At 49.9% G+C, this 57,671-nt stretch carries 54 protein-coding genes, 2 tRNA genes, 1 pseudogene and 1 other annotated feature; of the genes and pseudogenes, 42 read left to right on the top strand and 15 right to left on the bottom strand.

Annotated elements, in window-relative coordinates; genetic code table 11:
• The first annotated feature begins 147 nt into the window (after positions 1-147).
• Positions 148-1,176, top strand: coding sequence for a hypothetical protein (locus tag JMI88_RS28275; protein ID WP_201365302.1), 1,029 nt, complete (start codon positions 148-150; stop codon positions 1,174-1,176).
• A 6-nt stretch (positions 1,177-1,182) separates the two neighbouring features.
• Here the strand turns inward: JMI88_RS28275 and JMI88_RS28270 are convergent, their stop codons facing one another.
• On the bottom strand, positions 1,183-2,487 hold the full coding sequence (locus tag JMI88_RS28270; RefSeq protein ID WP_201365301.1) for an ArnT family glycosyltransferase: 1,305 nt from the start codon (positions 2,485-2,487) through the stop codon (positions 1,183-1,185).
• A gap of 345 nt (positions 2,488-2,832) precedes the next feature.
• Positions 2,833-3,066 (top strand) — a binding site (T-box leader).
• Between the two features lie 89 nt (positions 3,067-3,155).
• Here JMI88_RS28270 and serS point away from each other — a divergent pair.
• A complete protein-coding gene (gene serS, locus JMI88_RS28265) occupies positions 3,156-4,436 on the top strand; it encodes a serine--tRNA ligase (RefSeq protein WP_201365300.1) in 1,281 nt (426 codons plus the stop codon).
• Between the two features lie 10 nt (positions 4,437-4,446).
• Positions 4,447-5,592, top strand: a complete 1,146-nt coding sequence (locus tag JMI88_RS28260; protein WP_236023104.1) for an alpha-hydroxy acid oxidase — start codon at positions 4,447-4,449, stop codon at positions 5,590-5,592.
• Positions 5,593-5,663: 71 nt separating this feature from the next.
• Here JMI88_RS28260 and JMI88_RS28255 read toward each other — a convergent pair whose 3' ends face one another.
• Entirely contained in the window at positions 5,664-6,158 is a 495-nt protein-coding gene (locus JMI88_RS28255; protein WP_201365299.1) for a metallophosphoesterase family protein, read from the bottom strand.
• A 138-nt stretch (positions 6,159-6,296) separates the two neighbouring features.
• On the opposite strand from JMI88_RS28255, the gene JMI88_RS28250 reads away from it, so the two are divergent.
• Positions 6,297-7,007 carry a metallophosphoesterase family protein gene (locus JMI88_RS28250; protein ID WP_201365298.1) on the top strand — a complete coding sequence of 237 codons (711 nt, stop codon included), beginning with the start codon at positions 6,297-6,299 and terminating at the stop codon, positions 7,005-7,007.
• A 389-nt stretch (positions 7,008-7,396) separates the two neighbouring features.
• Positions 7,397-8,146, top strand: coding sequence for a PrsW family intramembrane metalloprotease (locus JMI88_RS28245; RefSeq protein ID WP_201365297.1), 750 nt, complete (start codon positions 7,397-7,399; stop codon positions 8,144-8,146).
• Positions 8,147-8,255: 109 nt separating this feature from the next.
• Here JMI88_RS28245 and JMI88_RS28240 read toward each other — a convergent pair whose 3' ends face one another.
• Positions 8,256-8,444, bottom strand: coding sequence for a hypothetical protein (locus JMI88_RS28240; RefSeq protein ID WP_201365296.1), 189 nt, complete (start codon positions 8,442-8,444; stop codon positions 8,256-8,258).
• Between the two features lie 745 nt (positions 8,445-9,189).
• Here JMI88_RS28240 and lpdA point away from each other — a divergent pair.
• Entirely contained in the window at positions 9,190-10,611 is a 1,422-nt protein-coding gene (gene lpdA / locus JMI88_RS28235) for a dihydrolipoyl dehydrogenase (RefSeq protein WP_201365295.1), read from the top strand.
• A gap of 182 nt (positions 10,612-10,793) precedes the next feature.
• Positions 10,794-12,212: a polysaccharide deacetylase family protein gene (locus JMI88_RS28230; RefSeq protein ID WP_201365294.1), complete on the top strand. Its 1,419-nt coding sequence runs from the start codon at positions 10,794-10,796 to the stop codon at positions 12,210-12,212.
• 82 nt (positions 12,213-12,294) lie between these two features.
• Here JMI88_RS28230 and JMI88_RS28225 read toward each other — a convergent pair whose 3' ends face one another.
• On the bottom strand, positions 12,295-12,747 hold the full coding sequence (locus tag JMI88_RS28225) for a hypothetical protein (protein WP_201365293.1): 453 nt from the start codon (positions 12,745-12,747) through the stop codon (positions 12,295-12,297).
• 412 nt (positions 12,748-13,159) lie between these two features.
• Between JMI88_RS28225 and JMI88_RS28220 the strand changes: the two genes are divergently transcribed.
• The 4 genes from JMI88_RS28220 to JMI88_RS28205 all read left to right on the top strand — a co-directional run bounded on the left by JMI88_RS28220 (position 13,160) and on the right by JMI88_RS28205 (position 17,137).
• Positions 13,160-13,232 (top strand) — tRNA-Ala (locus JMI88_RS28220).
• 255 nt (positions 13,233-13,487) lie between these two features.
• Positions 13,488-13,563, top strand: a tRNA-Ala gene (locus JMI88_RS28215).
• Between the two features lie 172 nt (positions 13,564-13,735).
• Complete coding sequence (gene leuS / locus JMI88_RS28210) at positions 13,736-16,213, top strand: leucine--tRNA ligase (RefSeq protein ID WP_201365292.1); 2,478 nt, start codon at positions 13,736-13,738, stop codon at positions 16,211-16,213.
• A 711-nt stretch (positions 16,214-16,924) separates the two neighbouring features.
• On the top strand, positions 16,925-17,137 hold the full coding sequence (locus tag JMI88_RS28205) for a hypothetical protein (RefSeq protein WP_201365291.1): 213 nt from the start codon (positions 16,925-16,927) through the stop codon (positions 17,135-17,137).
• 136 nt (positions 17,138-17,273) lie between these two features.
• Here the strand turns inward: JMI88_RS28205 and JMI88_RS28200 are convergent, their stop codons facing one another.
• Positions 17,274-18,188: a phytoene/squalene synthase family protein gene (locus JMI88_RS28200; protein WP_268906029.1), complete on the bottom strand. Its 915-nt coding sequence runs from the start codon at positions 18,186-18,188 to the stop codon at positions 17,274-17,276.
• Positions 18,189-18,307: 119 nt separating this feature from the next.
• On the opposite strand from JMI88_RS28200, the gene JMI88_RS28195 reads away from it, so the two are divergent.
• From JMI88_RS28195 to JMI88_RS28175, 5 genes are all read left to right on the top strand, one after another.
• Positions 18,308-19,492 (top strand): ArsA family ATPase, encoded by a 1,185-nt coding sequence (locus JMI88_RS28195; protein ID WP_201365289.1) that lies wholly within the window; start codon positions 18,308-18,310, stop codon positions 19,490-19,492.
• Positions 19,493-19,528: 36 nt separating this feature from the next.
• Entirely contained in the window at positions 19,529-19,909 is a 381-nt protein-coding gene (locus tag JMI88_RS28190; RefSeq protein ID WP_201365288.1) for a hypothetical protein, read from the top strand.
• 168 nt (positions 19,910-20,077) lie between these two features.
• On the top strand, positions 20,078-22,807 hold the full coding sequence (recG, locus tag JMI88_RS28185) for an ATP-dependent DNA helicase RecG (RefSeq protein WP_201365287.1): 2,730 nt from the start codon (positions 20,078-20,080) through the stop codon (positions 22,805-22,807).
• A gap of 583 nt (positions 22,808-23,390) precedes the next feature.
• On the top strand, positions 23,391-23,780 hold the full coding sequence (locus tag JMI88_RS28180) for a hypothetical protein (RefSeq protein ID WP_201365286.1): 390 nt from the start codon (positions 23,391-23,393) through the stop codon (positions 23,778-23,780).
• Positions 23,781-23,975: 195 nt separating this feature from the next.
• Complete coding sequence (locus JMI88_RS28175; protein WP_201365285.1) at positions 23,976-24,722, top strand: hypothetical protein; 747 nt, start codon at positions 23,976-23,978, stop codon at positions 24,720-24,722.
• 181 nt (positions 24,723-24,903) lie between these two features.
• Here the strand turns inward: JMI88_RS28175 and JMI88_RS28170 are convergent, their stop codons facing one another.
• Entirely contained in the window at positions 24,904-25,413 is a 510-nt protein-coding gene (locus tag JMI88_RS28170; protein WP_201365284.1) for an Lrp/AsnC family transcriptional regulator, read from the bottom strand.
• Positions 25,414-25,501: 88 nt separating this feature from the next.
• Here JMI88_RS28170 and JMI88_RS28165 point away from each other — a divergent pair, with 88 nt between their 5' ends.
• The 4 genes and pseudogenes from JMI88_RS28165 (at position 25,502) to JMI88_RS28150 (ending at position 29,946) form a co-directional block, all read left to right on the top strand.
• Positions 25,502-26,413: an EamA family transporter gene (locus JMI88_RS28165; RefSeq protein ID WP_201365283.1), complete on the top strand. Its 912-nt coding sequence runs from the start codon at positions 25,502-25,504 to the stop codon at positions 26,411-26,413.
• Positions 26,414-26,441: 28 nt separating this feature from the next.
• Positions 26,442-27,389 (top strand): annotated as a pseudogene (locus JMI88_RS40920) (LLM class F420-dependent oxidoreductase).
• A gap of 256 nt (positions 27,390-27,645) precedes the next feature.
• On the top strand, positions 27,646-28,860 hold the full coding sequence (locus JMI88_RS28155; RefSeq protein ID WP_201365282.1) for an acetate/propionate family kinase: 1,215 nt from the start codon (positions 27,646-27,648) through the stop codon (positions 28,858-28,860).
• Between the two features lie 177 nt (positions 28,861-29,037).
• On the top strand, positions 29,038-29,946 hold the full coding sequence (locus JMI88_RS28150; RefSeq protein WP_201365281.1) for a hypothetical protein: 909 nt from the start codon (positions 29,038-29,040) through the stop codon (positions 29,944-29,946).
• Positions 29,947-30,238: 292 nt separating this feature from the next.
• Here the strand turns inward: JMI88_RS28150 and JMI88_RS28145 are convergent, their stop codons facing one another.
• The 3 genes from JMI88_RS28145 to JMI88_RS28135 form a co-directional block, all read right to left on the bottom strand.
• Entirely contained in the window at positions 30,239-30,862 is a 624-nt protein-coding gene (locus tag JMI88_RS28145; protein ID WP_236023103.1) for an RNA polymerase sigma factor, read from the bottom strand.
• A 283-nt stretch (positions 30,863-31,145) separates the two neighbouring features.
• The gene (locus JMI88_RS28140; RefSeq protein ID WP_201365280.1) at positions 31,146-32,099 is read right to left on the bottom strand and encodes a Rieske (2Fe-2S) protein; all 954 of its coding nucleotides are present in this window, start codon (positions 32,097-32,099) and stop codon (positions 31,146-31,148) included.
• A gap of 17 nt (positions 32,100-32,116) precedes the next feature.
• Positions 32,117-33,076 carry a class I SAM-dependent methyltransferase gene (locus JMI88_RS28135; protein WP_201365279.1) on the bottom strand — a complete coding sequence of 320 codons (960 nt, stop codon included), beginning with the start codon at positions 33,074-33,076 and terminating at the stop codon, positions 32,117-32,119.
• A gap of 330 nt (positions 33,077-33,406) precedes the next feature.
• On the opposite strand from JMI88_RS28135, the gene JMI88_RS28130 reads away from it, so the two are divergent.
• The 3 genes from JMI88_RS28130 (at position 33,407) to JMI88_RS28120 (ending at position 36,911) form a co-directional block, all read left to right on the top strand.
• Entirely contained in the window at positions 33,407-34,780 is a 1,374-nt protein-coding gene (locus JMI88_RS28130; protein WP_201365278.1) for a dihydrolipoyl dehydrogenase family protein, read from the top strand.
• A gap of 222 nt (positions 34,781-35,002) precedes the next feature.
• Positions 35,003-36,013: a diacylglycerol/lipid kinase family protein gene (locus tag JMI88_RS28125; RefSeq protein ID WP_201365277.1), complete on the top strand. Its 1,011-nt coding sequence runs from the start codon at positions 35,003-35,005 to the stop codon at positions 36,011-36,013.
• The gene (locus JMI88_RS28120; protein WP_201365276.1) at positions 36,006-36,911 is read left to right on the top strand and encodes a phosphatase PAP2 family protein; all 906 of its coding nucleotides are present in this window, start codon (positions 36,006-36,008) and stop codon (positions 36,909-36,911) included. The genes JMI88_RS28125 and JMI88_RS28120 overlap by 8 nt, the downstream gene beginning before the upstream one ends.
• Before the next feature lie 67 nt (positions 36,912-36,978).
• Here the strand turns inward: JMI88_RS28120 and JMI88_RS28115 are convergent, their stop codons facing one another.
• The 3 genes from JMI88_RS28115 to JMI88_RS28105 all read right to left on the bottom strand — a co-directional run bounded on the left by JMI88_RS28115 (position 36,979) and on the right by JMI88_RS28105 (position 40,446).
• Complete coding sequence (locus JMI88_RS28115) at positions 36,979-38,553, bottom strand: MDR family MFS transporter (protein WP_201365275.1); 1,575 nt, start codon at positions 38,551-38,553, stop codon at positions 36,979-36,981.
• Between the two features lie 138 nt (positions 38,554-38,691).
• Positions 38,692-38,976, bottom strand: a complete 285-nt coding sequence (locus JMI88_RS28110; RefSeq protein ID WP_201365274.1) for a DUF427 domain-containing protein — start codon at positions 38,974-38,976, stop codon at positions 38,692-38,694.
• A gap of 207 nt (positions 38,977-39,183) precedes the next feature.
• Positions 39,184-40,446: a serine/threonine protein kinase gene (locus JMI88_RS28105; RefSeq protein WP_201365273.1), complete on the bottom strand. Its 1,263-nt coding sequence runs from the start codon at positions 40,444-40,446 to the stop codon at positions 39,184-39,186.
• Between the two features lie 523 nt (positions 40,447-40,969).
• On the opposite strand from JMI88_RS28105, the gene JMI88_RS28100 reads away from it, so the two are divergent.
• The 16 genes from JMI88_RS28100 (at position 40,970) to tatC (ending at position 52,109) form a co-directional block, all read left to right on the top strand.
• Positions 40,970-41,566, top strand: a complete 597-nt coding sequence (locus JMI88_RS28100; RefSeq protein ID WP_201365272.1) for a PadR family transcriptional regulator — start codon at positions 40,970-40,972, stop codon at positions 41,564-41,566.
• Positions 41,567-41,606: 40 nt separating this feature from the next.
• Positions 41,607-42,857, top strand: a complete 1,251-nt coding sequence (locus JMI88_RS28095; protein WP_201365271.1) for an MFS transporter — start codon at positions 41,607-41,609, stop codon at positions 42,855-42,857.
• A gap of 140 nt (positions 42,858-42,997) precedes the next feature.
• Positions 42,998-43,378 carry a hypothetical protein gene (locus JMI88_RS28090; RefSeq protein ID WP_201365270.1) on the top strand — a complete coding sequence of 127 codons (381 nt, stop codon included), beginning with the start codon at positions 42,998-43,000 and terminating at the stop codon, positions 43,376-43,378.
• 246 nt (positions 43,379-43,624) lie between these two features.
• Positions 43,625-44,143, top strand: coding sequence for a pantetheine-phosphate adenylyltransferase (gene coaD, locus JMI88_RS28085; protein ID WP_201365269.1), 519 nt, complete (start codon positions 43,625-43,627; stop codon positions 44,141-44,143).
• Between the two features lie 206 nt (positions 44,144-44,349).
• Positions 44,350-44,985 carry a hypothetical protein gene (locus tag JMI88_RS28080; protein WP_201365268.1) on the top strand — a complete coding sequence of 212 codons (636 nt, stop codon included), beginning with the start codon at positions 44,350-44,352 and terminating at the stop codon, positions 44,983-44,985.
• A 262-nt stretch (positions 44,986-45,247) separates the two neighbouring features.
• Positions 45,248-45,781, top strand: a complete 534-nt coding sequence (locus JMI88_RS28075) for a YceD family protein (protein WP_201365267.1) — start codon at positions 45,248-45,250, stop codon at positions 45,779-45,781.
• 88 nt (positions 45,782-45,869) lie between these two features.
• Positions 45,870-46,058 (top strand): 50S ribosomal protein L32, encoded by a 189-nt coding sequence (gene rpmF, locus JMI88_RS28070; protein WP_201365266.1) that lies wholly within the window; start codon positions 45,870-45,872, stop codon positions 46,056-46,058.
• Positions 46,059-46,338: 280 nt separating this feature from the next.
• The gene (fabD, locus tag JMI88_RS28065; protein WP_201365265.1) at positions 46,339-47,355 is read left to right on the top strand and encodes an ACP S-malonyltransferase; all 1,017 of its coding nucleotides are present in this window, start codon (positions 46,339-46,341) and stop codon (positions 47,353-47,355) included.
• 86 nt (positions 47,356-47,441) lie between these two features.
• Entirely contained in the window at positions 47,442-48,212 is a 771-nt protein-coding gene (gene fabG / locus JMI88_RS28060; protein WP_201365264.1) for a 3-oxoacyl-[acyl-carrier-protein] reductase, read from the top strand.
• Between the two features lie 18 nt (positions 48,213-48,230).
• On the top strand, positions 48,231-48,569 hold the full coding sequence (locus JMI88_RS28055) for an Asp23/Gls24 family envelope stress response protein (protein ID WP_201365263.1): 339 nt from the start codon (positions 48,231-48,233) through the stop codon (positions 48,567-48,569).
• A 103-nt stretch (positions 48,570-48,672) separates the two neighbouring features.
• A complete protein-coding gene (gene nusB, locus JMI88_RS28050) occupies positions 48,673-49,116 on the top strand; it encodes a transcription antitermination factor NusB (RefSeq protein ID WP_201365262.1) in 444 nt (147 codons plus the stop codon).
• Positions 49,116-49,352 (top strand): acyl carrier protein, encoded by a 237-nt coding sequence (acpP, locus tag JMI88_RS28045; protein WP_126596574.1) that lies wholly within the window; start codon positions 49,116-49,118, stop codon positions 49,350-49,352. The genes nusB and acpP overlap by 1 nt, the downstream gene beginning before the upstream one ends.
• A 391-nt stretch (positions 49,353-49,743) precedes the next feature.
• Positions 49,744-50,505: an RNA polymerase sigma factor gene (locus JMI88_RS28040; protein WP_201365261.1), complete on the top strand. Its 762-nt coding sequence runs from the start codon at positions 49,744-49,746 to the stop codon at positions 50,503-50,505.
• Entirely contained in the window at positions 50,498-50,785 is a 288-nt protein-coding gene (locus JMI88_RS28035) for a hypothetical protein (RefSeq protein WP_201365260.1), read from the top strand. The genes JMI88_RS28040 and JMI88_RS28035 overlap by 8 nt, the downstream gene beginning before the upstream one ends.
• Before the next feature lie 157 nt (positions 50,786-50,942).
• Positions 50,943-51,251, top strand: a complete 309-nt coding sequence (locus JMI88_RS40255; RefSeq protein WP_201365259.1) for a Sec-independent protein translocase subunit TatA/TatB — start codon at positions 50,943-50,945, stop codon at positions 51,249-51,251.
• Between the two features lie 33 nt (positions 51,252-51,284).
• Entirely contained in the window at positions 51,285-52,109 is an 825-nt protein-coding gene (tatC, locus tag JMI88_RS28025; RefSeq protein ID WP_201365258.1) for a twin-arginine translocase subunit TatC, read from the top strand.
• A gap of 222 nt (positions 52,110-52,331) precedes the next feature.
• Here tatC and JMI88_RS28020 read toward each other — a convergent pair whose 3' ends face one another.
• Genes JMI88_RS28020 through JMI88_RS28010 form a run of 3 tightly spaced genes read right to left on the bottom strand, consistent with a single transcriptional unit; the run spans position 52,332 to position 54,776 of the window.
• Positions 52,332-53,705, bottom strand: a complete 1,374-nt coding sequence (locus JMI88_RS28020; protein WP_201365257.1) for an MFS transporter — start codon at positions 53,703-53,705, stop codon at positions 52,332-52,334.
• Position 53,706: 1 nt separating this feature from the next.
• A complete protein-coding gene (locus tag JMI88_RS28015; RefSeq protein WP_201365256.1) occupies positions 53,707-54,279 on the bottom strand; it encodes a hypothetical protein in 573 nt (190 codons plus the stop codon).
• Positions 54,279-54,776 carry a hypothetical protein gene (locus tag JMI88_RS28010; RefSeq protein WP_201365255.1) on the bottom strand — a complete coding sequence of 166 codons (498 nt, stop codon included), beginning with the start codon at positions 54,774-54,776 and terminating at the stop codon, positions 54,279-54,281. Before JMI88_RS28010 ends, JMI88_RS28015 begins: the two co-directional genes overlap by 1 nt.
• Positions 54,777-55,287: 511 nt before the next feature.
• Between JMI88_RS28010 and JMI88_RS28005 the strand changes: the two genes are divergently transcribed.
• The 3 genes from JMI88_RS28005 to JMI88_RS27995 all read left to right on the top strand — a co-directional run.
• Positions 55,288-55,665: a hypothetical protein gene (locus JMI88_RS28005; protein WP_201365254.1), complete on the top strand. Its 378-nt coding sequence runs from the start codon at positions 55,288-55,290 to the stop codon at positions 55,663-55,665.
• A gap of 196 nt (positions 55,666-55,861) precedes the next feature.
• Entirely contained in the window at positions 55,862-56,509 is a 648-nt protein-coding gene (locus JMI88_RS28000) for a MarC family protein (protein WP_201365253.1), read from the top strand.
• 336 nt (positions 56,510-56,845) lie between these two features.
• Positions 56,846-57,671: rhomboid family intramembrane serine protease (locus tag JMI88_RS27995; RefSeq protein ID WP_201365252.1), on the top strand; the 826-nt coding region annotated here is incomplete at its 3' end.

The raw sequence follows: 57,671 nt of genomic DNA, 5'->3' as shown, positions 1-57,671 counted from the left end.
TCCGGCTTATACCCGCGACAAGTTGCATTATTGCACTGGTCGTTAATTCATAAGCTAATAGTTTTTTTCGTATTTCGTATCAGAAAAATGATTTATTCATAGTTATTATATGTGTAACACAAATATTCTCAGAGAGAGTCAGGCAGCATGTTAAATACAGAGTCGCAACAAACACTGCTCCAGGTGGATACAGCCACTGACAAACAAGATCAGATCAAGTCACCCAGGCCTACCTGGCCACCTCCCGCTCGCCCAAGGAAGCGACGCTCCATGCCAAAATTGATCAGCTCGTTGGTAGCCATTATCCTCTGCGTATTCCTGGTGCTCAGCGCGCTGGTGCTGTTACTCTTCGATACTACTACCCACTATAGAGCCTCTTTAAAACATCTGGCCACAGTAGAGGTACAACAGACCAGAAGTGTACAGACAACAGCGCAGGCCAAAGTGCGGGGAACTGCTCAGTATTTTCAAAACGCCCAGGCGCAAATTGAAGCTACAGCCACCGCCCAGGGTAATCAGGCAGCGGTCGCCACACAAATAGCTACGGATGCAACGGCTACCGCCACCGCGAGCGAGAACCTCTATCAAACCTGGACAACCAGTAAGGCAGCTATTGATGACACGATGGCAGATAACAGTGGAACCAGCAAGTGGGACAGCGGCAGCCGGGATGCGAATACAGGGTGTGCATTTACTGGCAACGCCTACCATGCCAGCGAGGCTCAGATAGCGTATTTGCAACCTTGTATTGGCCAGGCAACAAATGTATCGGAGCTCGCCTATCAGGCCGATGTGACCATTTTGAAGGGCAACCAGGGGCAGGCAGGCTTGCTCTTTCGTGTAGATAGCACCAACAGCGCCTACTATTTTTTTCACGTTGGCAGCGACGGCACGTATGCTCTTGACCTCTATAATCTCTATAATGGGGCCACCACTGGCAGCACTCTTCTACGAGGTAGCAGTCCCACCATCAATAGTGGTTTTAACCAGATGAACCAGTTGATGGTCCTGGCAGACCAGGATCACTTAACCATCCTGGCCAATGACCACTACCTGGGCACGGTTGTCGATAATAGCCTGCACAGTGGAAAAATTGGTGTCGCCGTCATCGACAATGGCACACCTGTAGATGCGGCCTTTACCAATGTGAAGGTATGGAAATATGAGCAGAAATAGGCCTGATTAGCCTGAGGTCGCCGCTTCTGCCGGGCGGCGACGTGCCAGGTACTTGCTACCTGAGCTGATAGCGCACATGGCCAGTAATAACAACAAAGGTTCGATCGGCGCTCGAAAGCGTGGGATACCATATAGGGCCACGTCTTGCCCGATCGTCACCAGCACAATCAGATACACCAGCAGCAAATCACGCCAGCGACGCCAGCTTACGACTAATCCCCAGGCTGCCAGGAGAAAGATAGGAAGTGGAAATGCGTTCATCAATACCAGAACTATACGACTGGACAACTGGTCCGGGAAGCGATCCGTGGGTAGATCGGCTTCATGCGCGGCCGGTATCCACATATTGATGGCATGGGCAGCTAGCAACGCAGGCATTTCATCCATATGAGCCTGCATCCATTGCAGTGATTTCTCTTTATAGAGATCCTCTCTCCTCATCTCACAACGAGCATCGCAGGTATAGAGAGGAAAGGCGCTCGATACTTCAGGCACCGACCGCAACGGATTTGACCAGGTCATCTGATCCCATGGCTTGCGGGCGACCTGGTCATTATAAGAGCCAAGCAGCACAGTTCCATCGCCAGTAGCGACCGGCAGAAACCGTTGCGACACCAGGTAGTTGCGCAGAGTCCATGGCGCGATTAACAGCAGCGCAATCGATGGGACCACGATAGCCAGACGCCAGGCAGAGCGCCAGTTAAGCACTTGCTGCCTGCCAAGAATCAATATCCAGACCACAAATAAGCCTGCCATCAGCAACCCGTTCGGTCGGGTCAGGGCCAGCAGGCCCAGTAAAGCACCACTTAGTAATATCAGTCCTACGCTGCGATTACGCTGCAAACGATAGAGCACATAGCACAGAGCAGTCAACAGAAATGTATAAAGGGTCTCTGAGTAAAGCCAGCCAGTATAGATGTAGAGCCCTGGATAGAGTGCGGCGATGATGCCAGCCAGCAGCGCCAGACGCGCACTCAAGAAATCGCGTACCCATAGATAGATTAAAAGGCAGGTAGCGGCATCCAACACACACAGGAAGAGTCGCACGAAAAGATCATTAGGACCAAACAGGAACGAGAGCAGACCAATCAACAGCGGCCAGAAAGGTGCTCGATATACTGTAGGGATATTCCCATGCAGGCAAAAACACTGCGCCTGCACCAGGTGTAAACCAATGTCGCGATACTGCTGAGAATCGTGCAGCGGATAGTAGTGCAGAGCAACCGTGAGATTATAAACGACACGTACCAACAAGGCCAGCACAAACACACCGATAGCAAAGTGATCCAGTCGCCAACGCATTATTTTCATAAAATACCTACATATCACATAATTCACACCCACCATAAGAGTGTGTCTGAAAGCCATACGTTTCGCGCCTGCGGCCCCTGACACTACGCGCTTACAGCGCTCAAAAGATCTTTTATATGTTGGTGCAGCTATTCGCGCAAAGCGCGAATAGCTGCACCAACATATAAATAAAAATAGCTCGGGAGCACATGCGCCCGCCCGCACGGGGCGCTTGACTTCCCATCGTCATGGACTTCAGACACTTTCATAAACATTGTAACATTTTTCACAGCCATAGAAAAAATTGTCGAGGGGTTGACAAATACCAGGGCCACTGCTATGCTAAAACATACATCATATATCATAAAGTGGGCAATGAATGGGACAAGTAGCTCTTAGCATAAAAGGGCAGAGAACTGCGGGTTGGTGCGACGCAGTCTATGCGAGAGGGAAATCCACCCTGGAGCCTACGCGCTAAGCGTCAACGGAAGCCTCCGTTATCGGGCCGTAATGAGTTCCAATGCTTCTCAGTTATCCTTACGCATTGGAAGAAGTAAGGTGGTACCACGATTTTGCGCATTCAGCGTCGTCGTCCTTGAGTCAGGACGCGGCGTTTTTTTATTGCCTATCGATTGCGTGGTCCACAGACACAGTGGAGGCACGCGGGGTGAAAGAGGAGAGAACATAGCATGCTTGATCTTGCATTTATTCGTAGCAATCCCGATGTAGTAAAAGAAGCGGCACGGCTGAAAAACAATTCGATCGATGTTGATGCCCTGCTGGCATTAGATCAACAGGTTGTCGCCCTCCAACATGAAGTGGAAGAGGCGCGTGCCAAACAGAATCAGCTATCAAAGGGTATTCAGCAGGCCGCCAAAGAGAAAAATACCGAACTGCGCAATAATTTAATTGCGGAAGGCAAGAAACTGGCTGAATTCATTAAAGCCAAAGAGCCCGAGCTGCATCAGTTGATTGAAGAGCGCTATAATCTGCTGTTGCTGGTACCTAACATTCCAGATCCCAGCGCTCCAGTTGGAAAAGATGATAGCGAGAACGTTCCATTTAAATACTGGGGAGAAGCTCCCAAATTCGATTTCCAGGCGCTGGATCACTACGATCTGATGCTCAAACATAATCTGGTCGACATTGAACGGGCCGTCAAAGTGGCGGGCTCGCGCAGCTATGTGCTCCGTGGAGACGCAGCCAGGCTAGAGTTAGCCCTGATTAATTTCGCGATGGACAAAATGTCGCGCAAGGGCTTCACACCACTCATCGTACCTTCGATGGCCCGCGACTTCGCCTTTGTCGGCAATGGTCAGTTCCCCAAGGGTCGTGACCAGGTGTATGAACTTAAAGATCAGGACCTCTTCCTGGTTGGGACCGCTGAAGTTTCAATCACAGGTATGTATAAAGACGAGATTCTGAAGGGCGAAGAGTTGCCACTGAAGTTTGTTGGCTATAGCCCCTGCTTCCGACAGGAGGCGGGCACTTATGGCAAAGATACCCGTGGCGTCTTCCGCATTCACCAGTTCAACAAGGTAGAGCAATATATCATCTGTAAAGCGGACCATGAGGAGTCGGTCTTCTGGTTCGAGCAGCTCCTACAGAATGCCGAGGAATTAATCCAGGAACTTGAACTCCCTTACCGCGTGGTCAATGTCTGCACCGGCGATATGGGCGATGGCAAAGTTGGAATGTATGATATAGAATGCTGGGTACCAAGCGAAAAACGTTATCGCGAAACTCATTCGTGCTCGTACCTGCACGATTGGCAGGCACGCCGCGTGAACCTGCGCTATCGCGATGAAGAGGGTAAGGTGAAATTCGTTCACACGTTGAACAATACAGCCATTGCCTCGCCACGCATCCTGATTCCGCTGCTGGAGACGCACCAGCAAGCCGATGGCAGCATTCTCATTCCTGAGGCGCTGCGCCCATTTATGGGAGGACAGAAATTCATTGGCCGCTAGGTAAGCGCATTTGCCAGTAAACACCATGGGCGACTTTCCTGGTGAAGGTCGCCCACAGGGCAGCCAGTCTACTGTATTCATGAGAGAGAAAGAGGCGCAAGAACAGGCAATGGAACCAATCAACGTTTTTGATTATGAGCAACTGGCACAAAAGCGTTTGCCAGCAATGATCTGGGACCACATTCAGGGCGGCAGTGACGATAGTGTGACATTGCATGCCAACCGCCAGGCCTTTGAACGACTGCGCCTGCGTCCACGCGTCCTGGTTGATGTCAGTGTGATCGAAACCCATACCACTGTGCTGGGCACGCCCATTCAGATGCCGATTCTTGTCGGTCCAACCGCCGGGCATATGCTGGCCCATCCAGAAGGGGAATGCGCCACCGCCCAGGCAACTGAGCAGGCTGGAACCATCATGATCGTCAGTGGCTTCTCCTCACGTACCATTGAGGAGATCAGGGCCAGCACGCAAGCTCCCCTCTGGCTACAGCTCTATAGTTACCACAGTCTGGAAGTAACCGGACAATTTGTGCAGCGAGCCACAGCCGCTGGCTATCAAGCAATCGTGCTTACAGTTGATACTGCCCATTTAGGCCACCGTGAGCAAGATATACGCAACAACTTTCAGCGTTCCCGCTTTGTGCCGCTGGCTAATTTTATAGATAATGACGTTAGCGAGACCCCCCTGCGCCACCTGGTTGATACATGGGAAACAGTGGACTGGCTCCGCACAGTCACGCACCTCCCCATTATCCTCAAAGGCATCTTAACACCCGAGGACGCCCTGCTGGCACTCCAACATGGGGTAGCGGGCATCGTAGTCTCGAATCATGGCGGACGACAGCTGGATGGAGCTATCTCCAGCATTGAGGCCCTGCCGGACATTATACAGGCGGTGAATGGTGGCTGTGAAATATATCTGGATAGCGGGATTCGGCGCGGCTCCGATGTGCTAAAAGCTCTAGCGCTGGGCGCGCGGGCCGTTTTGATCGGCCGCCCGATTTTCTGGGGCCTGGCCGTCAACGGTGCGTCAGGAGTCTACCACATCCTGGACCTGCTTCATGCCGAGTTGACTATGAGCATGGCGCTGTCTGGACGACCAACGCTGTCCTCGCTCGATCCATCCCTGATCAAAATGCCTGAACAGCGTATCTAAAACATCCAGGCTACAGCATAACTGATCAGCTTTTCAGGCGGCTATGCTCATTTAATTGAGTACCGCCTGCTTCATGGTAACAAGATGATCTCGCCCTTCACCGTCTGGGCCTCGTCATCTATCAGCAGTTGACCAATGCTGCAGGCAGGTTGACGGCGGCGATCGTTGGCACTGCCAGGATTAAAAAGCAGCTGGCCCGCATGTTCTTGATTATAAGGATTGTGGCTATGGCCAAACACCACCACTCGCGCCTCGGGAAATTCCTGACGCGCCGTACGCTCATAGTGATGAGAATCACCCAAAATATGGACAATGCCGATGCGGCAGCCACCCACTCTGATCTCTTTCTTAATTGGTAGTTTCATCACCACTTCTTCATGCTCAACATTTCCCTGCACAGCCACCACAGGAGCAATCGTCTCCAGTTCTGAAATCACAGATAAGATCGAGAGATCACCAGCATGAATAATCAATTCGACACCAGCAAAATACTCCCACACAGCCTCAGGCAGACGCGAAAAACGCGGGCAATGCGTATCAGAAATAATACCTATACGATGTTGCATCTTTGTATCCTCTCCTATTTTGAGATATATTACCTATGGTTTATCCAAGCAGCCGTATATATAAGTGCAGCGAAATGTGTACAACACAAATCTAGAGAGAAGGGGCACCGCTGAGCGTGCCTTAAATCAGGATATCATATGCGTATTGCGATTATATCTGATATACATGGGAACAAGATAGCGCTGGATGCCGTACTGGAGGATCTGGCCCGGCAACCTGCCATCGACCAGCTCGTAATTGGGGGAGACCTGTGCTTAAACGGACCCTGTCCTAAAGAGGCACTGGAAACCGTCCAGCAGTTACACTGTCCGGTTATTCAGGGCAATGTTGATACCGATGTCGTCAACCAAAACTCAAAAAAGGGTCCCAAGAAACAAAGCGTGATCGAATGGACCCGTAACCAGATCGGAGATGCAGGTATCGCTTACCTGGCATCATTGCCCTTTAGTCATCTTGTTTCCAATCCTAATGGTACTGACCTGTTAGTGGTGCATGCCAATCCACTCAATCAGGAAGAGGCCATCTTTCCAACCTCACCCGATAGCAAAATTGAGCATCTCTGTGGCGATTTGCGCCCCACAGTAGGGGTACTGGTCTTTGGACATTATCATGTCGCTTACATGCGTCGCTGGCGCCATCTACTCCTGGTCGATACAGGCAGCTGTGGCCTGCCTCGGGATGGTGATCTACGTGCAGCGTACGCGATTCTGACCTGGCAGGATAATATCTGGCAAGCAGAACATCGGCGCGTCAAGTATGATGTGAAAGCGGTTGTCAAACAGCTTAAAAATAGCGGTATTCCCACCGCTGATAAGCGTATCAAGGTGTTAACCGAAGCAGAATATTGATTTACGTAAATGCATCACACTTGTCAGACACAGTCTGGCAAGTTGTTTTTGTCTTCTTTAACTATCTCTCAGGATAAGTCATTCAGCTGTCAGCCAGATTGTCGCATTGGTTGGCCGGACAACGTGTTAATGACAACAAATATTTAAGAAGAACATATCAGAGAAATGCCAGATAGAGAATGGTTTTGCGCCTACAGAACAGGAGCCTGAAAGAATGTTCTGGTGGTGGCAGATCCTGGCAGTTATGTTCACAGTGAAGGAAAGGTTGTCATGGCACAGCAAGACTGGATTCCACCGGTACCCCCCTGCAGGTAGCGGCCCATCGCAAGCGTAGCTGGTTATCAGCTCTGTTCATCGGCCTGTTACTATTTGGGGCCTCAACAATCATATTGTTTATTACGGGCAACGTAAATCTCTATCCGACCGTCATTTTAATCGGCAATTTTTTGGTCCCGATTGTTTTTGTAGCCTTTCTTTATGATCATCAACATATCAGCCAGTTGACCCCCGAAGTGGTGGCCAAAAGTTTCTGCCTCGGTGGTATCCTCGGCGTCCTGGGGGCTGCAATTTTTGAATCGTTCCTGGTTCGACCTCCCAGTCCAGACCCGGGGCTGACGCTAAGTAGCGGCATGACAATTGGATTAATTGAGGAGGGCTGTAAGATCCTGGCAGTCATGTTTATGGCCCGTCATATACGTCATACCTCCGCGCTGGATGGATTATTGCTGGGGGGGGCCGTTGGTATGGGTTTTGCCGCGTTTGAAAGTACCGGCTACGCCTTTACCGCCTTTTTGCTCAGCAATGGTCATATCAGCGCTTCGGTATTAGAAACCATCATCAGAGGCATACTGGCGCCATTTGGTCATGGCGTCTGGACGGCTATTCTCGGCTCGGTTTTGTTTCATGAGAGCCTGCCCCATCGTTTTCGTCTAACCTGGAAAGTAGTGCTGGCATATCTATTTGTCTCGCTCTTACATGGATCCTGGGACGGGTTGCCAGCTACGATCTATATGATCATTCCTCCAGGCGTTCCAATCTCTACAACCATGGCTACCATCAGCGTCATTGGAATAACAGTCCTGACCGTCTTCTACCGCAAAAGTATACGTCAGTCCACCTTAGATGCTAGCCATGCATAGCAACATATGATAGAAAAAGCGCCAACCTTTGTGTAAAGAAAGATTGGCGCTTGCGGATTGCGGATTTTGGGTTTTCGATTTCTATAATCAACATTCTATAGAATACGCATTAGCATAATTGATAATTACGCTCATCGGCGGACGCGATATAACGTAAACAACGAGCTAAATTAGATGCAGCCATATCGGGCAACTCTTCTGCACCAGCAGCGTCATCGCCCAGATAATTGGCAGCATCACCAGCATCTACTAACTCAAGTTCCTCAATAATGGAGCGCAGTTCTCCAGTTGTTGTCATTGGATATCCCCCAGTCATAAGCATTTAGATCAAATGTATTCACTTCCACCTATACGCAGGCATACCATCCACCTGATCAACCAACATATTGGCATGCCCGGTTATCTTTAAAGATAGTTTGCGTATGCAGAGTAAGCATAAAAATTAGAATATTTGTCTCTGCATTTATTGATACGTTTTATTTTCCAACTCGTCATGGTAGTAGGCCAAAAAGGTGATCCATTGCTCGAGCAAACGCGCAACGGATGATGATGCTCATAGGTTCGGAGCTGGCCTCCGATTTGCAACCATGGCGAGCGATACCAGAGCGGAAACATGACATGATATTTTGAACGTTAACATGTAGCAAGCGAGAAATCGGAGGCCAGCTCCGAACCTATGATGAACTTGTACGTATCGAGATGGAAAGAAACGTGGTATACTGACGGGGAGTAAAACAACGTATCAAAGGGGTAACTGGATAGGCCGTGCAAGCAATTATTTGCGATTGCCAGCATGATATTTTGTGATTGGATCGGCAGGCCCCGGATATAAAAAGACTGTTTTATCTTGACAAACAGCAAACCATATTGTACTCATTCATTTGGAGAGACAATGACGTGTACTCCACGCGCAATATGCTTCATGGTACACAATGTGAAACGGGTTCAGAGACACCATTAATTTAAGTGGTACGTACAAACGTTCACATCCATCCAACCTTCAGGCAAGATGAATGAGTCCATGCAAATTGCAGGAGAAATTCATGACGAGTACTCATTATGATGTTGCAGTCATCGGGGCTGGCCCCGGTGGCTATGTAGCTGCCATTCGGGCTGCGCAGCGGGGCGCTAAAGTCGCTATTGTTGAAAAACAATATATGGGCGGTACCTGCCTCAATGTTGGCTGCATTCCTTCAAAGGCAATGCTTCACATTGCTGAAACGTTGCATAGTCTGAGTTCCATTAGCGAACTTGGGATCACGCTACCTCAGGCGCCGGTCTTTGATATGAGTAAAGCGGTCGCCTTTAAAGATAAAGTCGTCAAGCGTATGACGGGCGGCGTCAGTACCCTGATGAAAGGCAACAATATTGATGTTTTTGATGGACAGGGTAGTGTTGACGCCTCAAAAAACGTTACGGTGACGAAAAATGGCAATACCCAACGGTTTAGCGCGGATAATATCATCCTGGCAACTGGTTCGGTTCCGTTTGTGCCACAAATGCCGGGTATCGACGGCGATAAAGTGATGAATAGCGATACTTGCTGGAACCTGCCCAAAACGCCGGACAGCCTGATTTGTGTTGGCGGTGGCGTCATTGGCATTGAGCTGGCCTGTATGTTTAATGCACTGGGCACTAAAGTTACTATCCTCGAAATGTTGCCCAATGTACTGGCGCCAGTGGATGAAGAGGTACGGAAGCTACTGGTACGTATCATGGGTAAACGTGGCATCGAGATTGTAACCAACGCAAAAGTCGAGGGTATCGAAGAGGTCAATGGCCAGAAAAAAGTCAACACTTCTACCGACAAAGGTCCACAAAGTTTCGAGGCTGAATATGTTTTGATGGCCGTCAGCCGTCGAGTCAATACCAGCGGCCTGGAGCAGTTGATGGAGCAGGGACTCGACACAGATCGAGGGCGAGTACGTGTTGATGAGCATATGCAGACTAATCTGCCCGGCATCTACGCTATTGGTGACCTGGTCCATGGCGCAGGCCTGGCCCACGTAGCTTCCACAGAGGGTGAGATCGCAGCGGACAATATCACTGGCCATCCGGCAACCATGAACTACGATGTCATCCCCAATCCAATCTATACCTTCCCGGAAATCGCCTTTGTTGGTCTGACAGAAGCCGCGGCACGTGAGAAGTATAATGAAGTACGTGTCGAGCGCTTCCCCTGGGCAGCTATCGGCAAAGCAGTAGCGATCGGCGAGACCGAAGGCTTTACCAAAGTCATCATCGGCAAATATGGTGAATTCCTGGGCGCCCATATCATCGGTCCAGATGCCACTAACCTGATTACCGAATACTCGCTGGCCATGCGCGGTGAGCTCACGGTTGATGAGGTGGAAGAAACCATCCATCCACATCCAACCCTCAGTGAGGGATTGCGCGAAGCCGTCCTGGCCGCGGAAGGACATCCTATTCATATTCCACCCAAACAGGCTGTGCGCGCACGCTAATACAGCTAGCTACAATATACTTCTATACACCAGCGTGGTATCTTAAAAGTAAGGTACCACGCTGGTGTTTATTAGGAATTTTGGATGAGTTTAATCGATAGATTGGAGTTAATCTATGAACTGCAGTATGATGGTTGTGTAAGATCTAAAGAAAATGACTGAGCAAATATGGGGTACAATTAATGAAGAGCATTGGTGAAAAAGATGTACGGCAAAATCATCTTCTTTTCGCTAAATTCTTGATGATCAGTTCCATCATTTTAGTACTTGTCGCTGGCGCATTAGGAGCATACCTTATCTTCTCGCCCGTACACACAACATTTGTAGGCGCCAAAACTACCGTCACCAGATATGTTCGACAGACAACACCCGGTCAGTATCAAGCTGAAGTAACTCAGGTTGGACAACGCTATATGCAAGCTTTATTGCAACAGCGGTACGCTCTTATGTGGTCGATGCTTCATCCTGATGTACAACAAATGTGGCCCAATGAACAGGCCTTTGCAGCTTACTGGCAACATCGATTTCATGCTTTCAAGCTCAAAAAATTTATGACTGGCCAGGTCAGCGATCTTTCGAACTGGACAAATGCCGAGACCATGAAGGAGTATGAGCAGGTCTCTAAATTGTCGATCTCACTCCAATTAGATCCAATCAAACCAATAAATCTCAACACACAAACGTCAGCCGCAACTCTGCACGCTAATGAGCTTTTCCGCAATCTACCCTTCATCGTCCAACGCGTTCTGATTGGCGCAAACAAAGGTGAAGGCAACCGGTGGTTGATCCTCAATGGAGGCCCAGCCGATATAGAGGCTCCCATTTTACCACCAGCCAATCCCGTCGCCAAAAAGATTAAAGTCCCCATTCTGATGTATCACTACATTTCAGAGATACCGGCCCAGGATAAAGTCAATCCTTATAGTTACCGGCCAGGCTTAACCGTGACACCAACCGTCTTCTCACAACAGATGGATTATTTTAAGAAGCTTGGGTACCACACCATCACCCTTAATCAGCTATTCAGTGCTCTCTACTATGATGGTCCCTTGCCCGCTAAACCGATTATTTTTAGCTTCGACGATGGCTATGTCGATGCTTACACAAATGCCTATCCAATCCTCAGAGCCCATGGCTATACGGGCATTTTCTATATTATTACCGGCAAAGTTGGCTGGGCCGGACAAGCGAGCTGGCCGCAGCTGCGCGAGATGCTGGCCAACGGCATGCAAATGGGTTCGCATACTATCGATCACCGGGCGCTAGGAGATGTCTGGCAGATATCACCTGATGATGCGCGCCATGAGCTGGAAACATCACGCCAGGTTCTAGAGGACCACCTACAAACAGTCATACAGCAGTTCTGCTATCCAGCTGGAGATCCACTCAACAAAAATCAGGCGCTGGCCTCTACCCAGAATCAGATTCAAGGAGTGATGTCGCTCTTAAATGCGACAGGTTATGTGGGGGCAGTCAACGATCCACGCGTGCCCTCCATCACCCAGGATAGTACCAATCCTTACATCATCCACCGGCTTCGTGTGCTGGGCAATGAAAACATACAAAGCTTTGAAGCCGAGATGGCTCCTTTTGTTGCATAATACAAAAATCCGGAGGAACCTGCCCTCCGGATTTTTGCTATGCTGTGGTTCTATATTTATGAGGTCAATAACAGGTGCTGGCTTAACTCTCTAGCTCTCCCTGCTGACGCTTGCGGAGGAGGGCGATCCAGGCCATACGCTCAGAAATCGATAGGGGCAAAGTGAACTTGTATGGCTCATCATGATCTTTATCTGTATTCAACTCAAACTCTAATCGTTTTACATCCATAGTATTAATGCGCTTACCAGACATGAATTGATCCGCAGTGACGGAGCTGGAAATTTGCCCCGCATTCTGTCGCACAAGCATATCCTCCATCTCAGTTTCTGAGGATGCAAAGAATACGCGCACATTTTCTTTTGGAATATAATTATAAGCACGCAGCAGCGTAAAAAGTGCGTGCGGTGAAGTCAATAAAGTCGAACGCCACTTCCAAACCATTTGTTGGGTAAGGGCCTGACAATGTGAATTTATATGTTCTGTGCTTTCAACAGGGGCTTGCTCTACACAAAATGCAACACGATAATAAATCATTGTATCTTTACCTCTCAACGTATAACCCCACATGTCAGATGGGTACTTACCAATCAATCAGAAACAATGTAACAACCAGGGCGAGGTTCCGATTGTCCTTTCTAAGAGATGGAGATCGACGGATGAATAATTGCAATGTCTGTAACCCGCAATATCTATAATCACTATACGCCATTGTCCTTCTTTTTTGGAGAAACATAGGACATTTGGGGGGTCATCGTTTATTTGTTATAGATTTATGAGGTTCAAAAAGTAAAACAAAAATTGAGACGTACAGCTATCAGGAGCTTGAAAAAGTGCTGACAAGCGTATATATAGCATTCAAGGCTATCAGAATGAAGCGTTTGCTGAAGAAATACCCGCTATCAGGGGTTTACAATAATGAATAAGTGTGCTATTATCTACTGCACATGGGGATGTAGCTCAGTTGGTAGAGCGCGACAATCGCACTGTCGAGGTCAGGGGTTCGAGTCCCCTCATCTCCACTCAACGTACCATCAATGAATACCTTGCAAATCGTACGTACATGTGCTATAGTACAAGTCGTCAAGAGAAAGCGACGAGCAGGAGTAGTAGGTCGCCCTGATTCAGAGAGCAGCCGGGTGGTGCGAGACTGCGAACCAAGACCGAACTCGCCTGGGAGCAATAAGTGTGAAGCTTTTAGTAGCACTTGTCGGTACGCCCGTTATCGCGTATAATAAAGAGTAGATCTTGGTAGCGCACCAGTTATACAAACACATGGGCTTGTAGCGCAGCTGGTAGAGCGCCTCCATGGCATGGAGGAGGTCAGGGGTTCGAGTCCCCTCAGGTCCACCAACGCCACTTTGATCGAAAATCAGGGTGGTACCACGGAAAAGCCTTTCGTCCCTTTACGGATGGAAGGTTTTTTTGTTGTCTTGTATAGTGGCCAGATTTTTCTATCTTTTCTTTCTCTGACTGGCAATACACACAGACTTCTACACTTGTCAGTATATATGGGGGAGGCCCAATGATTACACATACCAAATATGATCCAAAAGAGATTGAGAACAAGTGGCAAACGCAATGGGAGGCTGATCAGATCTATCACGCTTCCGATGACTCGTCCAGGCCAAATTTCTACCACCTGGTAATGTTCCCTTATCCCTCAGGGGACCTGCACATGGGCCACTGGTATAACTATTCCCCTTTCGATGCCTATGGCCGCTTTAAACGTATGCAGGGCTATAACGTTATGCAGCCCATCGGCTTTGATGCCTTTGGCCTGCCAGCTGAAAATGCTGCGATCAAGCGTGGCATTCAGGCGCGCACCTGGACACTGGCCAATATCGAAAATATGCGCAAGCAATTGCGCGCCATGGGTGCCCAGTGGGATTGGCAGCGTGAGGTCATTACTTGTCTGCCCGATTACTACAAATGGACTCAGTGGCTGTTTCTGCAATTCTATAAAAAGGGTCTGGCGTATCGTACCAAGGCTCCTGCCAACTGGTGTCCAGGCTGTAATACCACGCTGGCTAATGAGCAGGTACTGGCCGATGGCACCTGTGAACGCTGCGGTAGCGTGGTGATCCGTAAAGAGATCGATCAGTGGCTGCTGAAAATCTCTGCCTATGCCGAACGCCTGCTGGATTTTTCTGAGGTGGTGAACTGGCCCGAGAAGACAATTACCATGCAACGTAACTGGATTGGTCGGAGCGAGGGCGCTGAGATTCGTTTTAGCGCCGAAATCGATGGTCAGACCGAGGAAATTCCAGTCTTTACCACACGTCCCGACACTATCTATGGCGCCACCTTCTTTGTGCTGGCCCCTGAGCATCCCTGGGTCGAGAAAATTACGACCCCTCAACAGCAAGCCGAGGTAGATGAGTATGTAACACAGGCGCGGCGCATGACCGAGATTGAGCGCATGAGCACCGAAAAGGAGAAGAGCGGTGTTTTTACCGGTGCCTATGTCACTAATCCTGTGAGTGGCGAGGAAATTCCAGTCTGGATCGCTGACTATGTGCTGATGAGCTATGGTGCTGGCGCGATTATGGGTGTACCCGCCCACGATCAGCGCGACTTCGAGTTTGCGCGTAAATTTGGCATCCCTATCCGCGAGGTTATCCGCGCGGAGGGAGAAGAGGCAACCGATCCAGCCACCTGGACAGAAGCCAAAGAGGCTCTGGGCGTGATGGTCAATTCGGGTCCTTTTGATGGTACGCCTGGTGAAGAAGCAAAGGCGCGCGTCATTGCCTACATCGAAGAAAAAGGAATCGGCCACAGTAAAGTAAATTATCGCCTGCGCGACTGGTTGATTAGCCGCCAACGCTATTGGGGTGCGCCCATCCCCATTGTCTATTGTCCAGAGCATGGCACAGTGCTCGTACCAGAGGATCAGTTGCCAGTCTTCCTGCCAGAAAATGTGCAGTTTAAGGCTACTGGTGAGTCGCCGCTGCGCTATGAGCCAGACTTTGTCAACACCACCTGCCCGGTCTGTGGTGGACCTGCTACGCGTGAAGCTGATACGATGGATACGTTTATTGACTCTTCCTGGTATTATCTGCGCTATGCCGATCCACATAATGACACGGCAGCCTGGAGTCCTGAGAAGATGCACGAGTGGCTGCCAATCAATCAGTATGTCGGTGGCGTTGAGCATGCCATCCTGCACCTGCTGTACTCGCGCTTCTTCGTTAAAGCGTTGCATGATATGGGGTATCTGACCTTTGATGAGCCCTTCCAGCGCCTGTTCCATCAGGGTATGGTACTGGGTTCAGATGGACAGAAGATGTCAAAATCGCGCGGCAATGTCGAGGCACCCGACAAATACGTCTCTAAATACGGCGCCGACACTGTACGCTGCTATATGATGTTTATTGGTCCCTTTGATGCCGGTGGCTCATTCAAGGCCGATAATCTGGAAGGTATCTGGCGCTTCTTGAACCGCGTCTGGACCCTGGTTAGCGATGCCTGGATCAATAAACCCAATACGGCCGTAAGCAAAGAGAGTAAAGCGATTGAGCGCCTGCGCCATAAGACTATCAAGCGTGTTACGGAGGATTTAAATAACTTCCGCTTCAACACAGCCCTGGCGGCTCTGATGGAATTCAACAATGCCTTGATCAAGCAACAGCGTGAGACGGTCGCTCATAGCGCTGCTTATCGCGACGCCCTGAGTAGTTTGCTGCAATTGCTGGCCCCGTTTGCGCCGCATATTACAGAAGAACTGTGGCAGCAGAGCGGCCACACAGGCAGCATCCACACCACCGAATGGCCAACCTATGTTGAAGAACTGACACAAGACGAAGCCTTCACGCTGGTAGTTCAGGTCAATGGCAAGGTCAGAGAACGTATGGAGGTACCCGCCGACATCAGCGAGGAAGAAGTACGCAAACTGGCACTGGCCAATGAGCGCGTCCAGTCCTTCATTGGCAGCAGCGCCAACGTCCAAAAAATCATCTACATTCCAGGCCGCCTGGTAAATATTGTTGTCCGCAACGCTTAATAAATAGTAGAGCAAGGTAAACATAAGTCATCCCGACTTTTTGAAACTCTTGTTTCAAAAAGTCGGGATGACTTATGTTTGTCCCCCACAGACAAAAACTTTTTAGCAAACCGGGATGATTTTTCACGGCTCTCTTGTTTTCATTTATGTAAGCAATCTATAGATAAGACTGCTTAAATTTTTGACCTGGTTATTAGCTGCCTCCATTCCCCATCGTAAAGCGTCTATGTAAGTAAGCGTTCTTGTGCATGGCAATTACAGTTCAGGCCAGTACCACCCGATATCATAATCCATAATGGTACTGAAAAAAAGAAGCTCACTCAGCCGTACATGGAACCTTTCCATAATGTCAAACGTATATAGGGCAGATAGTTCATCTAAGCTGGCTCAACAATATAAGTGCAGCATAGCTGAGGAATGACCTTCAAATGTGAACTATTTCACACTCTAATTGTCACGCAATCGATAGCAACTGCGATCTTTTCCGCTTACACTTGCCATTATTGGAATGAATAGTAGGGAGGGAAGAAGAGGGCTGGTGAAATCTGGTGGGGATAGACGAGCTAGTATTTGAAAAATTAACGTCTCAGACGTTTAATATATCAAGGGTTTGCACCTGATATATTAAATTTCTGGTCAGTACATTAAAAAAAGCGGAAATCATGCTGCGGTGAAGTGCCTATGAAGGGCGTTGGTGGAAGGATAAGAAACATGAATACACAACCCTTAGAAATGATAAATGCTTCGCAAAGTGTAGAGACAGAAACAGACAAGTTGGTTCGTAACGGGTTTACCTCGGACGAGATTATTTCCTTGTTCTGGCTGCGACAATGGTATCAGCATGGCGGAAGCGATCGAGTAGAAGTACTCCGTCATCTGGAATTCCTGAAATTGCTTGTCGTTAATGGCAAGGTTAAGCCTTAATTAACTCAGGAAACTACTATACTCTATTTTAGATGCGCAACATTTTATTTGAGAAGCCCGCTCCCAACCAATGGTTGGGAGCGGGCTTCTCTTTCAAAGTGCCTCTTTGCGTGCGCTGACACGCTCGCATCTTTTTTTAATGAAGTCCCTTAAAATAAGGATCGACTTGCTGCATCAGCCAATGGGTTGAGGCCATCCGGACCTTTGTCTGCAGGGGTACACTGGCACGCATGGTAAACACATCAAAATTATTGCCGCAAATACGATCCAGGATACAACGATAGAGGGTACTACTCAAACGCACGGCCAGCCGACAATCAACATCTAACAAATCTACCCCGGGTATACCTCTCTGATAATAGTAATCGGTTCGCTCCATCTGAAAACAGAGCAGTCCCCGAAAGGCATCATTGATGACCCCACGCATAAGGTCATCTTCATTGTATCCAAAACGTGTCATTTCTTCTAAAGGAAGATAAATACGATTTCTGCGCGTATCCTCACCAATATCACGTAAGATATTCGTCAGTTGTAAGGCGATACCTAGATCTACCGCATAATTTAGCGCCTCGTCATTCTCATAACCAAAGATTGGCGACGTCATCAGGCCAACCGTGCCAGCCACGCGATAGCAATATATATATAGCTCATTAAAATTGAGGTAGCGTTGCTGGTTCAAGTCCATCTCAACACCACTCAGAAGATCCAACGCCGGTTTGAGCGGAACATGATAATATTCCAGCATATGTTCCCAGGCCTGAAGAATCGGATTGCCAGTTGCTACACCTTGCTCATACAGGTGTGTCAGCGCCTCGCGCCAATCATCAATAGCCCTGGCAGGAGAACCCACCTCCTGGAGATGCCCAATGGCTGGTGTGATACTATCCACCTCTTCATCAACAATATCATCCACCATACGACAGAAAGCATAAATAGCCCAGACCGCCTGTCTTTTTGGCTGCGGCAAAAAGAGGGATCCCCAGTAAAAGGTCTTTGATGCTCGTTGAGTCAGCTGACGACAGTATTCATAAGCAGTAGAAAACCTCGGCAAGAACAAATCATCAAACCTAAGCGGTACAGTCTACGTAGATATTTCTGACCGATACGTGAGTACAGATCGACCCGCGGTCGTTTGATCATACAGTAAATAAAAATAGAGCAAGGAATTCTATGCGTATCATTCTCTATCTTGGTAAAGGTGGTGTTGGCAAAACCACCGTTTCGGCCGCCACTGCTGTACGGGCCGCCACCCAGGGAAAACGGACCCTGGTTGTAAGCACTGATCTTGCCCATAGCCTCGCGGATTGCCTGCAAACTAATCTGACGTCGGAGCCCAAAGAATTGGCAATCAACCTCTGGGCGCAGGAAGTAAATGTCTTAGATGAAATGCGCCAGGGATGGGGAAAACTGCAGGAATCCATGACCAAAACCCTGCGCAAACAGGGCATCAATGCTGTGCTGGCCAATGAGCTGGCGCTGATTCCTGGGATGGACGAGATCGTCAGTTTAATCAACATTTATCGCAATGCGCGCGATGGAAATTTTGAGGTCGTCGTCATCGATGCCGCGCCCACAGGCGAGACAGTGCGACTCCTCAGTATGCCAGATACCTTTCAATGGTACGCCAGCCGCATTATGGGCCTGCAAAACAACCTGGGTTTTGCGCGTCCTTTGCTCAAGGCGGTACTCCCAATTCCAACCGCAGAGATCGTAGATGCCGTCAATGCCTTGAGTGAGCGCGTCAAAGCGTTACGTGAGGTGTTGAGTGATCCAGAAGTCAGCTCCTATCGGCCCGTCGTCAATCCCGAACGGATGGTGATTAAGGAAGCGTTACGTGCCGAAACCTACCTGGCGCTCTTTGGCTATCCTATCGATGCGGTCGTCTGCAATCGTGTCATTCCGGCTGGCAACTATCAAGATGCATTTATGCAGGATATCTACCGGACCCAGGAAAAGCTACGTCAACGCATCCATCAGACCTTTGCGCCGTTGCCTGTCTGGGAGGCCCCATATCGTTCACGTGAGATCCTGGGCATCGATGCGTTGGGCGAATTAGCCACTACCATCTTCGGCACCAATGATCCCACACAGGTCTTTCATCGAGGTCCAATCCAGGAAATTGTGCATGAAGGTGATACCTATATCCTGCGTTTACCCTTGCCACATGTCGAAATGGATAAAGTGGCGATGAGTAAAAATGGCGATGAGATGGTGGTTGAGATCGGCAATTTTAAACGCGATATTACCCTACCATCGATTCTGGCCAATCAAGAGGCAACTGTGGCCCGTTTCGTAAATAGAGCGTTAGAAATTCATTTCAGTGCTCCATCAGAACAGGCAGATAAATCGGCTTAAATGGCGTGAATACATCCTGGAAAGTGAAAGATTATCATGTTATTCACATCCATACTGGTCATTTTGACCGGACTGGTGTTGATTTCGTTGTTGCTCTGGCTCTACTGGCGCTGCCGGAGGGGTGATCAACGCGCGATCAATACCGTGAATAGCATGCTGCTTCCTATTCTAAGCGTGCTGGCGGTGAGCATCAATCTGCTCTTCAGCCATCGCCAGCACACGCCAGGCTGTACGGGAACCATCGATATCTTGTTTTATGCTGGCATTATCGCCTCCATTGCCATCATCCTGCTAGGCTGCCTGATCTTCTTCCTCAGTCGCGAGCGCGATCGCCGCACCATTACCCAGCCGGTCCTGGTTGCTACCATACTGGTGACCATTACCTTCCTCACAATGTACCTCAACCATTGCCTCTAGCCATATTCCGCAGGTAAAGAGGCACTATATTCTCAACAACGCTATTTGCTCTCAATAGCCCACAGCATAAGTCAGAGCATATCTCTAGTACTTGACACCTGTTCCAATTACCCTCTATTATTGACACTGAATATTGAACAGCACAGTATAGAATAAAACATCGTATTTATGTCAAATAGCAATACTGCAACACTCACAACCTATATTGAACGTGCACGCAAAGTTCTACAACACGAACAGCGCACTAATCACCAGGATCAGGCGATCAAACCTGGTGGTGTAGAGGCGTTTACCGCGCGCTGGTACTCTGATACGAGCGCGCTCTGCCAGAGTACTGGCCAGGATGCAGCTCCACTGCAACGCTTCACCGAATATCTCCACGGCTATCATCAACAAGATCCTATCCAGCGCGCCGCCAACCTGCGGGCGGCTCTGGCCATTCTCAATGAAATCGAAACAGCAGCGCCGGGCACATCATCAACATCTCAAACCGCCAAAAAAGTAGTATCCCAGCGGCCCGCGGCCAACAAACCGGTCAGCCAGCGAGAGCAAAAAAATACTGAACAACGCAAGGCAGCAGTTCCACCGCCGACTAAAACCAGTCCAGTTGCCAGACCAGCCGCCACGAATAGCAAGCCTACGACCACGCTCAAACAGGCCAGGCCCAAAGAGACGCCTCAGAATACGCCTAATCCCATTCGGTTAGAAGCTGGCATGAGCCAGGGACATACCGCGTTGACGTTGCTGAGCGCTGATATCACTGCCATTCCCGGCGTCGGTCCCACCGTGGCGACGCGCCTGCGCTCATTGGGACTACGCACGGTCCGTGATCTGCTCTTCTACTTTCCACGCGAACATCGTGACTATAGCCAGCTGACCAAAATCACTGATGTGCCTTTTAACGAGGTCACGACGACGATGGGGCTGATATGGGACGTGGAAATGAAGCGTACCGGCAACGGCCGAACGCGCACCATCGCGACCATTTCCGATGAGACAGGTAAGCTGTATGTCTCCTGGTTTAATCAGCCTTATCTACAGAAACAGCTACAAGCCGCACATGGTACCTATCTGGTCGTGACTGGTGTCAAGCAACGCTTTGGCAATAAAGTTGAGTTCGCGGTACGCAGCCATGAATTGCCTGAACAGGGCGACCTGCTCAATACCGGGCGCATGGTGCCCATCTATCCTTTGACCGAAGGCTTAAGCGCCAAGGCGCTACGACGCTTTACTAAATATGTGGTTGATCGCTATGCGAAAATGGTGCCAGACTACCTACCGGTCTCCATACAATCTGCTGGTCGCTTGATGATGCTCTCACGAGCGATCGAGCAAATACACTATCCAGACAACGAAGAGCTGCGCGCCAGTGCCCATCATCGACTGGCGTTTGATGAGCTTTTTATGTTACAGCTTGGGATGCAGGAGCGGCGCGCACGCTGGCAGCACGAGGCTAAGGACGGCAACGCATTTACACGCTATGATCATCGCATCTTTCTGGACTCCACCCAGGTGGAGAACCAGGAAAAAGCAGCGCCCGGCCAGTCCACATCTCCGTTGCTGGGCTCGACACTCTGGTCGGTCATTGCCACCGATAAACCATTTGAGGGTACGCTGCCATTCTCGTTTACCGCCGCCCAAAAGAGGGTCATCAATGAAATTTTCCGCGACCTGACAAAAAGCAAACCAATGTGCCGGCTCTTGCAGGGCGATGTAGGAGCCGGTAAAACGGCGGTCGCGGCGGCCTCCCTCCTTCTGACGGCCCTGAATGGCTATCAGGGCGCGATCATGGCCCCGACCGAATTGCTGGCCGAACAACATGCCCGCAGTATCAGCGTCATGCTGGAACCGTTTGGTGTCCAGACGGTCTTGTTGACCGGTAGCCAGCGCCAGCGCGAACGCAACCTGGTGCGCCAGGCTTTAGAATCCGGACAGGCAGCAGTCGCCATTGGCACCCATGCATTAATCCAGGATGACGTAAACTTCCATAGCCTGGGATTGGTCATTGTCGATGAGCAGCATCGCTTTGGCGTTGAACAGCGGGATGCACTGCGTCAGAAGGGCTTGCATCCACATATGCTGGTCATGACAGCAACCCCGATTCCGCGCACATTGGCCCTCACGCTCTATGGGGATCTAGATGTTTCGGTGATTGACCAGTTACCACCTGGACGCCAGAAAATCATCACACGCTGGCGTACCGGCACACGGCGCAACGAGGCCTATACCCAGATCGCTCACCAGGTCGCAGAAGGGCGTCAGGCATTTATTATTTGTCCTTTGATCGAGGAGTCGGAATCTTTATCAGCCAAAGCCGCGACCAGTGAATATGAACGTTTACAGCGCGAAGTATTTCCTAATTTGCGTGTAGGTCTACTGCATGGAGCGATGAAGCCCACTGAAAAAGATCAGATTATGCACAGTTTCCGTGACCATGAGCTAGACATTCTGGTGGCTACCTCGGTAATTGAGGTTGGCATCGATATTCCTAACGCCACCGTCATGGTCATTGAAGACGCCGATCGCTTTGGCCTCTCTCAGCTGCACCAGTTCCGTGGACGCGTCGGCCGTGGTAAACATCAATCCTACTGCTACGTCTTAAGCGCAGAAGCCAGCATCCAGGCCCAGGAACGCCTGGGAGTCTTCCAGGACACCGATGATGGCTTTAAACTCTCGGAAGAGGATCTGCGGCTACGTGGTCCCGGCGACTTCATCGGTGTGCGCCAGAGCGGCATGCCGGAACTGCGTATTGCGGACTTCAGTGATACAGCCCTGATCGAGCAGGCACGCTCATTGGCTGAACAGCTCTGGCAAAGCGATCCCTACTTACGCAAGCCGGAACATGCGCCCTTGCGTGAGCGGATGTATCTCTTCTGGCAAAACTTCATGCCACACTAAGCGTGTTTGCTTCCCAGTACATTGGGAAGCAGAGCGCCCCCAATCTTTTTTTATGTTGGTGCAAAACGCGCGCTGTGCGCGCGTTTTGCACCAACATAAAACCTCTTTTGAGCTCCGAAGGAACGTAGTGTGAGGCAGAGAGACCACGATAGGTGTGGGAGCCTGACACTTTCTACAAGTTTTATGTCATCCTAAAAAATCGCCTCAAAAATAAGACACATTTCGCTTACAGCAGCGATTATTTCTTTGAGAAGTCTGTTAGTCGGTTTATCGACATTGATCAATTCATAAAAAGAAAAGGAAAAGTACTATTGCTATGAAAAAATTATTACGAATTCCTTTCATACTTGCCAGCTTGTTAGCATTATTAGCTCTAATGGTGGCATATGGACAGCCTACCTCCGCTAGTGCTAGTGCAGCGACCACATCCCGCACAAACACATCATCTCTATACAAGGTCACAAGCTGCACCACATTCGACCTTGGCGTACATTCCCAGGCGCTCCCAAGCACAAAATACGATAATCCAACATATGGCTTCTCCACTTACTACAATGGAAAATACGTAAGCCGCCCCTGGGTAGTGTCTCAAGATGCCCGAGGCGTTCACTTTTATCCCAAAGGCAGCACTAATGGAGAGAATCTCACCGTCAAACTGGACAACTCCAAGTCAGAAACACCCGAAGCGTTTCTGCGTCGCTTGATGCAACCTGTCGCCAATCACCACATGTGCAAAGCCAACCAGATCTCATTTGGCTCATTTAATGGGAATCCCAACATTATCTGGACCAGCATCGCGGTTCAGGTCACCATCAAAGCTACTCATACTCAAACCAGGCAGCTCTATATGGCTGCGAGAAATCCGAAAACTGGCAAGGTACTGGCCGCCATCTTCACCAACGGACCAGATGTAAGCGCCCATACCAACCTGGAAGACTTCAGGTACATAATGGATCCATTCGCCTTCATCTAGTGTTTCTCTTTTGCAGAGGGACGCATGAGCCATCCAACCTATATGTCAGGGGATAGCGCAGCCAAAGTGCGCTATCCCCCTGACGCTGTTTCGAGCATCGAAGGTGCGAAATTGTTTTTGCTAACTTACTCCTATTGCTCTGAGAAGATAGCTAATCGGAGCCAAGTAATTTATAAAAGAAAGTGCCTGAATTATATGAAAAAATTATTACGAACTCCCTTTGCACTTGCCAGCCTGTTAATATTAGCTGTTCTATTGATAGCATGTGGACAATCGACCCCTGCTGAAACTGGCACATCAACTACATCCAATGTTACTCCCACCGATACAACGACTACGTCCAGTGTCACGCCCACTGCTACACCAACCATGCCCAGTGTCACACCAACAACACCCGGCACAGACGCGTCTTCCCCTTACCAGGCCGATAGCTGCACCACATTTGACCTTGGCGTGCATTCCCAGGCGCTCCCAAGCAAACAATATAATAATCCTGCATACGGCTTCTCCACTTACTACAATGGTGAAGGGAACGGCATCCAGGTAATCCGCCCCTGGGTAGTGTCTCAAGATGCCAGAGGCGTTCACTTCGACCCCAAAGGAAGCGCCAATGGAGAGGATCTCACAGTACAGTTGGACAACGCTAATGCAGAAACACCGGAAGCGTTCCTTCATCGCTTAATTGGACCTGTTGCCAGCCAGCAAAATTGCATGGCCAGTAATATTACATTTAATAACAGCCAGGGCACAATCTGGACCAGCATAGCGGTTCTGGTCACCATCAAAGCTACCAACGCTCAAACCAGGCAGCTCTATATGGCTGCGAAAAATCCGAAGACAGGCAAGATGCTAGCCGCTATCTTTACCAACGGTCCCAGCGTAAGTGCTAATACAAATCTAACAGACCTGCGATATATGATGGACCCATTCATTTTCATCTAGCGCTTCTAAATAAGTGGCTAATTCCCATCATCATGGGATACATGCCGCTCTCTTGCGAACGTGCGCTGACGCGCCCGAGCTGTTTCTTATGATGTGGTGCAGAAAATGTCATAAAAATATTTTCTGCACCACATCATAAGACTGTTTTGAGCACCGCAGGTGCAAAAATATTTTCGCTGGCCTACTCCGACGATAAGTCGTCGGATAACGGGAGCGGACGAAGAGGAACTGGTGAGGATTGGATAAGAGAGGTTGTCGTTGAGCCATATACAAGGAAGCAGTCGAGAAGCCGATCAAGCTGCTCAATGGAGGGAATATGTGCCTTGAGAATGAAACAATCTTCACCAGTTATGCGATGGCACTCAACAATTTCAGGAATCTGGCGGGCCAGTTCGGCAACTTTTGAAAGTTGTCCTGGATGTGGGCGGATACGAATGTAAGCAGCAATGGGGAGCCCAAGGGCTGCCGGATTCACCTCCAGGCGATATCCCTGGATCACGCCTGCCTCCTCTAAGCGGCGAACACGCTCGGTAACGGCCGGGGATGACATCCCGATCCTGCGCCCGAGCTCCGACATGGTCACTCGTGGATCATGATGCAGCTCTTCTAGTATCTGAACATTGACCTGGTCAATCTCTGCCTCTAACGGTTTATAAGTGAAGAGCTGCTTTTTCTTTAAATCTTGAGGCATAGAAGCTATATCTCCTCAAACTTGCCATGTATTTTCATCAATGTCTATTGTACCATAGAGACGCATGAAATCCAGGCAAGGAGGTAATATGTTTCAAGTGAAGAAAAAGAACATTGTGAACACGATGCCACCACATGTGTTCTTTTTCGTCAGTGCACTCTTCCACTATCTAGGACCTGCATGTGCGGTACTCCTCTTCTCCAGCGTCTCTGTGCTTGGAGTGGCGTGGTTCCGCATCGCCAGTGCGGCTGCTATTTTTGCGTTGTGGCGTCGACCATGGCGCATCTTCGCGGGGAGGTCTTGGGCACAGTGTCGCATCTTGCTTCCTCTAGGCATTGTGCTTGCTTTGATGAATGCCTGCTTCTATCTCGCGATCTCCCTCATTCCATTGGGAACGGTTGGAGCTATTGAGTTTATTGGCCCGATTGTCTTAGCGGCGCTCGGAGCGCGGACCCCTCGGAACATCAGCGCTCTGGTTCTAGCCGTGGGTGGTGGCTGGCTGCTCACTGATGTGCGCTTCAGCGGACAACCATGGGGATTTATATTCGCGTTTGCCAATTGCGCTTTCTTTACATTCTACGTTGTACTTGGCCATCATCTTGCGCAGAATGGAGGGGCGACGGGCATTGATCGGCTAGGGGTTGCCATGTTGATCGCGCTCGTGACCATGACTCCCATTGGGCTGTCGGGAGCGTTGCCTGCAATGGGACAGCCAATACTCATCCTGGCAGGCATTGGAGTCGGCATTTGCTCATCAGTGATCCCATATGTGAGTGATCAACTCGCCATGGCCCGCTTGCCAAGAGCAACATTCGCACTTTTTCTGTCCCTTTTGCCCGCCTCGGCCGCCCTTATCGGCGTTATCGTCCTGCGCCAGATCCCAACACTGCTAGAGCTGGCTGGTCTGCTCCTCGTCGCTGCTGGAGTCGCACTACACAAAGAGTCTGAAGCGCAACAAAAAACTATACGAAAAGCAAATAAGAAGCAAGGGAGCCAATAAGCTCTATATCAGAAAGGAAACGAATATCATGGCACTACAATTTGGCTTGCTTGCTCCTCAGGGCTGGACTATGGATCTGGCACATATCAACGAGCCTATCCAGGCCTACGAAACGATGACACGTGTCGCACAAACAGCTGACGAGGTGGGTTTTACGTCCCTCTGGCTGGTTGATCACTTTCACACTACCCCTCACCCAACGCAGGAAGTGACGTTTGAGTGCTGGATGAGTACAGCTGCGTTGGCACGTGATACCAGAAATATACGTATCGGCCAGATGGTCACGTGCAATAGCTATCGCCATCCCGCACTGCTTGCACAAATGGCGAGCACCGTCGATGCCATCTCACATGGTCGCCTCAACTTTGGCATCGGCGCAGGCTGGTATGAACACGAATATGGTGCCTATGGCTATAAGTATCCTGATAGCCCCGAGCGTCTGCGCCAGTTACGCGAGGCGGTTCAGGTCATTCTCACAATGTGGACGCAGGAGAAAGCGTGCTTCGAGGGCAAATACTATCAAGTGCGTGCGCCCCTTCACCAATCCCCAAATGTCCAGAACCCTCATATTCCACTGCTGATCGGAGGAAGTGGCGAATAGGTGACGCTCAAATTGGTAGCGCGGTACGCCGATGCCTGTAACGTAGGTGATGATCCGACCACAATGAAGCAGAAGTTGGCGGTGCTCAAAAAGCACTGCGCGGCCGTGGAACGTGACTACGAGAGTATTCATCGCACCTCGACCACACTTTGCCTGATGGCAGATAGTGATGAGCAGGCGCTGGAGCAGCTTCCTGCTGAACGCAAAGCCAGGCTCGGAAATAGAGTAAATACCACCCTGATTGGCAGTCCCGAAACGATTCGTCAGCGTCTCGCAGTGTATGAAGAAGCTGGCGTTCAGGAGCTACTGCTGCGTTTTATAGATGGCACCAATCTTGAGGCTCTGCGTCGCTTTGCCCAGGAGTTTATTGTGTAATCTCTTCCACTTCATCGGGAAAGCATAGTTGTGAGCGAAACATCCCAGATCTGGTAGCAACTATACCGTTGAGCTTCACCTGCCTTCGCAGACCTTGCTCTCTTAACTGCGAAGGCCTATACTCAAACAGGACATGTACTATTGCCAGTACCTAATTGAGCATTCAAAATCTGCAATCGTCACAGTTGCTGCGCATAGAACGTGCTATAGATAGATTGTAGTTTGTATAGCTCACTCCTGAGAGAGGACCCTTTGTATGAAAATTCTGGTTTTTAATGCCGGGTCAAGCAGCCATAAAAGTAGTTTATACGAAGTAGCAGGTCATTTGCCCACCACGGCGCCTGAGCCTCTATGGGAAGCGCAGGCAGATTGGACAAAAGCTCAGGGCAAAACCGATCTCACGATAAAAGCTCACGGTCAGACTACCGATCAAGAACTGGCGACCGATACGCGCACAGAGGTCATCAATCAGACGCTCAAAACGCTCTGGAGTGGCGACACAAAGGTGATCAATGATCTCTCAGAGATTGCCGTGGTGGGACATCGCATTGTACATGGCGGCCCGGATTTTACGGCCAGCGTACACATCGATCAACATGTCAAAGATAGTATTCAAAAGCTCGCCGTATTTGCTCCGCTGCATAATCCAGCTAACCTGGAAGGCATAAGAACGATCGAGGACCTCAAACATGACATTCTACAGGTGGCAGTGTTTGATACTTCATTCCACCGGCAGATGCCCATCGAAGCAAAAGTCTATCCCGGTCCATATGAGTGGTATGAGCAAGATATCCAACGCTACGGTTTTCATGGCATTAGTCATCAATACTGTGCCCGTCGCAGCGCCCAGGTACTCGGCAAGAATGTCGAAGAGCTACGCCTGGTCAATTGCCACCTCGGCAACGGCTGCTCATTGGCCGCCATCAAGAACGGGCGCAGCGTCGACACCACCATGGGCTTCACGCCACTGGAAGGCCTGATGATGGGTACGCGCTCCGGCTCAATCGATCCTAGCATCTTAATCTATCTAGAACGAGAAAAAGGCTATAACGCAGACAAGCTGGATCAAATGCTTAACAAACAATCGGGCCTCAAGGGCATCTCTGGTATTTCTAGCGATGTCCGTGCTATTCGTGAAGGTATTCGAGCAGGCAATCAGCGTGCTAAGCTGGCGCTCGATATCTTCATCCATCGCCTGCGCTCCGCCATTGGCAGTATGGTTGCCACCCTTGGCGGCATCGATGTGCTGACCTTTACCGGAGGTATAGGTGAACATGACCAGGCTACTCGGGCCAGCACCTGTGAGGCCTTTGGTTTCCTGAACCTGAAGATAGATCAGAAGAAGAATAACGCCTCACCAGTTGATGTAGACATTTCCACTCCAGACTCTGCGGTACGTGTTCTGGTCATCCATACGCAAGAAGATTGGGAGATCGCCCGCGAATGCTGGCACATTGTACAGAAAAAATAGCGCGCAAACTGGTAAATGCACAAACTGGTAAATATAGAATCCAGGGCCATCGATCTCTCAGTCGTACCTGTATACTAAATGAAACTACAAGCGTAGTTAGAGCGTGCTTATAGTAAGCAGTACGATACAAAAAATAATAATTTTCAATATAGCACTCAGCAAGCGAAAGGAGGGCGTATGACTAATCTATTAGATCGCTTCACATCTAGCCCATCGCAGACAAAATACGAACGGGCACAAGACAAATATAAGCAGGCCCAGGATTCAGCGCAATCGACGTATGAGAACCTCAAAGATGCAGCACAGGCAGCATACGAGGCCACCAAAGATGTTGCGCAATCAACCTATGGTGTTACCAAAGATACAGCCCAGTCAACTTACGGTAATGTAAAGTCCGGTTTGACCAGGACACAGGGTGCTATTCTGGCCGGAGCCGGCACAGCTGGCCTCCTGCTTAGGGAGAAGCAGAAACAGAATCAGAAGAACCTGAAACGTCTGCGCAAAAACCAGAAGAAAACTCAGAAAAAATTTTTGCTCTTCCAGTCAAAGGCTCAAAATAAGGTTAGTTCCCGCTGGGATAAAACTCAGGATGCTCTTTTAAGCGGTGCCGCGCTGGCTCAAGATGTTCTTGGAACTGGTACTCATAAAGCACAAGACATTCTGGGGGTCGGCACAAATAAAGCGCAAGATGTTTTAGAGACCAGCACTCAGTTGGCACAGGAGCTGTTTGAGAAGAACAGCAAGAAAGCTCAGAAAAATCTGAAGCAGGCTCAGAAAAAACTGAGTCACCTGCAAGATAATATCCAGGAGAATGTGGGAACGGCCCAGGAAATCCTGAGTAAGAGCACGAAACAGGCGAATAAAAGCTTGAAGAAAGCCGCCTCAAACGCCAAAGATTTTTCTGAATCTGTTCAGGATCAGTATGAGCACTACCAGCGTAAGCGCAAGCGGGCAAAAACCCTGTTCCGCCTGGGCTTGCTCGCAGGTATTGTTGCAGCGCTGTTTTATACTCCCATTGCGGGTTCAGAAGTGCGTAGCCGCATTGCTGCCCAGTGGGCTAAATATCGCGTATACCTCGGCATCTAACTATGCCTGACAGGCATTTGTAATAACCAAAAGGGCGCTCTGCTAATGCAGAGCGCCCTTTTGGTGTGGTGAAAGCGATGCGGTTCGTGCCTGCGACCCCTGACACTACGCTCCTTCAGAGCTCAAAACAGGTTTAATTGATGAAACCACACATTCCTAGTAATTGGGGGATGCACTCTTTTTACATGAGATCGCCACGACAGGTATACTCATCAGCGGGATATTGATCTTATCAGGGGTTTGCGCAGCCAGATCTGGCAACTTATGAACCAACCTCCCCGGAGAGAACCGCTTAAATATACGTAGTTTGTGCCTGCGCACCCAGGATCTTCCGCAAGAGAACCTTGGCCCGATGAAAATATGTCTTGGCGGTAGCTTCTGGCATAGACAGCACCTTTCCGATCTCAGAAAAACTTAGCTGCGAAGCATAGCGCAAAACGACGACCGAGCGAAACTTGGGCGGCAATGATTCAATCGCTTGCTGAAGATGTAGTTGGAGATCGTGGCGTTCCATCAATTCCTCAGGCAAGGGTCCTGGATCAGGAATATCACTCAACGCGGAAAATTCTCCATCAGCGTTTTCCACCTCTAACTGAGAAAAATGGATGGCGTAACGATGGCGTCGTCGCAACTCATCAACGCAGCAATTCCGCGCAACCTGGAACAGCCATGACTTAAACGGCTCACCGGTCCCCAGTTTTGGTAGTGAAATGTAAAAACGCAAGAACACCTGCTGGAGGACATCACAGGCCAGGTCATAGTCACCCAGGAAGCGACAGATAAAATTAAAGAGAGGAGTATGATATCTGCGTACCAGCAGCTCAAAGGCACGTTGATCTCCATCTAGAATCATCTGGGCCAGTATAGCATCAGAAAACTCTATCGAGGAGGATTTCATAAATTCTTGAGTTTGCACGGGTAACCTCTTCGTTTCTGAATGGATTCATATCCTAGTGACCATTCTCTTTTTATAGATACTAGCATATACTCTTCAAACGATAATTACAATGGAATTTGTATCAAATAAAACTCTAGTTTTCTATTAAAAGTCACAAAAAGGTAAGCCCTGAGCGAGATGGAGAATTTTTTGAGGGTGAATTTTGCCTGCAGCCTGGGGCGCGGCTCGAGGCTCGATATACAACATAAAAATGGGCCATACATGTATGGCCCATTAACAAAAAGGAAACAGAAATTTTGATTTAAGCGTGTTCTAAGCGTCGCAGTTCAATTTTACCATCACGAACGCGTACCGCAAAGGTAGGCTGCGCATAAACAGCCGGACTATTCATCACACAACCATCGCTCATACGGAAGCCCGAATTATGCCAGGGACAATGCACAACTCCATCTTCATAGCTGCCCTCATCCAATGGTCCACCCAGGTGAGAGCACGTAGCAGCGATTGCATTTATAGTTGATCTATCTTTAAGCAGAACCACTGGCATGCCTTCTACGTCTACGCGAGTTAGCTTGCCTTCAACCAGATCTTTTTCATCCATCACCGCCACAAACTCATCGGGACCGCCCTCAGGAATGACGCGATTCATCCCAATACCATTTGAATAGGCCAGTTCTCCGCCAAGGTAGGAAGAATAAAGGATCAGCGCATAGGCAGTACTGGCCAACGCAATGGCTGTGCGGCGCTGTCCAGACAGGCGTAAGAGAGCTGAGGAAAGATTTAAGACGGTCGCGCCGCCGTTCAGTACAGCATGCAGCATGCCGGTCCGCTGCTCCTGCCCATCTGTATCCACCCAGTTCGCCAGGCCTGTCGCGGCCGAACCCGCCGCGCCCACCAGGCCTAACCACATCATCATGTCGGCGCTGCGAGCCATGCCCTCATCGTCATCACTTCCCAGCCAGGCCAGGTCAAAAACCAGGGCCGAAGTCCAGGCGCCAATAGGAATCGCCACCAACGCTGGATGAACAGGATGGCCCAACCAGACGCCCACCAGAAAATCCTTCACGCGATACGTCGTATCTTTAGGATTACCAAATATTGATTTAGACCAGCTTTGCAAGGGAGTAGACAGCTTATCTAGCCAGGGCATACTCGCAACCAGTTTAGCGCTATAGTGACGCAGCAACGGTGACCTTGGTGGCGTATTCATCCAGCTAGTAGTTGTTCCATTCTGCTTTGTCGTATCTGCAACCATATCTAAGTCTTCCTTTCTTATACCGCGAGCCAAAAGTAGTCCCGTGGCGGATTCATGCCAATTATAGAAAAGGGAATTTCTGGTTTTTGGGCTTTTTGTAAGTAGTGCAAGACATCGGGATTATGGGCATAAAAGAGCCTGGCACAGCGCAGGGCGCTTTCAAACGAGCGAAAATGGACGTACATCTCTTCCTGGATGGGCAAAGAGACGTACTGAAAGCCATGCGCGGCAAGCCACTGATGGTCTTCTGTGCGCGGCCAGACAATAATGATTTTGCCACCAGGCCTGGTAACACGGCGTAGCTCAAGCAATCCAGACTCACCACCCTGATCTTCTAGCGCGGTAAACGCCGAGCAGGAAAGCGCAGTATCCACACAATGATCGGCCAGCGGTAATTTATTAAAGCGACCAGCAGCCGGGAATATAGATCGCTCCAATCCGCGATCTATGATCTTTTTGCGCAGGATACGCAATAAACCAGGTGATGGTTCAACAGCATGAACCCGGGTGGCACCATAGCGCAGATATTCAAACGAAGCTCTTCCACTACCAGCGCCGGCATCCAGCACGATTTTGCCAGCCAGATCGGACTGAATAGATTGGAAAATGCCTTCATGCAACCGCTCCCCCACCGTCAACTCCTCATACAAGTCAGGCGTTTTCCAATAGATGAGCTCCCAGAACAAGCTATTCAAGGTTTGACTGCGAGCCTGTTCAATTTCCTGCGAAGAGAGAGGCTGTTGTAACTCCTGCCGAAACTGCTCCCGCTGTTCCTGGGGAATAGCTTGCATGATATGCGTTATCAGTACAGGTGAAACATTATGCAGGCTATCCGCCAGCAGACGACTGGACAACTGAGCATGGCTACACGCTAGCATGTTGTGCATGGTTTCGGCATCAAAAACCTGTAAATCTTCGATATGAAATGGATTTTCAAACAAAACCCCGGATTGAGCAGATGAGTCGCTACTGGCCATGGATCATCCCTTCTTCACACTACATCGTCCTGTGTTGTCTCACACCATCAGCACTACAACCAATTCTCATCATCGGCTGGAGAGGAATCATCTAAATGAAATGTTGCTACCTATTTGTCGTACGCCATCCCAAAACAAAAAGTTTCTGTAAAAGTTAAGCCACCACACAACTCTCAGGAAATTTTTATGTAATCTATGTAATCTTCTATAGAAGGACATTACTATATCACAAAATCGAGATCGCAGGCCAGTTGAAACCAGCCTGTCAGGCTAACGCGTGTGATATGTTGTCATAGGTAAAATGATAAAAGATTAAGGAGGAAATGCGGGATGGCTGATAAGACATATGATCTCATTGTTATTGGCGGTGGCGCAGCGGGTAGTACGGCGGCTAACACGGCGGCCGCCATGCAGAAACATGTAGCGCTGATCGAAGCTGACAAACTGGGAGGCACCTGTCTGAACTATGGCTGTGATCCCACCAAAACACTGTTACAAATCGCCACTATGCTCCATCGGTCCCGCTATGCGCAACGCTACGGACTATCTATTCCGGCGGCAACATTTGACTGGCAGCAGGTACAGGATTATGTACAAAGCGTGATCACACGCATTCGCGGCGGTTCATTGGCTGAGGCGGATGCTTCTCTTAAAAAACAGGGAATTGATGTTTTTCATACTCGTGCTGCATTTACCTCATCACATACTATCTCAGTCGAGGACCAGACACTCTACGCAGAAAAAATTATCGTCGCTACCGGTACCAGCAATCAGTGCCCACCCGTAAGAGGATTGCAGGAGATCGGCTATATCACCAACAAAGATGCGGTATATCTGCCGCAATTGCCCGGCAGCCTGGCGATTATCGGCGCCGGACCGATTGGGCTGGAATTCGCTCAGCTCTTCCAACGCTTTGGCGTACAGGTCACGGTGCTGGAACATAATACACAGTTGCTTAATAAAGAGGAGCAAGAACAGGCGGACCAGCTCTGCGATATTTTAAGCAGTGAAGGCATCAAGCTGGCAACCGGGATAGAGCTCAATCAGGTCGAACGAGCCGCAAGTGGTCAGAAACAGCTCATCTATCAGGAAGATGGCGCACAAAAGCAGTTAGCGGTTGACGAGATCCTCCTCGCCACCGGACGACGGCCCAATCTGGATGGACTCAATACAGAGGCGGCTACTATCCATACTACCGAAAAAGGTATTAGCGTTGATGCCACGTTGCGCACCTCTGTTTCCCATATCTGGGCGGCCGGAGATATCACGGGCGGCTATCAATACACCCATGTTGCCAGTGATCAGGGACGACTGGCCGCCAACAATGCATTCGCACCTACGCCCCAACCCTTTACCGACCAGGCCATTCCATGGGTAACCTATACAGATCCTCCTCTGGCCCATATCGGCAAAACAGAAGCCGAACTACGGGACGAAGGGTGTAGCTACAAAGTGGCCCGACTTTCATTTGAAGAGAATGAGCGCGCCATTATGAATGGGCGCACCAGCGGATGCCTCAAATTACTCACAGATGAGAACGGCATCATTCTAGGTGGACACATTCTGGGTGAGCGAGCAGATGATCTGCTGGCACAGATAGTGTTGGCCATGAAGACAGGCATTTCAGTGCAAACGCTGGCCCATACCATTCTACCCTATCCAACGCTAAGCGAGGCTGTACGCTGGACAGCAGACCGTCTTTAACATAGCTCACTAGAGGCAACAGCAGGCAACTTGAGGCTAACTCGTCCGTTTAAGCGTGTATTACATGAGGCCACGTTGCTAGGGTGCTGTTGTGCAGTGTCGTGTATAAGAGATCGCCCCTGGACATGCAGCTATAGGTAAGTGCATTTGTATTACACATACAGTTTCATTGAAAAACTGCAAACTTATAACGAAAGTTATGCGTGAATAAGGAATCATCTTATGCGTACTGTACTGATCCTCAATCCGACTTCAGGTGATTCGGCCCTGGCAACAAACCATAATACCCTGGATGACAGCAAAGAATTGATCCTGGCCTCTTTACGCACGTATAATATAGAGCCCACCATACTCTATACAACGGTAGAGGATCCAGGTACCGGGCTGGCACGCAAAGCTGCCGAAGAGGGGGCGGATATCGTAATCGCGGGCGGCGGTGATGGTACACTGCATGCCGTTGCCAATGGATTAATCAATACTAATAGCGCCCTGGGTATCCTTCCTATGGGTACAATGAATAATATTGCCCGCAGCCTGAATATTCCAGAAGATATTGAAAAGGCGTGTGAGATCATTGCAGAGGGTTCCACTAGCCGTATCGATGTGGGAAAAATCAATGATCACATCTTCTTAGAAGTAGCCGGCATTGGACTGGAAGCGGCCCTCTTTCCAGCCGCGGAAGAACTCAAGAGTAAAGGTCTGGTCTCAACACTACGTGCTGTTGTAGATGGATTACGTACACTCTTTACATTTTCACCAACGCGTTTTACTGTTACTTTTGACAATAAGAGGCGTCGCCGGGTTCATGCCATCCAAATCAGTGTCTGCAATTCGCCCTACTATGGAGCACGTTTGCAGTTCGCACCTAAAGCAATGATGGATGATGGACTGCTCGACGTGCTCATCTATCGACGCTTTAACAAGTTAGACTATATTCGTCACGCCATCTCAATCAGTCAGGGGAGACGGGCACTGGAACAGAAGGTCAGCCGGCATAAAGTAAAAACTATGTATATTCAGTCAGAACAACCGGTAGAGATTCACGCTGATGGAGAGCAACAAGGCTATACCCCGGCGCTGATCGCTATTCAAACCGGTGTCTTACAGGTGCGCGTACCGAAAAAGGTGGCCACAGGCCCTAATATAACGCAGCCGGAACACAAGAAGAGAAAAATATATCAGCGAGCTGCCAGACGCGACCAAAGCGAAGAGAAAGGTTCTGTATATGTTTAAATTCAGCCGTAAACCAACCCGAGAAGCACAGCCAGAGCAACCCACTACTAACACAAAAGAACGACAACCAGAGCCATTACCACAAGTCAAGTTACCAGAGGTACAGATGCCGCCAGTGATGACTGAAGCGCAACGGGTAGCGGCCCAGACCTCTGTCTCGGGCCGCCGCGCAGTCTCGCGCGGCACCATGTTTATGGCCTTTTACCTTTGGATTTTATCGGGGGCCGTGATACTTTCCTTGATCGCGCAACGCACCCAGTTTTTTCCTGGAGACAGGTCGATTACGGCCCGGCTGCAGAAGTATCGCAATCCCTGGCTGCGCCGCTTCTTCTTTGGTGTATCAGAAATTGGCTTTGTTCAATATGCTTTGCCACAAACGCTGGGGATTGCCGGCATCTTCTGGGCACTTCGTTTCCGGCTTGAAGCATTATTTATCCTGCTCACCTCATCCGCCACGCTGCTCAACGCTATTGTGAAACGCGTAATCAAACGTCCCCGGCCAACACAGGAACTGGTCACCGTAGTAAAAGTCATCAACGAACCCAGTTTTCCCAGCGGCCACGTCATGTACTACACCAATTTTTATGGCCTGCTCATCTACTTGCTGGCCACGAACTGGCGCTCAGGTCGTATTCGCAACCTGCTGATCGGCATCTGTACCCTGTTAATCGCCTGCATTGGACCGTCACGCATCTATCTGGGCGCGCACTGGCCCAGCGATGTAGCCGCTGGCTATATCTATGGGGGCCTGTGGTTTAGCGGAGTTATGGCGCTGTACCTGCGGATCAAAGCCTGGTTACATCCCTGGAAGGGGAAAGCACCAGAGGCAGCTAAACCACTGCAACAACCCGGCGATACCCCCGATAAAGAGGCCAAAGAAGAGGCTGAACGCGATTAAAAGCCACAAAATAAAAAAGAGCCTGCCAAGATGGTTATAGACCAGTGGCAGGCTCTTTTTTGCTCAATTAACCCATGTGTGGCATTACCATATCTGAGGATGCCTGAGCTTCGGCTGCAGCGTCGGCCTCGGGCTCAGCTTTATACATATACTGGTCAGCGCGACCACCGGGCAGCCAGAACATAGCAACCAGTCCGATCACCGCCATCACAAACAGCAGCAAGTAGACCCAGAATAAGCTCTGAGACAGGGCCACCTGGAGTTGATTGAGCAATCCCGAAGCGAGAGAAGATCGTACATCGGGCGTCAATAACACATTGGCTGGCGAGATTCCTTTAGGCAGGTGTTGCAGCACCTGCTGATAGTGAGCAAAGATAGGCGTGAAATGCAGGGCCATCTGCACGTTGAGAATCGATCCCATAATAGCCACGCCCACCGTACCCCCGATAGTACGGAAAAACTGGGTGGAAGCGGTAGCAACCCCACGCAAACTCCAGGGGACCGCATTCTGTACAGAAAGGATGTAGGCAGAACTGGAGAAGCCCAGCCCGGCACCAATCAAAACCATGGCCACGATGATCATCGGCAAACCGACTTGAGGCGTAAACGCCACCACTATTCCCATACCAATCAGAGTCAGTCCGGTTCCCACCAGAGCTGTAATGCGATAGCCATAACTCAAAACGACCTTGCCGCTGACGGTGGCGGCAATAGGCCAGGCTAGCAACAATGGTCCAAGGATAATACCTGCGTCTGTGGCGCTGCCGCCTTTAACGCCCTGCATAAACAGCGGCACATATGAAGTGATGCCGAACATAATCGTACCTAGCACCACACCACCAATGCTCGAAATGACAATGATGCGATTTTTAAACAAATCCAGTGGCAGGATAGGTTCAGCAGCACGCCGTTCTTCGTACAGAAACCAGCCCAGCAGCAGGATCGAGATAGCGAACAGGCTGATACTCTGCCATGAGGCCCAGGACCAGCTGGTACCGCCCTGCAGGACGGCAAAGAGCAAGGCAACAATACCACCACTTAATGTCAATGTCCCAATGTAGTCCAGTTGATGTTTTTTACGCTCGACCTGTTCTTTCAAGGCAAACATCAACATGATGGCGGACAACACCCCAAAAGGCACATTAATAAAGAAGACCCAGCGCCACGAGGAATGGTCTACGATTAAGCCACCCAGCGCAGGACCCACAATACTGGATAAGCCCCAAACACCACTGAACAATCCCTGCACCCTGGCGCGCTCTTTTAAGGCGAAAATATCCCCAATAATAGTTAAAACAATTGGCTGTACCGCACCAGCGCCCAACCCCTGGATAGCACGAAAAATGATCAATTGCACCATAGTCTGGGAGAAACCAGAAGCTATCGAACCAATTAAAAATACTATCGATCCAAATAAAAAAAGTGGCTTACGACCATAGAGATCAGCCAGTTTGCCGTAGATAGGCACTGTTGTCGTTGAGGTCAGAAGATAAGCGGAAAACACCCATGAATAGAGGGTGATGCCTCCAAGTTTACCCACGATGCTGGGCATAGCTGTTCCAACAATGGTGGTATCCAATGCGGCCAGGGCCATGCCCAACATCAAAGCGATCGTCACAATAATTTTGGCATTTCTGGTCATACATACATTCCTGACTATACTACCTTTCCCATCCAATAAAACCTGCTTACCTAAACACTATTCGTGGATGATTTATTCCTTACCACTTACAGCAATACAATCAAACAGACCAGATTAGCAGCGCATCGGCGAGGACGCTCAAGCCTCTACATCAACGCCACGCCAGAAAGCGACATAATCTTTGATCTGGCGTGCGGCATCCTTGGGCTCAGGATAAAACCAGGCTGCGTCTTTGTTGGCTTCCCCATTCACTTCAATAGTGTAATAGCTGGCCAGCCCTTTCCAGGGGCAGGTAGTATGGGTACTACTCTCTTTAAAATATGCCCGCTGAACAGAATCCGGTGGAAAGTATTGGTTGCCTTCAACCACAATACATTTATCGCTTTCCGCCAGCGTAACACCTTTCCAGGTTGCTTTTGGCATCAGAACTCTCCTTCAGTTATCCTCTACCAGTAAAGAGGAGGCTACAAATACAACAACACACCATATCATTGTACATCTTTAACACGACGAAACGATGGAAAATGGCGAGCAAATCAAGCATGATTCTATTGAGGAAACGAAATCATCAACTAATATAGGTCAATTTGGGGCTTCTGACCACCAGGCATATTTTTTATACATTCTGGGTCAGTAGGATTTTTCGCGCCAGATTCCTGTCATGGAACGCATAAAATTGAGCATACGCCCCCATGCGACCGGCACAACCTCAGCTATGGGAGGCGTTGACACGAGCTGGGGCGCAAAAGAGGAGGCCGGATGCAATAATCTGGCTTGCTCGACTCTGGCAGCATTACGCTGTAGAGGTTGTTGAGGCAATTGAGCTCGCTTCGGGCCACTTGAGAATGGGCGCAATGGATGGGCCGCCCGGACAGGAGAAGAATGCTGGGCGGGTGGCTGGCGATTACCGTGCTGAGAAGCTTTGACAACTTTGCCGGCTGCGATACGCTGCAGCTCGCGCTGGATGTTCCCCATGCTGCTCGGACGTCGCTTGGGATCCAGTTCCAGCATACACTGGATCAATATTTTGAGCTGCGGATGGTTGGGTAGATCCAGGTGCTTTGGTCCAAAGGGAGAGATCGAAGGGTCAATACCGGTAATTAGCTGATAAAGCACAATACCCAGGCTATAGACATCGGCCTGAGGCGTTGTCTGTGCGCGGCCATATTGCTCAGGGGCCGCGTATCCCGGAGACCCCAGGGCGATAGTATCTTTGGCCTTGCCCTGCTTAAAATGGCGCGCGATACCAAAGTCAATCAAATAGATTTGTCCTTCCGGCGTACGCATGATATTTGAGGGTTTGAGATCGCGAAAGATGATGGAGGGCCGGCGCGTATGCAGAAAGCTCAGTACAGTTGCCAGTTGGATACCAATCTGGATCACCTTATCGACGGGGAGCGAGCCGCCACGATGGCGCACATAGCTTTCTAGCGTCTCGCCCTCGATATAGCTCATTACCAGATACCAGTTACCATGCTCAGAAAAATAATCGTAAATGCTCGGGAGATTAGATTGGGTCAGGGTCGCTAACAATACAGCCTCGCGCTTAAAGCCATCCGCCGCCTCCGCCAGTTCCTGAGGACTCAAACCATGCTGGATCATCTCCTTGACAGCTACCTGCCGATCCATAAATTCAGTATCAATGGCTCGGTAGACCTTCCCATAACCACCCGATCCAATCTGCTCTACAATCCGATAGCGTTGCTTGAGCAAGATATTGATCTGTAACGACTGCGGTGTAACCGCCTCCATATGTGCCGAGGTCGTTGTTAACGCGGGAGTGGAGCTATCGGTTTGAGTATTGAGACGATGCCCGCAGACGCGACAAAATTTTGCGTGGAGCGGGTTTTCCCCGCCGCATTCCGCACAGAATAGATGTTTGTCCTTCCCCATGAACAACTATCTCCTCAAGAACATCTCATGTAGAGAGCACGCCTTTTCCTGGTGACGCCAATACATCAACACAATTCTATACAGAAACGTAAAAGGTCAGCGGAAAGTTTCTATGTGTTGAGCTTTTTACCCCAGTGTGGCGCAGGTCATACACCATATTGTCACTCCCTTTTGCTTTAGCGCCAGAACAGTTCAGCCATAAAAATTAGCTATTTTCTTCTATAGTACTTGTATGATATAGTAATTCTGCTCAATTTACTATGGTCTAGTTCACATTTTGATGAAGTTGATGACCCTTCAAGCCGCTTCTCAACAGAGACTCCGAGAGGTCGTTTCATACACCAAAGGAAGAAAATTGGGCGCAAGGCCAATACATTTCACATCATATCAACCAAACGAAAGCCCCAAGAAAAACAGGATGCCCTGGCGGGTATCCTGTTTTTCTTGGGGCTGATCATTGATCTTGACTCGGGTGTTGGATGCTCGCTATAATCAAGTCAGATCTGACTAAACGGCGGTTACTATGTATAAACAGGTTATGTTGCTTGGTGTGCTACTTGAGAAACCGATGTATGGACAGCAGATTCGGGAATTCATCGAGGCACACCATGATTTATTTGCCAATCATATCAAGAAGCCAACTATCTATTATCAGCTGGATAGGCTGGTAGCGGATGGCTATCTTGAAATTCGACGCGAGACTGTAGAGGCTCCTGGCCCGGGGGCAGCACATGAGGATGTAGCTCTGCGCGAGCGGGATGTGTACTATATTACGGATCAAGGTAAAGAGTATTTCTCGACCCTGCTGCGCGACATGATCAGCAAGTTTACACCAGGTTTGAGCGAAGTAGACGCCTGCCTGTACTTTTTGCATCACCTGACAGCCGAGGAGGCCTGCGAGCTTCTCTATGAACGCCTCTTACTGGTTGAGGCCTATCACAGCACTGTTGTACAACTGAGGGATGCCAACCATACCTCGGATGCCGCCCACCAACTCGTAAATGATCATAAACTGGCATTGCTTGAAGCAGAGATGCGCTGGCTAAAACATACCATTGAGCAGATTACTATGGGGGTCTCGCGGCTTCCACATGCCGCACCAACCACGCATTCAGCCTGACAATGACAGTAGAGATTAGATATACAGGAGCTTAGCGAGCATGGAGCAAAAACGGCGGTCTCCGTTACTATTAATGGCATTGACCATCTTGATCGATTTTACAGGCTTTGGCCTCATTATTCCCCTGTTACCATTCTGGGCCGAACACCTGGGAGCTAACCCATTAGGGGTGGGGGCAATTGTCACCTCCTATGCACTGGCTCAATTTATATTTACGCCCGTGCTAGGTAGTCTATCCGATCGTTATGGTCGTCGCCCGGTCATTGTGATCTCTTTATTGATTGAAACGCTCTCGCTGGCTCTTACCGCGCTATCAGGGTCTTTGATTGTGCTACTCTTTGCCCGCTTTATTGGTGGGCTGGGAGCTTCAAATATTGGCTCGGCGCAGGCAGTGGTTTCTGATGTCACCTCGGCCAAGGATCGGGCGAAAGGCATGGGATTGATCGGAGCCTCAATCGGCATTGGCTTTGTGATCGGACCAGCCCTGGGAGGTATCCTATCTCCCATAGGCGCGACCATTCCATTCTGGGTGGCCGCGGCCATTGCTCTGGTCAATGCGCTCCTGGTTCTCTGCTTTTTGCCAGAAACGCAGACCAGGAATAGTCAGCAGTCAGCGTCTCCAGAGCGCAGGACAGGATCGATGAACCGTTTCAACGTCCTATGGACCGGCTGGCAGCGCGCCTGGAACGCTCCCATAGTCATGCGGCTGGTAATAGTCAACCTGCTCTTTATAATTGCCTTCACCTCGATGGAGACGATCTTCCCGCTCTTCTCACAACAGAAATTCGGCTGGAACTCTACGCAAAATGCTTACGTATTCACCTATGTTGGTTTCATCGTCGTCCTGATGCAGGGAGGGCTGGTCGGTCGACTGGTCAAACGTTGGAATGAACAAAAGGTTATGCTGGCCGGACTCTTACTGTTAGCCATTGGCCTGGTGACCCTGGCATTTAGCCACCAGATTGCGTTAGTATTGATTAGTGTCGGGCTGTTGAGTATTGGAGATGGAGCGATCAGTCCTACTATCTCAACGCTACTCTCATTCGCCAGTCCAGTTGAAACGCAGGGCGAGATGCTTGGTCTGGCTCAAGGCGTAGCTGGCCTGGGTCGCGTCATTGGACCCATGATCGCAGGCAGCATTGACACCCTTAGTAGTCCCGGCATTCCGTTACTACTGGGAGGACTTATTGTCCTGCTGGCGGCCATCGTAGCTATGCCAATTCTTACCAGAATTCATCGTCCGGAAGAAAAGCTAGAAGCCGCGGCCGTCGAGGCCACAGCTTCCAGATAACGCATCCGTTTCGGAAAAGGAGTTGTCTGCTCAAGCAGCGGCCAGTTCCCTATAAATAATATAATGCGATAGCGCGCCTGGAGGAATGCTCCAGGCAACTTGAAACGCTCATGATCAAGCGTATTTTAAGGAGTTTTATTGTGATTGTACGTATCGGTATTATGGCACTGCGCATCTGTGTCTTACTTGCACTTATTTTAGGCGTCTTACTGTGGGTCAATCTGATTCCAGGCGGCATCGTCATGATCCACATGCTGCTGGGACTGCTGGCCATGATCTCGCTCTGGCTGCTGGCCTTTGGCATTGGAACCGCCCCCAAGGGCCGTAACATGGGGCTGGCCATCGGAGCCTTTGTGATCGGCCTGTTATTGCCCATCGTAGGCCTGGGACAGCTCAGCTGGCTTAGCCTGGGTTCAGCCCATGTCGTTATCCAGATTATCCACCTGCTTATCGGCTTGAGCGCGATCGGTATTGGTGAGGCAATTGCGGGCCGCTATAAACGCGCCAATAAGCTGGCCTAACACACCAGTTTCCACATCTACTCCCCTGTATGTGCTGGCTAAATGGAGCACATGCAGGGATTTTCTTTGTTCAGGGCCAGCAACGTGTCGGATACGCGATCCCTGGCATCGGTTTTGTGCAAGAATGGGCTTCTTGAAAGTTGTTCGGCTATTGCCGAACCGCGTCGAATATGTTTTAATGTCTGTATCCATTTTGCAAAGCCTTCATAAATAATTTTAAGCACAAGCGTCAGCAAAGGAGCTTATGTGAGTCAGCAGGAATTGCGTCACCGCCTCGCTGTCTATCCAGGCAGCTTTGATCCACTAACTAATGGACACCTTGACATTGCCCATCGAGGAGCTCGCCTCTTCGATGAATTAATAATAGCGGTCTACACTTTCCCGGCTAAAAATCTGCTTTTCTCCGTTGATGAGCGGATAGCACTCTGGCAAACGGTCCTGGCCGAAGAGGGCCTGACCAACGTACGTGTCGAAAAATTTACTGGTTTATTAATTGAATACGTAAGATCGGTCGGCGGCCAGGCTATCATCCGAGGCCTGCGCTCACCCAACGATTTCGACGCAGAATTCCAGCAAGGGCTGATGAATCGCAAGCTAGCCCCCGAAATTGAGACCGTTTGCTTTATAACCAACCTGGAGCAGCTCTTTGTCAGCTCCTCGTTGTTAAAAGAGGTAGCCAAACTGGGCGGGGACGTCAAGGATATGCTTCCAGCACCGGTAGTGCAAGCGCTGCACCATAAATTCAATCAGACCAGTCCGGCCTGAGCGATTGGCTTTTCATAAGCAACTGGTCAGCAACACAGCCAGATAGTGCACAGCGGCCTCTAAGATTGCTCATGCAACTCTGCAACAGGCATGGCTATCTAATCGTAGAATAGATATAGATATCAGCCGTAACCTCTTCAAAAAGAGGCATCTCGCCAGGTCCGGAGGGGACACAGCGGCATGGGAAGGAGGCAAGGCACACTAATATGGATATTCTCTACCTTGTAGATCGCCTGGAGAACCTTGTCGCCAATAGCAAACGGATGCCATTAGTTAACCAGGTGATTCTCAAAGAGGCCGATCTTCTCACAATCATTGACCATATGCGAACATCGGTCCCTGGCGAAATCAAACAGGCGCGACGAATCATGCAGGAAAAAGAACGCATTCTGGCGCAGGCACAGACCGAAGCATCCACCATGCTGACCCGAGCCAGGGAGGAAAGCGAACGAACAATGGCACGCGAGGGACTCCTGCGTGCTGCTGAAGAGCGTTCACAGGAGATCATCCGGAGGGCAAACGATCAGGCACAGGCAATTGTACGACGCGCAGAGACCCACACCGACCAGATGCAGATCGAAGCCGACACGTATGCCTCCGAAACCCTGCGTAACCTGCGGGAACATCTCCTCAACGTTGAAATGGAAATCGAGCGCACCGTTATGAGTATTGAAAAAGGCCTGGACAGCCTGGAAGGCCGTCCCGAGGAAGAGTTAGAGGCCACGGCACCACCTGACATAGTAGAGCCAGACGATGACGATGATGCGCTCCAACCCCGCGCCCTACCACGGCGAGCTTCACTGGCCGCCGACACTATGGGCGGCCCCAATTATCCAATGTAATATAAGTAAAATGGCAGAGGCGTAAGGTCAGCAAGAGAGGTTCCCTCACAATTTTCTGGGACCAGAAGAGCCGCGCCAGCGGCGTTTTCCCCGGCCTGTTGCTGTAAACCTGGAATCGCAAACAGGACTTGACACCCTCTCATGCCTTGTCTATAATGAGCAGGCGCCAGAGAAGAGTAGGGGACAATTCGCCTTGCGCCAAAATGTATTTACTGGCAAAAGTTCTATACTTTTTAGGTCTCAATGGAAAGGACACAGTTCCATGATCTTTAATGTGGCGCAATTAATGAAGTCTCCGGTTGGCTCGGGGGCAGCATTTGAAGCAGATATTCACGAAGAGCAGGTTCAGTTCGACAACGATTTTAAGGTGATTGGACCCATCGATGGGCATACGCGTATGCGCCGTGTCAATCAGGGACTGCTGGTAGACGGTTGGATAGATCTTAGCATTGAATTAGAGTGTGCACGCTGCTTAAAGCTTTTTGAGCAACCCATGCACATAACCTTTGAAGAGCTTTTTTATCCAACGGTGGATGTGGTGACGGGTACACCACTCCCTCCAATCGATGAGGATGATGTTTTCCCCATCGATGAACACCATCAGGTTGATCTTACCGAAGCAATTCGCCAGGCCGTATTGCTGGCTATCCCAACGGTACCTCTGTGCAAGGAAGATTGCGCAGGCCTATGTGCACGGTGTGGTCATGATCTCAACCTTGGTCCTTGTGACTGCAAACCTGAGGTTGATGATACCCGTCTGAATGTGCTCAAACAATTATTGCAAAACGAAAAATAATCTAAACACATTAGCATACACGAGTAGGTAACCCTGAGTGCGATCACGCACTCGGGACACAATACTGGTGGAAGAGGAGAAAACTGTAATGGGAGCATTACCTAAACAGCGCATTTCACACGCTCGTCAGGGAGAGCGACGGGCACATCATCATCTGGATATACCACAGTTAGTTGCCTGCCCACAGTGCAAGCGTCCACGCCTTTCGCATCACGCTTGCCCTAATTGTGGCACTTATCGTGGTCGCCAGGTAATCCTGCCCAAGACCCAGAAGTAGTAAGAAGTAGCCGAGGCTACCACGAACGCACGCTCAATTGTGTAGTGATATTATGGTCGATTAATTTTTAATCCTGTCCTCACATTTACCCCCATCATAGGATGTACGGTACAAGATGTCAGGATGACAGCGACCGCTGTGAGCATAGAATAAAGCTCCGTGAAAATCCTATACCATTTGCGTGCGCTTCAAGGTTCAAAGATAGGTATACACATATATATTATCGGAACCAGGTCACCCGGTAGCCTTACACATTCTTTCTGTATACGAAGTGGACAAAATGACGACACAAGTTGCCTTTTTATTTCCGGGGCAGGGAAGTCAAAATGTTGGGATGGGAGCGGATGTTTTTGCAACATCTGATGCGGCAAAACGCGTTTTCAATACCTTCGACGAAACATTAGGCTTCTCGCTCAGTAATCTTTGTTTCCAGGGACCGGAAGATACCCTACGTTCAACCATTAATGCCCAGCCAGCGATTGTGGCAGTTAGCCTCGCATATCTGGCAGCCTTTCAAGAAGCCCTCTCCCCGCAAAATTCTTCCTGGACTACGCCGCTTGCCCCCAGCTATACCGCCGGCCATAGCGTCGGTGAGTGTACTGCGATGGTGGCTGCCGGCGCAATTGACATCAAAGGCGTCGCCCACCTGGTACGTGAGCGCGGCCGCTTAATGCATGAAGAGGAAGAAATCTGCCCGGGCGGGATGGCCGCCATCATTGGCATGAATGCAGAGCTCTTACAACAGGTTTGTGAGGACGCGACGCAGCAGTGTCTGCAGCAACTGGCCCAGAGCGGTCAGCAGCATCCCGGCATGGGTCACGTGGTGCTGGCAAACTACAATGCCCCTGGACAAATAGTCATTTCGGGTGAGCAGCAGGCTCTCGATACCGCATGTGCCCTGGCCAAACAACGTGGCGCCAAACGCGTCATCCGACTCTCGGTCAGCGGCGCCTTTCACTCACCAGTCATGCAACCAGCTGCAGCCAGATTAGCTGATTCTATCGCGGCCACACAGATTCAGAACGCCTCCTATCCAATTATCAGCAACATCACCGCCTTACCCACGACCAACACCTCAGATATCCGTAGCGAGCTATCACAGCAGATCGCTGAGTCCGTCCAATGGACCCGCACCATCGAATATTTAGCGGCCCAGGGCGTGACAACCTTCTTTGAAATTGGTCCTGGACAGGCTCTGGCTGGTATGATCAAGCGCACCATCAAGGACGCCGACATCATCAATATTGGTAGCGTAGACGAAATTGAACAGGCGGTCGCCAAAGTAAAAGAGCTTTGAACGACATAGCAAAAAATATGGTACACCATTGTCTTCCTGGGAGGAACTAACGCGCACGACATTATGAGGGAAAAGAGAAGAGTGATATGAGCCGTGAGGATTATCCACAGCATTTACCGCTGGCAGGACAGGTAGCGCTCGTTACAGGCTCCTCCCGGGGCATTGGCAAAGCAATTGCATTGGAACTGGCCCGCCTGGGCGCCGATGTATGCGTCAATTACCTGGGTAGTGAAACCTGTGCGCAGGCCGTAGTCGAGCACATCATAGCACAGGGACGTCGGGCTATCGCCGTTGCGGCCGATATCAGTAACGCAGAAGACGTACAACAGCTCTTTTCAACCGTGGCGCGCAGTCTTGGTCCCATCCAGATTCTGGTAAATAATGCCGGAATTACGCGTGACAATCTATTATTGCGCATGAGCGAAGACGATTGGGATAGTGTACTTGACACAAACTTAAAAAGCGCCTATCTTTGCAGTAAAGCAGCAGCGCGCATGATGATACGTGCTCGAAAGGGTACAATCGTCAATATCGCTTCTGTGGTCGCATTGAGCGGCAATCCTGGACAAGCCAACTATACGGCAGCCAAGGGTGGCCTGATTGCATTCAGCAAAACCCTGGCCAAAGAACTGGGCTCGCGAAACATACGCGTCAACGTGATCGCGCCAGGATTTATTGAAACAGAGATGACCGCAGAACTCTCGCATGAAGTACGCAACAACCTGGCTACCAAAGTTGCATTGGGACGCCTGGGTACACCAGAAGATATTGCTACCACCGTGGCATTTCTGTGTACACCAGCCGCTCAATACATCACTGGCCAGGTAATTAGCATCGACGGTGGTTTATCACTGTAGTCAAGAGGTAACAAGCATATGGCTATGGAATCACAACCGATTGGCGTGGTACGTGTGGCACGTCCAGTGCTCACAACCATCGTGTTAAGTACTGCTCTGCAAATTCGCGGTGTTGTCCGTATGGCCCATACCAGCGACCAATGGTCACGATTATTGGGGCGTGATGTCCCCAATCAGGGCATCAACCTTACGGTCAAAGATAATACTGTTACTGCAGACCTCTATCTAATCGTTGAATCTGGTAGTAACATAGTGGAAGTGGGCACAGCCGTCCAGGAAGAAGTTGCCACCGCCATAGAAAATATGATCGGTATGCAGGTTCAGGCCGTCAATGTCTACATCCAGGACGTTGCGTAAATAACGCGTCTGATGAGTCAAACATTGTCTGTTAAACCCATGCCATGCCGTTACGGCATAGCCTGAGCCAAACAGACACCAGCTAGTTACATTCGAGGATACTATGCCAGGGATACGCAGGCAAGCGCGAATGATCGCACTGCAAACACTCTACGAATATGATATAGCCAACCACGCCCCGGAAGAGGTCTTGCAGCGCCATGCCGAGGAGCGCAATCTGCACCCCAAGGTAGTTGAATACGCTAGCGAACTTGTTCTGGGCGCGTATAATCAGCTTGCAAATATCGATACGCACATCCAAAGCGCGGCGCGTGAGTGGCCTTTGCAGCAGATGGCTCGTATCGATAAAAACATTCTAAGACTTGCAATCTACGAAATTCTGTTTAATAATACTGTACCAGCCAAGGCGGCAATTAACGAAGCCGTGGAACTTGCCAAAACATATGGCAGTGAAACATCCAGTCGCTTCGTCAATGGAGTTCTTGGTACAATATTTAACAGGGCCCAACAACAGCCCATCTCAAAAGCGGAAAGCGAGGTGAAGTAATGCCTACAGTTCATGAGCGTCTGAAAAAAATCATCGTTGAGCAACTCGGTGTTGATGAAAGCGAGGTCGTTCCTAGCGCATCTTTCGTTGAGGACCTCAACGCAGACTCACTCGACCTGGTCGAACTCATCATGTCTCTCGAAGAGGGTTTTAAACTGCAGATTTCTGACGAGGATGCTGAGAAAATCACAACGGTCCAGGAAGCTGAGGATTACATCGAAGAGCATCTGCGCTAATATTTCGCAATGCTAGGCGCTTGCTGATATAATTATATATATCGCAAGCGCCCTTTTTTTTTCAGACGATGCATGAAAACCAGGGGTTTCGCGCCTTCGGCCCCTGACACGAGCGCCTGCGGCGCTCAAACAGTTTTATTCAGGCAATGGTGCAAAAAAGGCGCGCCGAGCGCGCCTTTTTTGCACCATTGCCTGAATAAAAAAAGTGCGGCCGCGCATGCGGACGCCCGTATGGGGACGCTTTGCTTCCCTTTACCACAAAGATTAAATATTTTTTAATAAAAAAGTCGTTGTTTTGTTGTCACAAATCCCATTTGCTATGCATCTACATTAACGTGAAGGATTTCTTAAATCCTAGAAATCCTTCATACGAACGCGAAAAGAGTCATGTGTGGATACAATACCTGCAGCACAAGCTGTTGAAACGCTCATTCATGAATATTATAAACTGGTATTCCATACGATCTATGGCCTGACCAATAACTGGGAGGAAAGCCAGGATCTAACGCAGGATACCTTTCATCAGGCGTTGAAAGGCATTGACGCGGCACGAGCCAGCAGTGGAGGTCACTTCCACGCCAAGGCCTGGTTGCTACGTATCGCTTTGAATACAGTGCGTATGCAGAGAAGAAGACGAGCGCTGTTCAGCTTTATCCCTTTCTCCAGTATGCATGAGAAACGTCAGCAGCAAGAAGGGAATGAACGGAACGCATCCGGCGATGAGATGGTGCAGGCACAGGCTGCACGGGTGCAACCCGGCGGCTATGGAGCCGTAGGAAATGAGGATCCCGCCGAATTTGTGGCGGAACAAGACGCGGTCCAGCGTACGATGGCTCTCTTACCAGAGCCCTTACGCATCTGCCTCTTATTCTCGATCGTTGGTGGACTCTCAACTGCAGAAATCGCAGATATGCTGGACCTCAAGGAGGCCGCGGTACGGCAGCGTCTGGTCCGGGCTCGTAAACAGTTCCAACAGCTCTATTCACAGCAAAGTGGCGAAGAGTTAGCCGATGCGGCACCACCGCTATCGACCAACTCACAGGTCCAACAATCTGATGGTCAGGATCGCAAACAGCGCAATGCGCACAAAGATACGCATCGGCGCCTATCCCTGGCGAACCAGGCACCATCAATAGGAAGTGGCTATGCATAACGACTCGATCGAGACCTTGTTGTTACGCCATTATGGCACTAACGGCCCGACGCCCGAGGCTCTGGAGCAGCGTCTATGCGCTTCTGTGCACCAGGAGGCACAAGACATACAACAACGCCAGAGCGTAGCCAGGCGCCTCTGCGAGCAGCGTATCAGCCGCCGTCGTGCCGTCCAACTAGTGGCAATGAGTTCCGCTGGCCTTGGCCTTCTCAGTGCCAGCGTTGCCAGTGTCCAGAGCCTCTTGAGCAGCCAGGAAGGACCCCGACCGGCATATTCTTAGGGCCAGCGTTGTTATAATATTTTAGGCAAGTATTCTAAAGTTGTAGAAGCAGTAGTGAAAGCATGACCTGGCCACTATTTCGTCGTGGCGGGCTTCGTTACAATCAGTACCGGGTGCTACACAGTAGTAAGCACCAGCGCAGGAAAGGACATTTATCATGGGTATTTTCGGTTCACACGGCTTAGAGCTAATCATCGTCCTCGTCGTCGCCCTTCTCGTCTTCGGACCAAAGAAGCTGCCCGAGATGGGTTCCGCCATCGGTAAGAGCATCAAAGAATTCAAACACGGCGTTAACGAAATCACCAAACCCAAAGATGAGGAAGAAGTACAGACCCACCAGTCTGCCACCGAGTCTGCTCGCCTGGAACTCGAAGCCATCGAGCGCGAACTGGCCGCCAAAAAAGCTGCCCTGGCCGCACAGGAGTCTGCACAGCCTGAGGTAAAGACCACACCAACCGCTGAATAATGAAAACTGCTGACACTAGTATAGGGGGATCTCATGGCTACCAGTGATCTAGATCAGCAGGGCCTGCTAAAATCGGGGGGATTCAATAACTCACCGGAAGACGATGACGAAAACGACCCCTCTGCAATGTCACTGATAGATCATCTTGAAGAGCTCCGCTGGCGCATCTTTAAATGTTTGATCGCAGTGGCTGTCGGTGTGGTGATTGCATTCATCTTCCGCAACCAGCTTATTCATCTACTGGACGCACCATTACCACTTACAGCTAATACCCTTGGGGGAAAACAAAGACTGACGATGACGGGCCTGGGCGAAGCCTTCACGGTTACAATCAAGCTCTCCATCGTCTTTGGCCTGGTGTTTGCGCTTCCGGTCATTCTCTATCAGCTCTGGGCGTTCATCTCACCCGGGCTCTATGAGCGGGAGAAGAAGCACGCGGTCCCATTTATCGTATTGGGATTAGTGCTTTTTATAATAGGTGTGGCGCTAGGATATTTTATCCTGCAATTCCCGGTTAGTTTCCTGATCAACTTTGGTGCAGAGAACTTTAATGAGCTCATATCGGCGAATAGCTACTTCTCATTTGTATCATTCTTCTTGCTGCTCTTTGGCGCGGTCTTCGAGTTGCCGCTGGTCCTGACCTTCCTGGCCTTGATCGGCATCGTGACCGAGAGTTTCTTGAAGAGTAAACGCGCGGTTGCACACGTGGCAATGTGGGCAGCAGCCACCGTTGTTACACCGGGCGGCGACCTGTATAGTCCGGTTTTCATTGGCGTTGCTCTATCGATTCTGTATGAGTTCAGCATCCTGCTCATTCACTTCACGGTGAAAAAAGACTCTGCTGACGAGCTTGCCTGAACCGAGTAGTTCGTAGCAAATAAAAAGAAGCATCCCGCATTTATTGCAAGGGATGCTTCTTTTTGTCTTTGGTGGCAGGGGGAAATATTTGAGGCCTGCTTTTTGTGCCTTCGGCCCCTGACGCTACGCGCCTGCGGCGCTCAAAAAGTTTTATTATGTAGTGTGAAAATTGTGCTGGGCACAATTTTCACACTACATAATAAAACAGTTCGGGCCTGTCAACTAGCTGTTGGATGGCATTTCTATGTGTTCGGATTGGAGTGGTGAGGCGGCTGGTTCCTGCCAGCGCCCATGACCAAATCTGGTCCACAGCAGCATGAGGGCCAGCGAGTAGAGGATGGTGGTACAGATAAAGACGGCGAGATAGCCTACGCGGGCGATCAAGAGCCCTCCCAGAGAGGCACCAAGCGCCCACATGATCTGGTAGGCAGCCTGATAACTGCTATTGGCCAGGCCGCGCCGGTGTGCGGGCACTACTTCCATGGAGAAAACCTGGAGAATTCCCTGCGACATGTCCATCAGCCCCTGGCGCAGAGGATAAAGGGTTGCTGCCAGGGGTAGCGAGCTGGTAATGCCAATGAAGAGCATGATGGGCAAACTGATGACCCGGGGGATCACCAGCGCAGCCACCTTACCAATGCGTAGGACGAGCCAGGGGGCAAGCAATGTCAGCAATGCGTTCAATGTATTGGCCGCCGCGTCAATGGCCCCAAATAAGGCTGAGGAGGCTCCTAGATGCTGTACAAAATAGACATTGAAGTAGGGAAGCAACAAACCAGCGCCAGTGCCGATTAAAATCTGGATGCCAATCATGACAGCTAAGGGACTGGTCAGCAGCATTTGTAACGGCAGCTTTCTCCACTCAGACAGAAACGAAAGCCGGGCTTTGAGCGCGGCAGCCGGCGAGGCAGTGCTGGCGCGGCGCTCAAGCTGTGCGGGTGGCGTTTCGCGCAGCATAAACAGTGGTATAAAGCTAGGGACGACAATAATGCCGGCCACCAGCAGAGCCAGTTGATAGGAACGGGCCAGCGGAGGCTGGGTCAGCGCCCAGTGTAACCAGGGAGGCAGAGGAGTCATCAGCCAGGCGCTAGAGCGAAACCAGATCGGCAGAATACCGCCCAGCGCCTCTCCGATCACTGTCATAATCAGGGTCAGAACGATATTGAGGCTAAAGAGGTGGGAACGCTCGTCCGGTGTGCTGTTACGGGCAAGAAAAGGCGCATTGACAACCAGAATAAAGGCTCCGCCGATGCCCGCCATAAATGCGCTTAGCAGCAGGAAAAACGGCGTGCGCAACAAAATTTGTCCCGCCCCCGCGATACCTACCAGGACACTGGCCCAGATCAGGATAGATTTGCCTGTAAAGCGATCGATACAAAGGCCCGCAGGAAAAATAGCCAGGCCGCCCCCGATAGTGCCAACAAATAAGATCAACCCGATAAAGTCGGTATGATATCCGAGCGCGATCAAATAGAGGTTATAGAGAACCTGCAGAATGCCCAGCGTGATACCACTCAAGGCATTGCTGATAAGATATAAACGGGCGTTTCGCTGGAAACGCCCGAATTGCTGTATATAATGTTGGGTGAGAGACATGTTACCTTTGTTGGCGCATGGCCTGCTGCTGCAGAGGTGCCTCGCGCCGGGACTCCTGTCCTGGTATGACTTCGGGATGTTCATTCATCAAGGCTCGATAGCCAGGGCTACCAAACTGCTGTCCCGCTTCATTAACGAGCGACTCACCTCTGCTTTTCCTATCCATCAAGCCGGGCAGGAAAAACGCTTTGGCTATCGTTTTGGCCTGTATAGTACGCGCACGGAACTCGATGACCACATTGGTGACACGATCGGATACCTGTTCAACCTTTTTCTCCGCCTCATTGACACTCAACGGCAACTGACCAACGATACGCACCGGGGCCGGTTTATCTTCCGCAGGAGCAATGCCACGCTCAGCTGCCTTAGAAGTGGTATTCACACTTTCTACGTATGGGCGTAACATCTTGATCAGTTCGGCTTTCTCGTTCAACCAGGACATCACAAAGCTCATGACCAGGTTAAGTGCCACCGAGACCACAATAAAGATCAAGGCAAACAGACAGATAACCAGTACGGCTATCTGTCCCATCGAAGCCAGAAGAGGATTCACCGCTAAAACGATACCTGCCATTATTCACCCCCTCTATCCATAGCTGCGTTTGCCGCCGCCATTGCCTCCATCTGCTGTTTACGACGCTCTTCCGCTCGACTTCTGGCATGCCCTTTGCCCAGGAACACACGTCCCATCTCCCGGGCAGCCACCACGGCTGCCGCCGCACGCACGCTAGGTCCCAGCGCCAGTTCAGACGTAAATTTCGTCGCGGTACCAATAGTTGATACAGTATTACCAGCCGTCCGGGCCGTATCCTTCATAATTCCAACTGTCTCATTCACGGAGCCAATTAATGGTTTCATTTCATCGCGCACGGTATTAATTGCACGCACAAGTTTAAACACTGAATAGATTTGATACATTGTACCAGCAATAAGCAACAGTGCCAGTACAATCAAAACCACATAGAGCAGTTCCAGCAATTTACCAAAGAAAGCAGCAGCCGCCACACCGCCCACCAGAATAATCGCCACCACCACACCGGTGATAATTGCGAACCGTTTCGCCTTTTGCATAACATGCCTCCCAATACAATGTAAATTAATGCTGTTCCATTATAACGCACGGGCATGAATACTCGTGGTTGCCGTTATGCTCAACTCACCAAACACGAACAGAAATAGGTCTGATGAGATCAACAAATAAAAACATAGGAATAGACGCTATCCACGCACCGAGCGAGACATTTAATGATAAACTTTTATACTCTTATGCCCTTACCCTCTTAATACGCAAGACCAGGACACTACGGCGACAATAAGTAACAGAATTAAAAGCATAATATCTGAGAAAATTTAGTCATAGATAAAAGAATGCTGAGAATTTTTGGACCGGACTTATTTATCTGGGTCTTTATAGGCATCTTCTACGTATCTGTTAAAGTAGGCACAGCAATAGCCTGGATGGTATTAGCGCTGTATACACTCACCTATTCTACCAGCTATTACGTAACAGATACAGCAGAGTAATGAGTCAGGGACATTCTGGTATATGCAGTTGACCTGAAAAAGCCATAAAGGAGAGCTCATGAACTTGATATTCGCCGATTTCGTCATTTTTACGTTTGCGCTGAGCGGCATGCACTTTTTTCTGAGCGCTGGCCAGCTTCTGTGCTGGGCTCTGGCGCTGGTGATAGGGATACTCGCACGCCTGGTTTTTGGACGTCGTGTTCCCTTTGGAATTTTCAGTACATTTGTTATCGCCTTGATGGGTATCTGGTTCGCCACCGATGTAGTGCTCATCAATATTCCTAAGGACATTCTTATATATGATGTCCCGGTGCTTAAAGCCAGTGGCACAGCCATCCTGTTTGAATTGTTGTGGTACCTGGTTTCCTATCGTAGCTATCGAAACTGGACGCGCCGTCGCCGCCTATATACAACATCCCCGGCACAAGAACAATAAACATGTCACAGGACCAGCCAGTAAGGTAACATAACATTGTGGTGATAGTACTGAGACTGGAGAATCCTATGCACCAACAGATTGAAGCGTCACAGTGAAGGGGATGGAAGCTAAACACCATCTCCTTTAACTCATGTGTGATATAATAGCGACGGCTTGTTTACAGTACTTTCTTTACTTTATCGAGGCTTCATCTGTGGATATCTCTTTAACCTTTACTATCAGTGCATTTGTGACCTTTTTTACCGTAATTGATCCTGTTGGACTGGCTCCGGTTGTGGTAGGGCTTACCTCACATTTCACGAACGCGCAGCGCAATGTGATTGTTGCACGCGCCACCCTAATCAGTGCAGGCATTATCCTTTTTTTTGCGGTCGTGGGACGTTATTTGCTCGATCGACTGGGGATTGAGCTCTACGCTTTTAATATATCGGGCGGCGCCCTGTTGTTCCTGGTTGCCGTAGATATGCTCTTTGGTCGCCAGTCGGGCGCGCGCGAAACCAAGGCTGAAGAAGAAGAAGCCATGACGCGCGAAGATATCAGCGTCTTTCCATTGGCTATTCCCATGATTGCTGGTCCCGGCACCATTGCAACCACCATCCTCTATATCGGGCAGGCTACGCCTCATCCCGCAAGCTTAATATCGGTGGCCGCCGCCATCATCAGTGCCCTTTTCCTGGCCTGGCTGGCGATGCGCAGTTGCACCTGGATTATCAAGCATGTGGGCAAAACCGGCATCCTGGTATTATCGCGTATCCTGGGTATTATGCTGGCGGCCCTGGCGATCCAATTCATGCTCAATGGCATCACCACCTACATTCATTCAAGTGGGTTTATCAAGTAACGGCTGGTTCGATTCAATAGCTATTGCATAATCTGCGGTCCAGACCTGCGACCTTATACGCTGTAGTACGTAGTACATACAAAGAACTATCATACTTCTGGCCTTAAGACAGGGTCTGAAAGCCATGCGGCTCGTGCCTGCGGCCCCTGACGATTCGCACCTTCGGTACTCAAAAGGCGTTTTATTTGTTGGTGCAACACGGTCGCTGTGCGACCGTGTTGCACCAACAAATAAAAATGATAAGCATAGGCAGCAAGGCCAGTAAACATACAAACTATACTGATAGAAGATAGGTACAAGGTTTTATGAGAAGAGCGTTCTTGAAACGAGGTGTACGTGAACAATCCTCATCTGCTTGATGGTGTGGCGACACGCACGGCTCGTGCCAAGCTGAGTTACCGGGCGGCACTTTCCCATCACCACACCCGCGCGCAGCTGGCACGGATCAACTGGGTAACGTGGCTCATCGTGGTTGGCTCAAGCTTGATCTGGTGTTTTACGGCCGATCAAGTCGCACAGGCCATGGGTGCCCATGGCCTGATCACCGTCCTCAACCATGTGCTCAATAACGCCATCAACACACAGCCTGGCAGCGACGAAGCCCTGACCACTGTACTGATTCGCTATGGGGCAAAAGAAAACAACCTGATCCTGCAAGGGCAGTACTGGCGCTTTCTGACACCGATTTTCCTGCACGCCAATCTTTTGCATGTAGGACTCAATATGCTGAACCTGATTGTATTGGGAACGTTCCTAGAACGCCTGGTTGGCCATCTGCGTTTCTTGCTGATTTACATAATTACAGGTATTATCAGTATTATTGCCAGCTTCGTATTCGCGCCAGATGTGATCAGCGTGGGCGCATCAGGCGCAATCTTCGGGCTGGTCGGAGCTTATAGCATCTTTGTTCTTGTCCATCGGCGCGCCTTTCCTCGAGGAGGACTCTTAGCGTTGCTCTGGCTGGTCTTTATTATTAGTATTAATCTGGGTTTCGGCTTTATGTTTGCCAATGTCGATAATAACGCGCACCTTGGCGGTTTCATCAGCGGCTGTCTACTGGGTTGGTGGTTTACGCCTCTTTATCGACCCACTGCAGAACAGATGCTGATCGATACACATCGTCTATCTCGCCGTTGGCCCTTGGCACTTTTGACAATTTTAG

The organism is Dictyobacter formicarum (genome assembly GCF_016587435.1).
The sequence above is the reverse complement of the archived record's forward strand: the minus strand, read 5'-3'. Positions and strand labels throughout refer to the sequence as shown.

Excerpts from the sequence above, each read along its gene's own strand:
- tatC (WP_201365258.1), top strand. The coding sequence starts at position 51,285 with ATGGCTACCAGTGATCTAGATCAGCAGGGCCTGCTAAAATCGGGGGGA.
- JMI88_RS28125 (WP_201365277.1), top strand. The coding sequence starts at position 35,003 with ATGCGTACTGTACTGATCCTCAATCCGACTTCAGGTGATTCGGCCCTG.
- JMI88_RS28195 (WP_201365289.1), top strand. The coding sequence starts at position 18,308 with ATGCGTATCATTCTCTATCTTGGTAAAGGTGGTGTTGGCAAAACCACC.
- JMI88_RS28020 (WP_201365257.1), bottom strand. The coding sequence starts at position 53,705 with ATGTCTCTCACCCAACATTATATACAGCAATTCGGGCGTTTCCAGCGA.
- JMI88_RS28205 (WP_201365291.1), top strand. The coding sequence starts at position 16,925 with ATGAATACACAACCCTTAGAAATGATAAATGCTTCGCAAAGTGTAGAG.
- JMI88_RS28230 (WP_201365294.1), top strand. The coding sequence starts at position 10,794 with ATGAAGAGCATTGGTGAAAAAGATGTACGGCAAAATCATCTTCTTTTC.
- fabG (WP_201365264.1), top strand. The coding sequence starts at position 47,442 with ATGAGCCGTGAGGATTATCCACAGCATTTACCGCTGGCAGGACAGGTA.
- JMI88_RS28150 (WP_201365281.1), top strand. The coding sequence starts at position 29,038 with ATGACTAATCTATTAGATCGCTTCACATCTAGCCCATCGCAGACAAAA.
- nusB (WP_201365262.1), top strand. The coding sequence starts at position 48,673 with ATGCCAGGGATACGCAGGCAAGCGCGAATGATCGCACTGCAAACACTC.
- leuS (WP_201365292.1), top strand. The coding sequence starts at position 13,736 with ATGATTACACATACCAAATATGATCCAAAAGAGATTGAGAACAAGTGG.
- JMI88_RS28110 (WP_201365274.1), bottom strand. The coding sequence starts at position 38,976 with ATGCCAAAAGCAACCTGGAAAGGTGTTACGCTGGCGGAAAGCGATAAA.
- JMI88_RS28155 (WP_201365282.1), top strand. The coding sequence starts at position 27,646 with ATGAAAATTCTGGTTTTTAATGCCGGGTCAAGCAGCCATAAAAGTAGT.
- JMI88_RS28100 (WP_201365272.1), top strand. The coding sequence starts at position 40,970 with ATGTATAAACAGGTTATGTTGCTTGGTGTGCTACTTGAGAAACCGATG.
- JMI88_RS28225 (WP_201365293.1), bottom strand. The coding sequence starts at position 12,747 with ATGATTTATTATCGTGTTGCATTTTGTGTAGAGCAAGCCCCTGTTGAA.
- JMI88_RS28075 (WP_201365267.1), top strand. The coding sequence starts at position 45,248 with ATGATCTTTAATGTGGCGCAATTAATGAAGTCTCCGGTTGGCTCGGGG.
- JMI88_RS28120 (WP_201365276.1), top strand. The coding sequence starts at position 36,006 with ATGTTTAAATTCAGCCGTAAACCAACCCGAGAAGCACAGCCAGAGCAA.
- acpP (WP_126596574.1), top strand. The coding sequence starts at position 49,116 with ATGCCTACAGTTCATGAGCGTCTGAAAAAAATCATCGTTGAGCAACTC.
- JMI88_RS28035 (WP_201365260.1), top strand. The coding sequence starts at position 50,498 with ATGCATAACGACTCGATCGAGACCTTGTTGTTACGCCATTATGGCACT.
- JMI88_RS28095 (WP_201365271.1), top strand. The coding sequence starts at position 41,607 with ATGGAGCAAAAACGGCGGTCTCCGTTACTATTAATGGCATTGACCATC.
- JMI88_RS28015 (WP_201365256.1), bottom strand. The coding sequence starts at position 54,279 with ATGGCAGGTATCGTTTTAGCGGTGAATCCTCTTCTGGCTTCGATGGGA.
- JMI88_RS40255 (WP_201365259.1), top strand. The coding sequence starts at position 50,943 with ATGGGTATTTTCGGTTCACACGGCTTAGAGCTAATCATCGTCCTCGTC.
- JMI88_RS28175 (WP_201365285.1), top strand. The coding sequence starts at position 23,976 with ATGAAAAAATTATTACGAACTCCCTTTGCACTTGCCAGCCTGTTAATA.
- fabD (WP_201365265.1), top strand. The coding sequence starts at position 46,339 with ATGACGACACAAGTTGCCTTTTTATTTCCGGGGCAGGGAAGTCAAAAT.
- JMI88_RS28130 (WP_201365278.1), top strand. The coding sequence starts at position 33,407 with ATGGCTGATAAGACATATGATCTCATTGTTATTGGCGGTGGCGCAGCG.
- JMI88_RS28105 (WP_201365273.1), bottom strand. The coding sequence starts at position 40,446 with ATGGGGAAGGACAAACATCTATTCTGTGCGGAATGCGGCGGGGAAAAC.
- JMI88_RS28255 (WP_201365299.1), bottom strand. The coding sequence starts at position 6,158 with ATGCAACATCGTATAGGTATTATTTCTGATACGCATTGCCCGCGTTTT.
- JMI88_RS28190 (WP_201365288.1), top strand. The coding sequence starts at position 19,529 with ATGTTATTCACATCCATACTGGTCATTTTGACCGGACTGGTGTTGATT.
- JMI88_RS28115 (WP_201365275.1), bottom strand. The coding sequence starts at position 38,553 with ATGACCAGAAATGCCAAAATTATTGTGACGATCGCTTTGATGTTGGGC.
- JMI88_RS28240 (WP_201365296.1), bottom strand. The coding sequence starts at position 8,444 with ATGACAACAACTGGAGAACTGCGCTCCATTATTGAGGAACTTGAGTTA.
- JMI88_RS28135 (WP_201365279.1), bottom strand. The coding sequence starts at position 33,076 with ATGGCCAGTAGCGACTCATCTGCTCAATCCGGGGTTTTGTTTGAAAAT.
- JMI88_RS28055 (WP_201365263.1), top strand. The coding sequence starts at position 48,231 with ATGGCTATGGAATCACAACCGATTGGCGTGGTACGTGTGGCACGTCCA.
- JMI88_RS28140 (WP_201365280.1), bottom strand. The coding sequence starts at position 32,099 with ATGGTTGCAGATACGACAAAGCAGAATGGAACAACTACTAGCTGGATG.
- JMI88_RS28165 (WP_201365283.1), top strand. The coding sequence starts at position 25,502 with ATGTTTCAAGTGAAGAAAAAGAACATTGTGAACACGATGCCACCACAT.
- JMI88_RS28005 (WP_201365254.1), top strand. The coding sequence starts at position 55,288 with ATGAACTTGATATTCGCCGATTTCGTCATTTTTACGTTTGCGCTGAGC.
- JMI88_RS28275 (WP_201365302.1), top strand. The coding sequence starts at position 148 with ATGTTAAATACAGAGTCGCAACAAACACTGCTCCAGGTGGATACAGCC.
- serS (WP_201365300.1), top strand. The coding sequence starts at position 3,156 with ATGCTTGATCTTGCATTTATTCGTAGCAATCCCGATGTAGTAAAAGAA.
- JMI88_RS28010 (WP_201365255.1), bottom strand. The coding sequence starts at position 54,776 with ATGCAAAAGGCGAAACGGTTCGCAATTATCACCGGTGTGGTGGTGGCG.
- lpdA (WP_201365295.1), top strand. The coding sequence starts at position 9,190 with ATGACGAGTACTCATTATGATGTTGCAGTCATCGGGGCTGGCCCCGGT.
- rpmF (WP_201365266.1), top strand. The coding sequence starts at position 45,870 with ATGGGAGCATTACCTAAACAGCGCATTTCACACGCTCGTCAGGGAGAG.
- JMI88_RS28270 (WP_201365301.1), bottom strand. The coding sequence starts at position 2,487 with ATGAAAATAATGCGTTGGCGACTGGATCACTTTGCTATCGGTGTGTTT.
- JMI88_RS28250 (WP_201365298.1), top strand. The coding sequence starts at position 6,297 with ATGCGTATTGCGATTATATCTGATATACATGGGAACAAGATAGCGCTG.
- JMI88_RS28170 (WP_201365284.1), bottom strand. The coding sequence starts at position 25,413 with ATGCCTCAAGATTTAAAGAAAAAGCAGCTCTTCACTTATAAACCGTTA.
- JMI88_RS28080 (WP_201365268.1), top strand. The coding sequence starts at position 44,350 with ATGGATATTCTCTACCTTGTAGATCGCCTGGAGAACCTTGTCGCCAAT.
- recG (WP_201365287.1), top strand. The coding sequence starts at position 20,078 with ATGTCAAATAGCAATACTGCAACACTCACAACCTATATTGAACGTGCA.